A 57,671-nucleotide genomic window follows, 5' to 3' on the forward strand; every position below is an offset into this window, starting at 1 on the left:
TTGGCGGCCGCGTAGTTGGTCTGGCCGAAGTTGCCGTACTGGCCTGTGGGCGAACCGATCGCAATGATGCGCCCGGCCACGCCGTTCTCCTTGAAGTAGCGGTAGGTTTCGCGCACGCAGGTGAAGGTGCCGCGCAGGTGAACCTTGATGACCAGGTCGAAGTCCTCGTCGGTCATCTTCAGCAGTGACTTGTCACGCAGCACGCCGGCGTTATTGACCAGGATGTCCAGGCGACCGAAGGCATCCACAGCGCCGTTGACCAGCGCGGTTGCGGCCGCGGTGTCACCCACGGGGGCGACGACGGCCACGGCCTTACCGCCCTCGGCCACGATGGATTCCACGGCGGCGTCCGCGGTGTCCTGGTTGACGTCATTGATCACGACGGACGCGCCCTGCCGAGCGAGTTCCTGGGCGTAGGCCAGGCCCAGGCCTTGGCCCGACCCGGTGACGATGGCGACCTTGCCGGCCAGTGGTGACTGAGTCATGTCTGCTCCCGAATTCAGTGCTGCGGTTCACAATGTGCTGTGTCCATCGCATCTCATTTCGTTGATCATGTCAATGATCAATATTCTCCATTACTTAGCGTCTTGCCGGTACTATGGACGCATGCCGCACACACTGAGAGAATCCGATCTTTCGCAAGAGCCCGTGTTTCTCATGGCGCGCGCCAGTTCATTGGGCTCGGCCACAGCCAACCGGTCCCTGGCAAATCTGGGCTTGAAGGTGCGCCACTACTCGGTGTTGTCCCTGGTGTGCGGAAAGAAGCACCCCACGCAGCGCGAGTTGAGCTACCACCTGGTGCTGGATCCCAGCCAGATCGTCCTGATCGTGGATGCCCTGGAGAAGCGGGGCCTGGTCCACCGTGAGACCGACCCCAGCGACCGCCGTTCCAAAATCATCGTGCCCACGGCGCAGGGGCAGAAGCTCTATCAGGAGGCGAAGGTCGCCGTGGAGGCATCATCGAACTGCACGCTCTCGAACCTCTCGGACGAGGAACGCGCCAGCCTGCTGAATATGCTCCGGAAGATCTCACTGGACTGAGTGTCCGGCGAATCGGCCTCAGCGTGGCTCCAGCGTCCACTCGCCGTCCGCGTGCACCATGATGACTTGCTCGGCAGAACCCGCCGTGACATCCAGTTCCACGGGGCCCGTTCCGTATTCGAACTGGGTCCAGCTGCTCAGATCGTCCTTGTCATACACCTCAACCCGGGGAACGCCTTCCTCCGAGGTGAACCGATAGTCCTGCTCCTCGCCGGCCGGGAGTGCCACGACCGCGGGTCCGCCACCGGTGATCTCCGCGCCGCGTTCGACACGCGGCATCTGGGAGGCGGGGAACCCCTGAACCTTCCATTCGGTGTCACTGTTGCCCTCGGGGTAGATCACCGTGGTTTTGGGTGCATTCGGATCCGCGTCGATCAGCATCATGCCCGTCTGCCCGCTATTGACGGCGCCCAGGTGCTCGGTCATGTCCCCGCCCTTGCTTTCGTAGGCATTGAGGAAAACTCCGGCATTTTCGCGGTCGCTCGTGACGGACCAGGTGATCAGCAACGGGCCCTCGTGCTCCGGGACCTCGATCGCATACTCGCTCTTCTCCTCCAACACCGTCTCCTCGAACGCGCCTTCCCGGGTGAACAGGGCACCCTCGGTCGGCACCTCCAGGTTGCCGCCGCGGGCCATGGGGCGCGCGGGCTCGGTGGTTCTCGCGGGGCTCTGTGCGTTCGACGTCGCGGCCGACGGCGACGCGCTCGGCTCGCGTTCCTGCGTCGCGGTCGGTTGGGCGACCGCCGTGGTCGGAGGGGGTGCGGGCGGGTCCTCCCCGCCGCCCGGAAGCAGCGTGGGGGCGACCCTCGTGATGGCCCACAGCAGGGCACCGAGAAGCAGAAGGCCGAGGAGCGCCGCGAGGCCGATCAACCCAATGGCGGTCTTGACGGATGTGCCTTCGCGGGCTCTGGGCACACCGTAGGCCGGAACGTACTCTTGCGGTTTTTCATCCGGTGAGCCGTCCTGCGGAGGCTCGTTCGGACCTGATGGGGGTGTGTAGGACGAGCTCATGAAAACCTCCGGGGGGATCGGTACTGTCATGTTTCCATGCGCCCTAACCATTTGCGCATAGGCTGGCAGTACCGCCACATGGTCAGCATGCTGACCGGTGGTGACGCCCGCGACCGACCTACCCCCCTGAGGTGTTTGCGCCATGCGCCGACTGTCCACCGTTCTCGCCACTGCCGCCTGTGCAGCCCTTCTGCTCTCCGGGTGCGGCACCGGGGAATCCGCATCCCCAGACCAGGCGACCAGCACGCAGAACGGAACCGCCGCGGCGTCGGCGTCGCCCGAGGCAACGCCCTCGCCCACGCAACCGCCCGAGCTGATCGGCGGCGGAACCGAGCTGTTCCCCGATCGACGCTTCGTGGCGCTCTACGGGCACCCCGGAACGCCCGGGCTGGGCGCGTTGGGCGAGCAAGGACCGGAGGCCTCTGCGCAGCGCGCCATCGAACTGGCCAAGCAGTACCAGCCGTACAGCGAAGAAAAGGTCATCCCCGCCTTCGAGATCATTGTGACGGCGGCGTCCTCGGAACCCGGAGCGGACGGCAATTACTCCAACGAGGTCCCCGTGGATCACTTCATCCCCTACATTGAGGCCGCCGAGAAGAACGGCGTGTACGTGGTCCTCGATCTGCAGCCGGGCCACACCGATTTCCTGACTCAGGCCAAGATCTATGAGGAACTCCTGAAGCGACCCAACGTTGGCCTGGCGCTGGATCCTGAATGGCGTTTGGCTCCGGGTCAGGTGCACATGCAGCAAATCGGCTCGGTCTCCGCGGATGAGATCAACAAGACCACCGAGTGGTTGGCCGAACTCACCGCGGAGAACAACCTGCCGCAAAAAGTCGTGATCCTGCACCAGTTCTCCATGTCCATGATTCAGGATCGCGAGAACATCAAGACCGACCACCCCGAATTGGAACTGGTTCTGCACGCTGACGGCCACGGCACTCCGGAATTGAAAATGGAGACCTGGGGCGTGCTGCAACAAGGCCTGCCCGAGGATATCCGCATGGCGTGGAAGAACTTCTACGACGAGGACACCCCCACGTTCACACCGGAGCAGACGTACAACATTGAGCCCAAGCCGTGGTTCGTGTCCTATCAGTGACCGCCCCTGACGTTGCCCGCTGTAGATCCACGGACCAGTTGGGTGCTCGCTGTGGGCGAAATAGCAGGTGCTGCCTCTTCCCCTCCCAGCCAAGCCCGTCTACATTGTAGGTATCTGTTCGTCCGACGAAAGGAAGTGCCTATGGGACTCGGCGATAAAATCAGTAATGCTGCGGAGAAAGCGTCCGGATCCGCCAAGGAAAAGCTTGGTGATGCCACGGAGAACCGCGATATGCAGGCTGACGGCGCATCCCAGAAGGCTTCTGGTGGCGCAAAGCAGTCCGTGGAAAACGTCAAAGACGCCGGCAAGAACCTGAAGGACGGACTCAACTAGGTTCCGCACCACGCAATCTTTTGACCCGAAGACCCCCACCACCGGTGGGGGCCTTCGGCATGCGCGGCACCCCTACCGCAGCACCAGACGAACCGGTACGGTGTGGAATCCTCCGGCGGGGTGTTGGGCACCCACCATGTCCCCTGCCGGTTCGATCCTCTCGGTCAGGTCGAAGACCCGCTCGAGGAGAACCTTCAGTTCCAGCCGCGCCATGGGGGCACCGGGGCACACGTGGATGCCGGCGCCGTACACGAGATTTTGCTGGGGGTCGCGGTCCAGACGGAACTCATCGGGGTCGCCGAAGACCTCTTCGTCCCGGTTGGCCGAACTCCACATCAGGGTGATCTTGGACCCTGCGGGCACCTCGCGACCCGATAGCTCGACGTCACGTGTGGTCACGCGACGGTTGGTTACGAACGGGTCCTCGATGCGCTGAATCTCGTCCGTGGCGGCCACGATCTGTTCCGGGTTCTCGCGCAAGTGCCGCTGCACGTCCTGGTGCGCGGCCAGGTAACCCAGCACGATCCCCACCGCGCCCGCAATGGTGGACAGCTCACCCACCGTCCAGTTACGCACGATGCTCACGATCTCGTCCTCGGTGAGTTTCCGGTCGTACACCGTTTCATGCAGTAGCCGCGAGGTGTTGTCCTGATCCGCCGGGGCGTTACGACGCTCGTCGAGCAGCTGCCGGATGTAGCCGTCGAACTCGAGCGCCACCTCGGCCGTGCGCGAACGATCCCGCGACGTAGTGGCCTCGTGGTTACGGTGCACCCACCGCTCCAACTCCGGCTCCAATTCGCGTGGCCAGCCCATGAATGCGGACTGGCAGCGCAGGGCGAACGGGTTCGCCAGTTCGGACATGACCTCCACGGTCACAGATTCCCCGGCGCCCGACGCCGCCGCCTCGCCTTGCGCGCCCGAGGTCACCGGGACGGCGTCGTCGGTGAGCTCCTGAAGAAGCTGCGCCGTGAGTGCCTGGAGAGCGGACTCGAACTCGGCCATTTTCTCGGGCGTGTAATAGCGGTCGACCACCTCTCGAAAGACCGTGTGCTCCGGGCGGTCCATGCCGTTGGGCACGGCAACGTGGTGGGAGACCGCGCTGGAAAATGTCTCGGGATCGTGGAGAGCGCGCGAGACGTCCTCGTGGCGGAACAGGGACCAGTTCAGGGCCTCGGAATGCGCCACGGGGCACGTGCCGCGCATGCGGTCGTACGCGGCGGTCTGATTCACGCGCACGCTCGGGTCGCTCGGATCCCAATCCTGCGCCTGTTGCGTTTCAGTCAACGAAAGTCCTCCTCGGAGCCACGGTGTTCACACTCATTATTCGTCCATGACATGCGTATTTTCAGGGGCTCGGAGAGTCTCGTTGTTCACATTTTCACCAGTTGCTGCCCATATGCTGGAGGGGAGAACCGCAACCCAAGGAGGCACACCCACCATGATCTTTATCGTTGTGAAATTCGATGTGAAGCCCGAGCACGCGGACAACTGGCCGCAGCTGGTCGAGGAGTTCACGCGGGCCACCCGCGCCGAGACCGGCAACAAGTGGTTCGACTGGTCACGCAGCATCGACAACCCCAACGAGTACGTGCTCGTGGAGGCCTTCAACGACGACGCCGCCGAGGCCCACGTGAAATCCGACCACTTCACCACGATGACCGAGCAGTTTCCGCAGTACCTCGGCTCCACTCCCCGCATCATTTCCCGTCAGATCGACGGCGACGGGTGGGATGAAATGGGCGAGCTGAAGGTCCGGTGACCCACTCCGGTGAACTGATCGGCCTGGACATCGGCGGCAGCACCACACGCGGGGTGCTGTTCCGCGGTGGCCAGGCCGTTCGCCATTCCAGGGGCCCCAGTGCCAACATTCAGAACGTCTCGCCGGAGGCCGCCGCGGCTGCGCTGCGCGAGGTGTTCCGCGGCTTGGCAGCTGAGCCTTCCGTTCCCGTGGTCGCCGGTGCCGGTGGTGTGGACACCCCCGCCGACGCCGCCCGGCTCGAAGGTCTCATTCGTTCGGCGTCCGGGGTGCCCTCCGCGGTGCCCGTCACCGCGGTGCACGATACTCGCCTGATCCTTGCTGCGGGTGGTCACACCACTGGAATCGCGGTGATTGCCGGAACCGGCTCCGTGGCCTGGGGTATTGATTGCACCGGTCGCGAGCGCCGCGCCGGCGGGTGGGGCTATCTCCTGGGAGATGAGGGCAGCGGCTACTGGTTGGGCCGTGAAACTGTTCGCGCCGTACTGCGGGCAAACCAACGCGAGCCCGGTGCCGCACCGGACCCGTTCACTCGCGCGGTACTGTTACACACCGGCGTTCCTTCCGCAGTGGATCTCATTGCCGCCTTCCACGACCGCCCGGAGCGTTCTTTCTGGGCGAGCCTGTCCCGCACGGTGGTGGAGTGCGCCGCGAACGGTGACGCAACCGCGTTGGATCTGACCCATCGCGCCGCGACTGAGCTCCACTCGCTGGTCATGACGGTTGCGGAACATCTGGACGGGCCGTTGCCCGTGGTGCTGGGCGGCGGGCTTGCCCGCACGGTGGTGGGCGAGCGACTGTGTGAGCTTCTCACTGAGTCCGATGTGCCGGACGTGACCGTCCTGGACCGGGAACCCGTGTTGGGCACCCCGGTACTGGCGCGTGCCGTGTGGGGCTGACAGGTTAGGGGAAGTTCCGCTGCGCCCCAGGTCAGGGCGCGGATTTACTACCAAAAAGTAATATTGACCGATCGGTCGTTTTATCCTTGACAACCTCCGGGGCGGGCTAGAGAGTGAACTCCGTAGCGTGATTCACCTCACTTTTCCAGGAGACACTGTGCCCACACTCAAGACCCGAATTCTGGTGCCCGCGTTGGCGGTCGCACTCATGGCGGGCACCACCGCAGTCCCGGCAGCCGCGGCCCCCGTCGCGTTACAGAACGCCCAGCACGGCCACGGCAAGGGCCCGAAAGAACACGTCGAGAAGAACGTGACCATCAAGCGTGACAACTACGGTGTCCCCCACGTGTATGCCAAGACCGTCGGTGGTCTCTACACGGGCTATGGGTATGCGGTGGCGCAGGACCGGATGTTCCAGATGGAAATGGCCAAGCGCTCCGTGCTGGGCACAGCCGCGGAAGTGATCGGTGAGAGCGGCGTCGACAATGACAAGCGTTCCCGCGCGACACTCGATCCCGAATCCATTCAGCAGCAGATCGACCAGCTCTCCGAGGACGACCGCGCGGTGCTGCGCGGATACGCCCGCGGGTACAACAAATACGTGGACAAGGTCCTCGCGGACCAAGCCAACCTGCTGCCCAAGCAGTTCACCGATTTCGGTTTCCAGCCCTCGCACTTCACCGAGTACGACGTGGCAATGATCTGGATCGGCACCATGGCCAACCGGTTCTCGGATTCCACGAGCGAGGTGGAGAACCTCAAGGTCAAGAACCAGCTCATTGCCGAGCACGGAGCGGATGAGGGCGCCAAGCTGTTCGACCAGCTGATCTGGACGGAAGACCCTAGCGCGCCCACTACCGTTCCGCGTGCCGAATCCGTATCCACCCAGTCCTCCGGATCACATGCGCTCGCTCCGATCGACCCGTCCGTACAGGACAGTTCCGCGGACACCGCCGCAGCGTTCGGAGGTCAGGGTTGGCCCCACGCGGCACCCGAAGCGTCGAACATTTGGATGGTGGGCAAGGAGAAGTCCACGGACGGCGGTTCCACGCTGCTGAACGGCCCGCAGTTCGACTGGTTCAACCCGTCCTACGTGTACGGGATCGGTTTGCACGGCGCGGGCATCGACGTCACCGGCAACACACCGTTCGCTTATCCGTCCATCCTTTTCGGCACCAACAAAGACATTTCGTGGGGCGCAACGGCCGGTCCGCTCGACGTCAATGACATCTACCAAGAAGACCTCAACCCCGCGAACCCTAAGCAGTACATGTTCGACGGGCAGTACCGGGACATGGCGGAACGCACCGAACAGATCGCGGTCAAAGGCTCCGCACCCGTGGACTTCACCGTGCAGTCCACGGTGCACGGAACCGTGACGGCCACGGACCCGCAGAACAACTCCGCCTACTCCAAAAAACGCGCGTGGAAGGGCACCGAAGTGCAGTCCCTCCTGGGCTGGGTCAACGTCATGAAGGCCAAGAACTGGGACGAGTACCTTGCGCAGGCCGAGAAGGTGGGCATCACCATTAACTGGTACTACGCGGACAAGAGCGGAAACATCGGCTACGTCTCTCCGGGCAAGCTCCCCGCACGGCCGGAAAACCAGGACTTCCGTGTACCGGCCAAGGGTGACGGAACCATGGAATGGCAGGGCTTCCGCCCGTTCGAGGACAACCCCAAGACGTACAACCCCGAACAGGGCTACGTGGCCAACTGGAACAACCAGTCTGCGGCCGGTTTCAATTCCGACAGCGGCAACTGGTCCTCGGTGGACCGCTTCAACGAGATCACGTCCCGGTTGGAATCCCAGGAGAAGTTCACTCCGCAGGAAATCTGGGACATCAACAAGGAAACGTCGTTCGCGGACCTCAACATTCGCTACCTCCGCCCGCACCTGGAGACGGCCATCGAGTACGTTCCGGCCGGTGACCAGCTTCGCTCGGACGCCAACATCCTGCTCGAATGGGACGGACAGACGGTCGACCAGGACAAGGACGGCAACTACGACGGCGCCGCCCCCACCATCATGCGCACCTGGCTGCCCAAGCTTTCAGAGGCTGTCCTGAAGGATGATCTGCCGCAGGCGGTCTACGACCAGTACGCCGCCTCGATCTACCGCAAGCCCGGCGGATCCGTCCGGCCGGCGGAGACCACCAAGCTGCTGTCCAATGCGTTGGCGGGTGAGGACTCCGCGGTGCCTCAGAGCGTGGACTTCTTCAACGGAGAGGACCACGGGAAGGTGCTTCGTGACACCTTCAAAGCTGCGACCGATGAGCTGCGTGAGACGCGCGGTGACGACCCCGCCGCATGGGTCACCCCGGTGATCCCCCACGAGTACAAGACCAAGAATTTCATGGGGATCCCGCAGGCCGATCCGTCCGAGGCACTCAGCACGCATCAGTACATGAACCGCGGTACGGAGAACAACCTGGTGCACCTCAACCCCGAGGGCGCGAGCATGTGCGTGGCTGCTCCCCCGGGTCAAAGTGGTTTCGTGGCCCCTGATGGAACCAAGTCACCGCACTATCAGGACCAGTTGGAGCTGTACACGAACTTCGAGTGCAAGGAAGAGAACCTCTACAAGAACCAGCTCGCCCAGAACCTGGAATCCGTGACCAACGTCAAGTAAGCGCCACGGGGAACGGACCCGGACTCAGCTACCGAGTTCGGGTCCGTCCTATCTGCAACAGCGCCCTACTTCGTGTACTCGTAGAACCCCTCACCGGACTTGCGACCGAATTTGCCCTCGGCCACGAGCTTGGAGATGGACTCGTTGGGCTTGTCCTCCTCGGCTCCGGTTTCCTGGTAGGTGGCCTGGGCAATGAAATCAATGACGTCCAGGCCCACCATGTCCATGAGCTCGAACGGGCCCATGGGATGACCCAGCCCGGTGCGGATCGCGCCGTCGATGTCTTCCTTGGAGGCGTAACCGTTCTCGTAGAGGAACAAGGACTCCTTGTTGATGGCGCCCATCACTCGGTTGGCAATGAACCCGGGGATCTCACGGTTGATGAGCACCGGTTCCTTGCCCATGCGGCGGGCCAGTTCCATGGCCACGTCCACGGTGTTGTCGCTCGTGGACTCATGGCGAACCACTTCCACGCACTTCATGACCAAGGCGGGATTGAAGAAATGCATGTTGCACACCTGCTCCGCTCGCCCGCTGGCATCGGCCACCTTGGACGACCCCAGGGTCGAGGAGTTGGTCGCGAGGATTGCGTGCTGCGGCGCCAGGGAACCCAGGGACTCAAAGATGCCACGCTTGATGTCCAGGCGCTCGGTAGCGGCTTCGATCACGAAATCCGCGTTGGCGGCCGCGCGCTCGAGGTCCGTTTCCCACACCAGGTTGGCCAGAGCGGCGTCGGCGGTGGCTTGCTCGAGCTTGCCCTTGGCCACGCGGGACTCGGCCCAGCCGCGCATCTCGGCGGAGGCGGCGTCGAGCATGTCCTGGCTGATGTCCTGCACCGTGGTCTGGTACCCGGCCAGGGCTGCGGTCATCGCGATCTGGCGGCCCATGGCACCGGCGCCGATCACGGTGATCTTCTTGATGCTGTCGATGGTGATGCTCATGCGGAAGTCTCCCTCGAACTCGAACGCGGATTCGGATTCGAACTCACATTCGGATGCGAACTCGGTCCTGAAACGGGGGCGCCCGCGACGGAATCCGCCGCGAGCGCCGAGTGGAACGTGTCGATCAGCGGAAGGCCGGCTCGCCGGTGAGGTGCTGGCCGAGGATCAGGGTGTGGACCTCGTCGGTGCCCTCGTAGGTGCGCACGGACTCGAGATTGTTGGCGTGCCGCAGCGGCGAGTAGTCCAGGGTGACGCCGTTGCCGCCCAGGATGGTGCGAGCCTCGCGCGCGATCGCGATGGCCTCGCGGCAGTTGTTGAGCTTGCCCACCGAGATCTGGTGGTTCTGCAGCGTGCCGGCGTCCTTCATGCGGCCGATCTGCAGCGCGAGCAGGAAGCCCTTGTTGATTTCCAGGGCCATGTCCACGAGCTTCTGCTGCGTGAGCTGGTAACCGGCCAGGGGCTTGTCGAACTGCATGCGCTGCTTGGAGTAGTCCAGGGCAGCCTCAAAAGAATCGCGGGCAGCACCCATGGCACCCCAGATGATGCCGTAGCGGGCCTCGTTGAGGCACGAGAACGGACCGCGCAGACCCTTGGCATCGGGAAGCATTGCGCTGGCAGGCAGGCGCACATCCGTCAGCTCGATCTCACACTGGATGGACGCGCGCATCGACAGTTTGGGTTCGATGGGCGTGGCCTTGTAGCCGGCGGTGTCGGTGGGCACCACGAAACCGCGGATGCCGTCATCGGTCTGCGCCCAGATCACGGCCACCTTGGCCACGTTCGCCAGGCCGATCCAGCGCTTGGTGCCGTTGAGCACCCAGTCATCGCCGTCGCGCTTGGCGTTGGTGGTCATCGAGGACGGGTCAGAGCCGGCGGTCGGCTCGGTCAGGCCGAAGCAACCGATCGCCTCACCGGCCGCCATCTGCGGCAACCACTCCTGTTTCTGCTCCTCCGAACCCCACTTGTATATGGCACTCATGGCCAGCGAACCCTGAACCGACACGAACGTGCGCAGACCCGAATCTCCGGCCTCCAGCTCCGCGCCGGCCAGGCCGTACTCCACAGCCGACCGACCCGCGCAGCCGTAACCTTTGAGGTGCATGCCCAGCAGGCCCAATTTGGCCATTTCCGGCACGATCTCCAGCGGAAAATGGCCGTCCGCGAACCACTGGGCAATGTTGGGTTTGATCTGCGCGTTCACGAATTCGCGAACGGTCTTGCGCAGCTCGAGCTCCTCGGCGGTGAGCAGGGAATCAAAACTAATCAGATCTGAGGGGTCCGTGGGCAGCTCTTGGGTGGTCATGGTGCTCCTTTGCATCAATGGTCATGCCTGTATTGGAGGGGCCCGGAGCAGACTGCGGCCGCGCCCGATATGCATTTGTGACTCACGGTACGCGGAGAGCGCCGCTCGCGAAACTTTACTGCGTCAGCCCCGGTTTTTATATCGGTTGCCTAAGAAATTCGTTGGAGCCACTCAACCACCGATTCCGTGTGCTCCCCGAGCTTCGGTGGTGCCACGGTGGGTGATGGGAGGGGCGGTTCCCAGGTCACGGGGTGCCGGAATTGGCGGCCCACGGTCTGCCCGGAGGCGTCCTGAACGTCCACGGTGGGGTCGAGTCCGAGGTCTTCGGCCAGGGCCACACCGTCATCAATGCCGCCCACCTTGCCCGCGGGCAGCCCCGCGCCGGTGAATACGTCCGCCCAGTGCTGGGCGGTCTGTGCCGAGAGGGCTTCTTCGAGCAGGGGCACCAGGGTCTCGCGATGGGCCACGCGGGCGGAGTTGGTGGCAAAGCGCTCATCTTCGGCAAGACCGGGCACCCCGAGTGCCGCAGCCATGCGAGCAAACTGACCGTCGTTTCCGATGGTCACCGCAAGGGGCCCGTCCGAGCACTCCAACAACTGGTAGGGGACGATCGACGGGTGGTCGTTGCCCATGCGCGAGGGAACCTTGCCCGCACCCAAGTAGGCCTGACCCTGATTGACCAGTGCCCCCTGCAGACTGGAGAGCAGGTTGATCTCCAAGTGCGCGCCGCGCCCATTGTTCCGTCGCCGGGCCTCCAGGGCGGACAGCACCCCGATGGTCGTGTCCTTGGCACACAATACGTCCACCAGAGCCACGCCCGCCTTGTAGGGAGAACCGGCGGGGCCGGTAATGCTCATGAGTCCGCCGACCGCCTGCACCAGGAAGTCGTAACCGGCCAGATGGCGGCCCCCGGCGGATCCGAACCCGGACATCGAGGCGTAGACCAGTCCGGGGTTCTCGTCACGTAAATCCTCGTAACCCAGCCCCAGTTTGGCCAGCCCACCGGGTTTGAAGTTCTCGACCAACACGTCCGCCTTGAGGGCCAATTTTCGCGCGAGCGCGAGGTCCTCGGGATCCTTAAGATCCAGGGCCACGGACTCCTTGTTGCGGTTGGCGGACTCGAAGTAGGTAGCTCCGGTGTCGGACCACGGCGGTCCCCAGCTGCGTGTGTCATCGCCCGCCCCGGGGCGTTCCACCTTGATGACGCGCGCACCGAGATCCGCCAGTGTCATGGTGGCCAGCGGACCGGCGAGCACGCGCGAGAAATCGGCGACCAGAACGCCGTCGAGCGGGAGGGTGGTGCCGGGCTGTTCACCCGCCTGCCGCGTGGCGGTTTCCTGAGCGTGCGTGGGTTGGGACACTGGGCCTCCTTGCCGAGTTGTGGTTCACCCCACACTCTAAGGGGCTGCGGGGACGCGCATAACCCGCGCCTGCCGCGGCTCGGCCGGCGCGACCCGCGTTCACGCCAACTCGCCCTGCGCCACCCGCGTCAGCACCCCGGTGAGCATGTCCAGTCCGGCAAGCATGTCCTGGTCGGAGGTGAATTCGTACTCGTTGTGCGTAATGCCCTTGTGCGACGGGACGAACAACATCACCGCGGGCATCATGTCTTTCACATTCGTGGAGTCGTGGCCGGCCAGCGTCATGATCCGCGTGTACGGCAGCCTCAGTTCCCGCACGACCTGCTCCGCGAGTGCCACTCCGTCCGGCGCGTAGTCCTTCACGTCCCACGCGTTGCGGCTCAGCGTCTCGATGTCCACGTTCGCCTCCGACGCCGCCGTGGTGACCTCCCGCGCGAAGGCGGCGTCCGCGGCGTCGAGCCGGGCGGCGTCGGGGCTGCGCAGGTCGATCAGCAAGCGTGCCTCGCGCGCGACCGCGACGGGTGAATTGGGCAGGATCAGCAACTCACCGCACGATGTGATCACGTCGTGTTCGAGTGCGATCCGGCGCGCCGCCGCAATCAACAAGGAGGCACCCAGCAGCGCATCCTTGCGGTCCTCGATCAGCGTGGCGCCGGTGTGGGACTGCTCACCGGTGACCAGGAATTCATACTTGCGCGCACCCCACGTGGCCTCCACCAGGCCGATGGTCTGCCCGTTCTCCTCCATGGACTTGCCCTGCTCGATGTGGATCTCCACGTACGCCGCCGCCTCGGGAATGCTCTCGGTGCCACGCTGACCCAGGGTGTCGAGGGCGTCCCGCACGGTCACGCCGTGAACGTCCTCGGTGGCCAGCGCGGTCTCCAGCTCGAGTTTGCCCGTGTACACCAGGCTGCCCATCATGGACGGCTTGAATCGGCAGCCTTCCTCGTTGAACCAGTTCACGACGCACAGGTTGTACGCCAGCTCCAGTTCCCCCGCCGACGCCGCTCGGTACAGTTCCGCGCACACGCTCGCCCCGGCGAGCACGCCGTAGGCGCCGTCGAACCGGCCGGCCCTGGGTTGGGAATCAAGGTGCGATCCGACCAGAACGTGCGGGGCGCCGGGGTGGAGTTCGAACGTGCCGAACTGGTTCCCGATCTCGTCGTAGTGCACCGTGGCACCGCGCGCCGCCAACCAGCCGGCGAACCACTGACGGTTCAGTCCGTCCGCGGCCGTGCTGGCCTGGCGTTCGACACCGCCGGAGTCCAGCCCGCCATTGCGGGACATGAGCTGAAAATCATGCAGGAATGACCGATGCAGTGCGGACATGAGCTCTCCCGGGTTAGGAACCAGTTGCGGTCATCGTACGCGTGGGGCGGCACGCGCTCAGCGAGCGGAACGATTGTCTCCCCAGAGCTTCTCGGTACCGCTCACCAGCAGGACACCGCAGCACATCCACACGGCCGCGGCGGGGCCCAGTGGAGCGGCGAGCAACGGGAGCACCACCTGACCCAGTCTGTTGCCCATGAGCCGCACGGCCAGGGCGGAGCCACGCCAATTGGACGGCACGGACGTGGTGATCATGGTCATCGTCAACGGTTGTCCCAACCCCAGAAGAAAACCACCAATGGCCAAGAATGCGGCCGTGATCCAGAAATGCTCAAAGAACAAGGGCGGGATGATCAAGGTGATGCCCGCACCGAATAAGCATGTCAGCAGGAGCGCGCGTCGGGAAAAACGCCCGGACAACCACGGCAAAAGTATTCGCGAGGCAATGGACGCCAAGCCTCTGACACCCAGCAGTACACCCACCACCGCGGGTGCCACGCCCGCTTCTTCGCCAATGACCGGGAGGAACGCCGTGAGGATGTCCAGCATGGCCAGCAAAGACAGTGCCGCGAGCATGTGGGAACCCACGCGGGGAACCTTGAGCACCCCGAGCACCGTGGGCCTTTCCACCGAGGCCTGGCCGATCTGGCCGGTGCGTGGTTGGCCGGGGAGCGACGTCGTCGATCTGGGTGGTGTGAACCGGAAGATCAAGAGCGGCACGGCGAAAAGCGACAGCGCGGTGCCTATCCACAGGGCCTGATTGACGTCAGCCAAGCGTTCTGCGGAATCAACCCCGGTGCTCCGACCCACCAACCAGCCACCCAATAAGGGTCCCATCATTTGCCCGGCGGAAAAGGCTGCGGTGAACCATCCGAACCCCTTGTCCAAATCACGATCTGCGGCATAGCGGGCAATAGCCGCCTGCCCGCCAATGGTGAAACATAAGTGGCCCATACCCAGCACCACGCTGGCGGCCACAATGGCCCACACCGTGGGAGAGGCCGCCAACAGTGCCCCACCGGCAACCAGCAGTCCCACCCCGGTCAGCGTCAGGAGTTTCAATTGCGGGGCCCGATCCGAGTACCGACCGAGCCACACGGCGGTGAAAAGCGGAACCAGGGCGTAGGCGGCCGTGGTGAGACCAATGGTCACGGAGTCCGCGTGCAGCGCGAGCAGCTTGTAGGAGGTGACCGGGCGTAACAGGTTAACCGTGGACTGGGTGAGCACCGCGCAGGCCACCAAGAGCCACAACCACACCGCTGAACCAGAACCGCGGGTGGAATCAATCACCGGTACCCACCCATTTCCTGCGCCTACCGGTCACGACACCCGGCCCGGCCATGATCAACCGCGGATCCGCTCCCTGATCCGACGTGCGAGCCGCGCGGCGCCGTCGACCAGTTCCTCCCCGCGCTCGACGTCGGCGTTCAGCTCCTCCCGCGTCGCATGGTCCTTAAGCGAGGCCAGGTTGGTCTCGATCGTCGCCACGGCCGTGGCAATAGCGGCCCGGATAGCCTCGGCAGCCGCGGCCACGTCGCTGAGAACATTGGGGTTCACCCACTGCTCGAGCTCGCGGGTCAGCTCGAGCACCTCGGCGCCCACGCCCACGAGATCCCGCGGTGGCCGCGCGGCGCCCATGGTGGCCTCCTGGATCGCACGGGACCGCTCGGACTGTTCTTGGTCCGAGTCCTTGGGCAGGGCGTACGCCGCGGAGAGAGCGCCGAACGCGTCGGCGTCCGCGTCGGCCAGGCGCAGGGCCGCGGGGATGAGCTCTTCGGCGCGTTCGGCCGCGTGCCGGGCATGGTCAGTGTGCTCCGGGGCGGTGGTGTAGCGGGCCGACATGCCGACCAGGGCCGCACCCAGCGCAGCTTGTAATGCCGCGGCGGCTCCCCCTCCCGGGGCGGGCTCGCCCGAGGCCATGCGCTCCACGTAGGCCCTGATGTTCTGCGAGTCGATCACGGTCGCTCCTCCGGGATACGGATCGGGTACGGGCACGGCAGGCCCGAGGGCGGCCGCGGACAACGACCCGAGTCTAGACGCTATGGACCCTACTCCGAGCGTTGCCGTCCCGGGGCTCAGGTCCCGCAGAAGGTGCGGTAGGGCCCGAAGTTCCCGGGTGCGGGTTCCGCGTAACGTTGCAGGTCGGGGCGGTCGTCGTGTTTCCGACCCCGCCTCTGCCGGGCTCATCCCCGCGAGGGCGGGGAGCACGTGGTGCCTACGCCACTATCGGGCGCGTAATTGGGCTCATCCCCGCGAGCGCGGGGAGCACACATAGTCGTCCACATAGTTGAACCGGGTGGTGGGCTCATCCCCGCGAGCGCGGGGAGCACCTGCGCCCATGGCCCGGTGAGCAGGTCGTAGTGGGCTCATCCCCGCGAGCGCGGGGAGCACGAGGCCACCGTGTGACCCACCGTCGATTGCTCGGGCTCACCCCCGCGAGCGCGGGGAGCACTCGCACATTACCTTTTGATGCGCCGTTATCGCGGGCTCATCCCCGCGAGCGCGGGGAGCACTAATCGGACACCAGGGTGCCGCCGGGTAGCGGGGGCTCATCCCCGCGAGCGCGGGGAGCACAGTGTCACTAGAGTGGCGCACCTAGAAAAAAAGGGCTCATCCCCGCGAGCGCGGGGAGCACTTCTTGATGGCGCGTAGTGCTTTGGTGGAGACGGGCTCATCCCCGCGAGCGCGGGGAGCACTCACCCGGGCCGTGGCCGTCCTCCGCGTGATTGGGCTCATCCCCGCGAGCGCGGGGAGCACGACACCGGGACCACGTGGTGGTCGGTGACGGTGGGCTCATCCCCGCGAGCGCGGGGAGCACAGCTTCACGTTCGCGGGTCGCCTACCAGAATGGGGCTCATCCCCGCGAGCGCGGGGAGCACACCTGACTGGGCGGCGTTAAGCACCCTGGACAGGGCTCATCCCCGCGAGCGCGGGGAGCACACCCACATCGCCGGGTTAGGCATACGCACCAAGGGCTCATCCCCGCGAGCGCGGGGAGCACATCCATTCCTGAACCTTGTCCCACTGCGCGTCGGGCTCATCCCCGCGAGCGCGGGGAGCACTTCTGGTTCCGGTGCCTCCGGTAGGGTGATCGGGGCTCATCCCCGCGAGCGCGGGGAGCACGGTGCTCATTTCGTGTTCTCCTGCTCCTAGGGGGGCTCATCCCCGCGAGCGCGGGGAGCACGCGGTTATCGCCCCTACGGGTCAGACGGCGGGGGGGCTCATCCCCGCGAGCGCGGGGAGCACGAAGAATGTGTTCCCCACCCGTGGGGGTCAGAGGGCTCATCCCCGCGAGCGCGGGGAGCACAGATACCCAGGCCGGGTGAAGTCGGCCAATACGGGCTCATCCCCGCGAGCGCGGGGAGCACTAGACGTACGGCAGTCGTGTTCCCCTGGTGGGGGGCTCATCCCCGCGAGCGCGGGGAGCACTAGACGTACGGCAGTCGTGTTCCCCTGGTGGGGGGCTCATCCCCGCGAGCGCGGGGAGCACGCGTTGGGCGTTAGAACTGGGCGCTTGGCTCTGGGCTCATCCCCGCGAGCGCAGGGAGCACACCCACACCCCAGCTCTCGCACGTGCCGCGTCGGGCTCATCCCCGCGAGCGCGGGGAGCACGGGCGACGAAGGCCATTCCGAGACGTTTCGGCCAGGCTCATCCCCGCGAGCGCGGGGAGCACATTTCCAGTGGGCCTCACCTTCACTTTGGTGTGGGCTCATCCCCGCGAGCGCGGGGAGCACTTCATCCGTGGGCACAGCGCACCGCAGGAACCGGGCTCATCCCCGCGAGCGCGGGGAGCACTTCGCAGATCACTCGCACGGTCTTCGCTTTCAGGGCTCATCCCCGCGAGCGCGGGGAGCACGCGTTGCTGCGCGTGCCGGTGTTGGCGCAGGAGGGCTCATCCCCGCGAGCGCGGGGAGCACTCCACGGTCACGGTCCAGCCGGAGTCGACCATGGGCTCATCCCCGCGAGCGCGGGGAGCACATGACCCGACAGCTTGGACCGAGGCGAACTTTGGGCTCATCCCCGCGAGCGCGGGGAGCACAGCGTAAGGCGACGGTGGGTACGGTGCCGGTGGGGCTCATCCCCGCGAGCGCGGGGAGCACAGGGCACCAAGCAGCATGAGAATGAATGTGATGGGCTCATCCCCGCGAGCGCGGGGAGCACGTATGGGTAAGGGCAAGTGGACGGACCAAGAGGGGCTCATCCCCGCGAGCGCGGGGAGCACCGCCACGGACGCGCTCATACCGGACGGGCGGTGGGGCTCATCCCCGCGAGCGCGGGGAGCACGTGACGGTAGCACAAGGGGCATAGTAAATAAAGGGCTCATCCCCGCGAGCGCGGGGAGCACATGAGCCCAAAGGGGTTAGCGCTCATGGCGGCGGGCTCATCCCCGCGAGCGCGGGGAGCACGCCCGCCCTTACCCGTCGGTACGTGGGGTGAGGGGCTCATCCCCGCGAGCGCGGGGAGCACCGCGGCGCGGACTTGTCGACGGCGGCCTCACAGGGCTCATCCCCGCGAGCGCGGGGAGCACACTCATGGGTTTTGCCTCTCCTGTGTGCGGTGGGGCTCATCCCCGCGAGCGCGGGGAGCACGTCAGGTGAGCTGTGGAGAGCGATGCCCAGACGGGCTCATCCCCGCGAGCGCGGGGAGCACGGACTCGCCCAAGACACCCCATTTAGTACTGGGGCTCATCCCCGCGAGCGCGGGGAGCACTACACCCATTACCTTTGTTCGGGTCCAGATCGGGGCTCATCCCCGCGAGCGCGGGGAGCACTCACCGTCATACCCATAGAGCCGTATGAACATGGGCTCATCCCCGCGAGCGCGGGGAGCACAGGCCCATGACCTGCTCCAGCCACCCGGGCACGGGCTCATCCCCGCGAGCGCGGGGAGCACGGCCGCAACCCATCCATGGACCTACCCAGCAAGGGCTCATCCCCGCGAGCGCGGGGAGCACCCGCAGCCGTTCGTTCATCCCACCGATACCGTGGGCTCATCCCCGCGAGCGCGGGGAGCACCGGCGGCCGTCCTTTCCCTGGATCGCGTTGCTGGGCTCATCCCCGCGAGCGCGGGGAGCACCCCAGCTGGGACGGACTGAACCGTGACCCGAGGGGCTCATCCCCGCGAGCGCGGGGAGCACGGCGGTCATGGTGTTCTCCTGACTGGGGGTTAGGGCTCATCCCCGCGAGCGCGGGGAGCACTCTCGTGGCTCTACGCGAACGTAATTGTTCCGGGGCTCATCCCCGCGAGCGCGGGGAGCACGATGCGGCAGTGCGCCCCGTCGCGGAGGGTTCGGGCTCATCCCCGCGAGCGCGGGGAGCACAAAGCAGACCTGGCGGGGGTGGACCGTAAACGGGGCTCATCCCCGCGAGCGCGGGGAGCACATTCCGTCAGGGCCCTTGTACGGGGTATTGAGGGGCTCATCCCCGCGAGCGCGGGGAGCACAAGGGGAAGACGTACAAGAAATGTTCCCAGCGGGGCTCATCCCCGCGAGCGCGGGGAGCACAAGCTACCCTCACCGGAATTGAACTTGTCCGCGGGCTCATCCCCGCGAGCGCGGGGAGCACGCTAGATCGGCTGCACCGCCGGACCAGGGATGCGGGCTCATCCCCGCGAGCGCGGGGAGCACACTTGCTAACCTGCGGCGATGCCGCGATATGTGCCATTCCGCGTGCAGCTTACCAACACTTCATTCGTTCCTAGATTGGCGCCGCCATGACGGTTGTCGAGCGGACTTCTGACGGCTGGCGACACTCCAGCCTCGTCTTCGAGTAGGACCCGACCCCGGAGTAGCCGGACGCTTCATCAGGGTGAGACCGTCCAAGTCAATCGGGGTCCAGTCGTGTCGGTGGACTTTAAAGCGTAGGCGCTGTTCACCATCTGAGGAATAAACCATGATGGCTCGCCCGTCCTTGGACAGCTCCGTCACCCGCTCCCAGAGGAGCCCTCGGACGCGTGCGCTGCCCTGCCCCACGAACACCCCGGGGCTGATTTCCAGCAGCCACTTGGTGAGGTCCCCACGCAGGCCCGCTGGGCAGGCGGACAGCACCATGACGATCATGACGCGTCCCCCTCATAGTTAGCACCCGACGGAACTTCACCGCTGTCCGACCAGAGAGAAACTCGGTCCTCCTGGTACCACTCCTCATCAAGGACCGGCAACAGTAAGCGAGAAACATCGCGGGCGGCCCGTTCCAGCAGGCGGTGCTTGACTACCGCGTCACGCACCGCTCGGCGGACGTCCTGAGCGGGCTCGGCCGCGCCCGCGGCCACCACGTCGAACGCGGCCGGGATCACGACCTCCGCCTTGTACAAGTCAGCCACGTCATAGACGAAAGACCTGTCGTTGCCCGTGTGAATGAATCCAAGACCCGGCGCGCACCCCAGTGCAACAACAACGGAGTGAACAATTCCGTACAGGCACGAGTTAGCGGCGGTCAACGCCTGGTTGATGAAGTCGTCAAGCTCCATTTCCCCCGGCCGGTACTCCCGCTTGGTCCACGGGACTCCGGTGCGCTCGGAGTGCACCCGGTAGACCTTGCGGATCCGAGCGCCCTCCCGGCCCCGGAGCTGTGACATGGTCAATGAAGATACATCTTCCCCGGGGAACCGCTGTTCATACATTGCCCGGGCCACGGCCAGCCGGGTCCTTTGGTTGGAGACCAACCTTGCTTGGGCCTCCAGCAACCTCGAGCTGCGGGCGAGGGACCGGCCGTGGGCGTAGTAGCGCACGCCGTTCTCGCCCACCCACACAGCCGTGGCGCCGCAGTCCCCCAGGAGGGAGATCGCCGCATGAGTCACTCGTGTGCCCGGACCCAGGAGTAACGCACCGAGTGTCGCCGCGGGCACGTGCACCGTGCCCTCCTGGTCGGTGACCGTGATTGCGTTGGCGTCGCGGTGCACCGTACAGCGCTCCACGTAGACGAACGAGAGCCGGTCCTCCACCCTCAGCAGCTCCGTCAGATCCGGCGGTGGTGTTCCTCTTGGTCGTCCCACGGTCTCACCCCACCACGCGCTGGAGGGTGAGCAAGCCACACCCGTAGGCCTTGCCACGCCCGATCCCACCAGTCATGGCCGACCTCAACAGTTCCACGTTGGTCACACGCAAGACACCGTCGAACTGGGCCTGCCGCAACGTCACCGCCCGCCGCGTCCCGGCGTGCTGGTCCGCCCGGCCGAACCGGACGTCGTCGCGCTGGGACACCGCAACCTCGGGGACCGACTTTTCGACGTCCGCCGCGGGAGCACCGAGGGCCGAGTGCCGGATTTCAAACCCGTGCCGGGGCGCTTTCTCCAGCAGCCAAGCGGTCTGTTGGTCTGCGGTCACGTGCGGCAGCACTTTACCCCGCTCGCCTTTCCGGCGGGCGTTCTTCACCGGATTGGCCCGCAAGCGGAAGCCCCACTCCTGCCCGAGCGTCAGCCGCCCGAGTAACCTGTCGTAGTCGGCGCTCTCCCACGGGCTGGTGGCCCATCCTGCCTGCTCGACCACGTGTGTGAGGTCAGGCTCGCGCGGGCTCACCACGTAGAGCGTGTACTGCGGGTGCTGGGCATCTAGGCGCCACAGCACTCGCCCGTCCTCATTTCCTCCTCCGGGTGGAAAGGCGGCCATGACCGCTGCGTGCATGGCCTGGGGGTTGCTCAGGAGCTTTCGACCACCACGCTTCTGCGGGTTGAGATACAAACGCGAGAAGCTGGTCACGAGGTCATCACCGCCTCCATGAACGGATCTCCCTCACCGACGCCCCAGGGGTTGTCGATATCCACAGGATCGGCGGCGTGCACGGTCCGCCAGGAGTACTGCCGGTGCTGGGGGTCGTAGCTGACCGGGTGGTCCCGAAGGCTGTCCCCCTCCTCGTGGGGAGTGGCGTCTCGCAGCAGGGCCAGACGCACGAGCCGCGGCTTGGTCCGGCGGTACCAGTCCGCGGCCTGCCAGGGTTCTACCCGCAGCGACTCTTCGACGTTCCCGTCCCGCAGTCCCACGAGGAGATCGGGCCCGGCCGGGCACGAGCGTCGACCGAGGAACAGCGGGAAAGTCGGCCGTCGTACGGCGTCGACCAGGCCTTCGAGCAGAGGTTTTGGACCGGACACCGCTCCGAGGAACACCGCATCCGAGAGATAGTACCGATGGGTCAATGCCTGTGATTTACCGGTCCGCCAGTCGATGGCCGTCTGAAAGTCGCGCACCAGGGTGCCCGGTTGGTCAACGCGCACCCCGAATTGGAGGTCCGCCAAGTCCTCGACGGGATCCGACCGTCGACGACCTTGCGCCGCCGCCAATAGGCCGACGACGCCCGACTTGGTCGGCTCGTGGTGCGTCGCCCTGGTGGCGAACCGACTCTGCACGCCCCAGGCCTGCATCGGAGCCTTGAACTTAAGCAGTAGCGACATCGTCATGCCCGCTCCCGTTCATCGTTCACCGGCAGGGTGGCGCGGAGACCGTCGAGGAGCCGACTCAGGGTGACCTTCTCCCCCACCTCGGACAGGGACTGTGCCAGATCGCCGACCGCCACGACCCACGAGGCCACCGGCCGGGTGTCGTAGGCCGCGTCAATCTCGGTGGCCTCTCTGGCCAGGCGAGCGGCGGCATCGTATCGGCGGCCACGCTCGCCGTCCGTGACCACGGGAGTCTCGAAGGCGTTGACGTAGGAGACGGGCCGGTCCTCGCGCACGGAGACCAACACGACCTCGGGCAGTGTGCGATTCGCAAAGGTGTTCTGTTTGCCCGTAGGCATGGACTCTACGAAGCTGCGCACGAACGCCACGGTGGCCTCCGTGGCCGCGCGGATATCACCCAGGTTCTCAATGAGCGCCTGCAAATCCACCGTGGCATAGCGGTAAAGGGTCGAAGACATCATCTGGATCGTGCCGATCATCCCGGCGCCGCTCTCCTCTGCCGCCTCCGCAGCGTCGTCTACGGCGGTGAAGTAATCGAACTCCGGCTCTGAGGCGTGAACGCCAATGGCGTGGGCCACCTGCACCGCGGCGTCCACATTGTAGTCGGGGGCCTCCGCCACCATGCGCCCGAACATGGCAATGTCCACACTGTGCTCTGAATCGAGCAGGGCCGCGGCCTCTCTCTTGCTCAGCTTGGCACCCTCGTTTGTCACAACGGCCTCGGCCAGGCGTTGGATCTGCCGGGCGCTGAGGAACAACAGGTAGCCCGCCTCGGGGTCGCGCTGAACCTGATCCTCGCCCTTCTTCACCGTCTTCTTCTCGACCTTGATCCCAGCGGCGGAGAACGCCGCCTCCACGGCGGTGACGGCCCTGTCCCGTTCCCAGTCCGGGGCAATCTGCTTGACCACGTCCACGACCTGCCCGACCACGCGTTTGGTGCGAACCCCCAGCTGGTCGGCGGGAAGGTGCTCGCCGAAGTCCCGGCGGATGGCCCGTTTCCAGGCCTGTGAGGAGACCCGTTGGCGAGGAACCCCACCGAAGGTCGCGGTCTTGGGAGCTCCCGTGTCGTCCCGGTTGATGTTGCTCGGGGGAAGGGTGTGCAGGGCGTGGACGTCGATGAACAGGCTCATGTCATGGTCCTTTCGGAGAGGGGTCTGGGCAAAGGTCAGGCGACAGGTTGGGACTGGGACTCGGAACGGGTCAAGGAGAGGCCGCGGGCGAACTCCCGGCCCCAGGAGAGCGCAACGCGATCCCAACCGCCGCGGTCCCGGGTCCTGGCGAGGTCCTGGGCCAGGCGCCCGTAATCCGCCGGGATCTGTTCGGCCCGGAGCAGGGTGACCAGCGACCGGAGGTTGTGCACCAGCCCACCGGTGGTCCGGGTCAGGAGCAGAGCGTCGAAGCGAGGCTTGATGGACTCACTGTCCCGACGCTGCGCCAGCCGCCCAACCGCGTAGCCGATTCCCATCCGGTTCTCGTGCATGGCCTTCGACTGTGACTGCTGGTGCACGGCAAAGAGGGTCAGCGCCGTGAACGCGGCCCACTCCGATCGGGAGGGGGCATCCCCCCGCCCCAGATACGTCTCGGGTAAGTCGGGGAGGACCCGTTCGAGGACGAGCCCCCAGGCCAGCGGGTCCTTTTCCGGGGAAGCGCCGGCGGCGCGGCGCAGGACGGCCAGGTCCCTCCGAGCCGCCGCGGCCCTACCGTGGTCCTGTCCCAGGAGGTCGTTCTCTAGGCTCCGAGCGGCGCGTCCCACGACGGCCATCAACGGTGGGATTGGGTTGTCGGTCATTGGTCCTCTCCTTCTGTCGGTGTGTCTGTCGCGGCCGTGGCATCCGGCAATGGTTCGCCCGGGAGATGCTGTCGGAGATCCGCGCGGAGGGCGCCTTCGGCGGTTGCCGAGGAGATGAGATGTGGCCTTCCCTTGGCGTCTTGGACCATCCGTCCGACGACCGCCTTGGGGCCCGCTCCCTTTTGCAGGACGGCCGCCTCTTCCAGGACGACGCGTTCGACCAGGCCGAACCACCGTCCCCGTTGCACCACCGGGTCGCTGTTCTCGTCGATCTCGGACAACCAGTCCTTGAACGGGGCGTCAAGCCGGTGCAGGATGCCCTCCGTCCGATGTGGCTGGAATGCGTACTCCCCGCCTGTGGCCTGCAGCAGGCGGCCGGCGTACCGTCCGAGGTCGACGGCGGCCTCGGTGGTGGCGCGCCCGGCGTCCACGATGGCCTTGGCCGTGCGGGAATCCTTACTCATGAGGGTTCCGAGACGGACGGTGAGGGTCTCATGCACTGTGTCGGCAACTGACGAGCTCTGTGTGCCGTAGACCATCCCCACCAGCTCGACCCCCACGAGGTGATCCTGGGGGAGCGCTCGATCGTGGCGCACGGTGTGCAACCAGGCGATCGTTGCTGGCGGTTTGGGCTGCAGTTCCCGCGGAGCCTCCTGCAGCACACCCTCGCGAACCAGCAGTGGCGTCAGACCGCGCCACAGGGTCCTCGCCGCGTCGTGCTGTTGCGGCATATGCACGGTACGTGCCTTGCTCGACTGGTTGCGGCTGTAGCGATAGGCGGTCATGGGATCGGCGAACTGGTTCTTCGTCTCGATCCGGTCCCCGTTGGAGACCAGGACACCCGTGACCCGGTCATCGTCCGGGAAGAGCCGCACGCGGCGGGACTGCCAGGTGAGAACATCGCACGGACCGGTGGGGAACTCGACGCCGCGCGGGGCGGCGTTATGCGGCTCCTGCTCCCACGCGGGCAGGTCTTCCTCCTCTCGCTCCGCAATCACTGCATGAGGTGCCGTGTTAAGAACCAAGGTCTCGGCGAGGGTTCGCCCATGCAGCACCACACCACCGGTCGAGCCGACCCATCCAGTGCCGATCGGGTATCCCTTGCCGCCCTTGACGCGGGGATCGCCCTCCGCACCGGACTTGATACCCGAGTAATCCCACGCCTGCACGTGGACGAGCCAGCGCGCCGCCTCAGCGAACCCGAGCGCGTCGAAGGACACTCCGGCTCGCACCGAGAGGTAGTCGGACTCGGCGTCGGTCAACAACCGGCGCACGCCACCATGCTCGCCTTTCTTGGTGTGCAGATCGGCCACCTGCATGAAGGGCGCCGCGGCGTCGAACAGGTCGAACCGGTGCCGCCACTGCTCCAGATAGGCCCTGATCCGCTGGACCTGGGTCTCTCCGCCGGCGGCGTCGAAGGCATCCTCCCACCACTCGTCGACGTCCGCCCCGGGACCGACAAGACCGGGGTCATCGCGGTGGGCGCGCCAGAAGATCACCAGCAGCACGCGCAGCAGCGCGTAATCCTGGGTGGGCAGCTCACCGGAGATCCGCCGGATCTGACGCGATCGTTCGAAAACTTCCCCCAGGGAAAGCTCCGTCACTGAGCCGTCTAGCATCGTGCACGGGAGCCACGGCTGCTCTACAAGATCGAACTGCGGTGGCGAGTCGGTCGTCATGCGTTGTCCTTCCGGGAAGGACCCAAGTCCACAAGACCGAGCTCACGGGTGTACTGCAGGTCGCGTCCGGCCAGGGTGACACGCAGGTCTTCGTCCAGCACCAACCCCAGCTGACCGCGCAGCACCGGCGACTGCGCCCAGCCCACGGGCGTGGTGCGCTCCAAGTGCTCGAGCGCAGGATCGAAAACCCACGGTTTCGAGAAGGCCCGCGGGAGGCGCACCGAGGAGGTTGCGAGAACCCGGGCCGTTCCGGGCTCGGGGCACTGGTCGGGGTAGAAAACGACATCCCCCGATTCTTCGCCCAGCCAGGGCAGCGGCCGGTATCCGCCGGGCGCACCCTGGACGAGCAGGACCTCCAAAGTTGGATCGGTGTCGCGCACCTGCGCCGCCCCCTTGACCTCGGCCAACGGGCCGGAGTCGATCTCCGCCGCCTGTTCCTCGAAGATCTCGCCCATCACCCGGTGGGCGGAGTGCGGACCGGGGAACTGGAAGGTCCCGGCGCGCCGGCGTGCCTCCGTGCGGGCCGCGTCCAGCTCCGCCGACGCCGCGTCATGGCGCTCTGTCCACGCGTCCGGCACGATGGGTGACTCTACATACGTCTGCTGGACCAAGTGCGGAATCCGCTCGGGGATAGCCAGTAGTTCCCCATTCAGGTGCGGCCGCAGCGCCGCCCAGCTGCGGAGCAGCACGGCTTCCGTGTAGACCAGCGTGCAGTGCTCGTCGAACGTCGGCGCCGTCCGCTCGTCCCCCTCGGAGATCACTCCGCGGACCATGACTTGGGGTACCCGCGCGTGGTCCGGGCGGTCCGACGCCGGTCGACGGTGACGATGCAGACGGCCGATGCGTTGCAGGAAAAGGTCGGTGGGGGCCACGTCGGTGACGACCACATCGAAGTCCAAATCCAACGACTGCTCCACCACCTGGGTTGCCACGACCACGCGCCGCCGTGGCCGCCCGTCATCCCGATGCGCTTTCGGCCCCAACTGTTTAACGAGTTCCTGCTCCGCGGCCACGCGGTCGGAGGCGATAAAGCGGGCGTGAAGTAAGCGGAGATCCTCGCCCACAACGGGCTGCAGCAATTCGTAGGCGGACTGGGCCCGCGCCACGGTGTTGCACAGGACCAGCGCGCAGCCGCCCCCGGCAACCACGGGGGCCAACGCGGTGAGTAGCGCACGCCCGTCGTCATCGATCACCCGGCACTCAACGGAGGTCTGGGCGGACGGTGGCTCGACCTCCCAGGTCCGTGTTCCGGCTGCGCTGACCGTGGTAACGAGGGGATACGTAGCGTCGCCCGTACCGATCTTCGTGGGCGGGACGGCCGGATCCAGCCCCCTCCGGTAGGCAGCGAGCAGCCGCGTCCGGGTGCCCCGAGGAAGCGTGGCCGAGAGCAGCACCACGGGTGCGCCGTACGCGGCCAACCATTCCAGGGCCCTCTCCAGGTAGGAGGACATGTACTCGTCATAAGCGTGGACCTCGTCCACAACCACCACTTTGTCCGCCAGGCCCAGGTGGCGCAGCATTGCGTGCTTGGACTGCAGGGCCAGGAAGAGAACCTGGTCCACGGTGCCCACCACGAAGTTCGCCAGGATTCCCTTCTTCCGGCCCCAGAGCCACTGGTGGGCGATCACATCCCCCTGGCCGCGGCCTCCCGCATTCTCCTCAATACCCCGGATCCGCGCGCGGCGCGGCATGCGCGTGAAGGACTCATTGAGAGTGTTCTTGGAGTGGCCCAAGTACATCGAGGCCAGCTGCCCCTCCCCCACGGCAGTACGTGCCCAGCGCTGGACCCGGGTGAAAAGGGCGTCGGACGTGGCCATCGTGGGAGCGGCCACCATGAGGCCGCCCCTACCGGTGGTGGCGGCCATGACCTCGGCGGCGAGGAGGGCTGCCTCTGTTTTGCCCTGGCCCATCGGTGCCTCGATGCACATGAGGCTCGGGCCGCTCATGGAGCGGGCGGCGTCCAGGGCCACGACCTGCATGGGATGGGGCACGGTGCTCTGCGGCCAACCGAAGCGGCGGCGGTAGGCCTCCTCGGCCGTCTCCGCCGCGTGCTGCTCCGTCTGCCACGGGCGGTTGAGGTCGATGGCAGCCATCCCCTCCCGTCGGCGGTTCTCCTGATCCGGGTCCACGGCCATCGGGAAGGCATCGGGGTTCGAGGCGATCCAGTCGGCGACGATCACGATGCCGGTCAGGATCATCTGGGTCTTGACGGGCAGCTTGCGCCGGAGCACGGCGGCGAGGGCCTGTTCGGCGCCCGTGTCCTGGGTGATGAGCTCCAACAACTCCGCCCACACGCATTCCCACTCGGGCCCGTGGGTGGGAAGATTGCTCTCCACCTGGCGATGGTCCGTGCTCATGATGGGGATGCCGTGGTGGGCTCCGCTGATAGCCGCGACGGTCCGTGCATTCCGCGGTTTTGCCTCGAAGCGATTGCACAGCCACTGCTCGATGATTACCGCACTGCCCCAGGAATGCGGAAACCAATCGAGCTTGGGGACCGAGGCGGGGAGGTCAAGACCCGCGTCCCGGATCCGCCGAGCAAAGTCGGACAGTTCGGGGCGCTTCTCCAACTGGGCGGCGAAGGGGTGGGTGGCCTTGCCGATGTCGTGGGTTCCGGCGAGCCACGCCACGAGGGCGCGGGTGCCCTCGGTATCCAGGCCAACCTGATTAGAGATCCACTGCTTCGTGGCCGTGGAGAGCCACTCGTCCCAAAGCTGCCGCGCAACTCCAGCGCTGTCTCGCAGATGCTGAGGCAAGTTGAGCCACCCGCTCTCGTCCCCGGACTTCGCCCACAGCGACCGGGAAGCATGAGACAGCTGCACCCAACTCATTTGCGCCATGGCCCACCACCTCCGCACCATGCCCGGGCCGCAAGAGGGGGGACGACCAAGTACATGAATTTGCAGCAATACAGCACGTGCCCATCAGGGTGGCATGCCCGTAGGCCAATTTGAGGGAAGACACACCGCGAGCCACTGACTGGGACAAGAAGCTACGGCCGGGCGCAGAATAACGCGATTGGATAGCCGCTCCGGGGCTCAGGTCCCGCAGAAGGTGCGGTAGGGCCCGAAGTCCTCGGGCGCGGGTGCCGCGTAGCGTTGCAGGTCGGGGCGGTCGTGGTAGGGGTGGGTCACGGCGTCCAGGAGCTGGCCGAGCGGGCCCGTGTCGTCCTTCTCGGCGGCGGTGAGGGCCTCCTCGACCAAGTGGTTGCGAGGGATGTAGACGGGGTTGACCCGGTCCATCCGCGCCGCGTCCGGACCCAGGGCGCGCCAGCGCTCGGCCCAGGCATCGAAGGCCTCCGAGGTCGTGAACATGCCCCGGGCGGATCCGGAGTCACCACGGGCCGCCGCGCCCAGGTCCCGGAAGAACGAGGTGTAGTCCACGCGGTGCTCCCGCAGCAGGGCGATCAGCTCGTCGATCAGCGGCGCGGTGACCTCGCGGTCGAGATCCTCGGGCAGGCCGAGCTTGTCCCGCATACCCGCCGACCACGCGTCACTGTACTGCGCCCGGAACGCTCCGAGAGCCTCGCTCAACCGGGACACGGCGTTGTCCTGGTCGTCGTCCATGAGGGGCAGGAGGGTCTCGCCGAAGCGCGCGAGATTCCACTCCGCGACGAACGGCTGATTGCCGTAGGCATAGCGGCCGGTCTCATCAATGGAGCTGTAGAGCGCCCGCGGGTCGAAGGCGTCCATGAAGGCGCACGGCCCGTAGTCGATGGTTTCCCCAGAGATGGTCATGTTGTCGGTGTTCATCACCCCGTGGACGAAACCCACGAGCATCCACTGCGCGACCAACTCCGCCTGCGCGGCGACCACCGCCTCGAACAACGCGAGGTAGGGCTGCTCCGCATCCGCGGCGTCGGGGTAGTGCCGGTCGATCGCGTGGTCCGCGAGCCGGCGCAGCAGATCGACATTGCCCGTGGCCCGGGCGTACTGGAAGCTACCCACCCGCAGGTGGCTGCTCGCGACCCGCGTCAGGACGGCCCCGGGCAGCATGGTGTCCCGGCGCACCTGTCGCCCGGTGCCGACGACGGCCAGGGAACGGGTCGTGGGGATGCCCAGCGCGTGCATGGCCTCGCTGACGATGTATTCGCGCAGCATGGGCCCCACGGCGGCAAACCCGTCGCCGCCGCGCGAGAACGGCGTGGGGCCGGAGCCCTTGAGGTGGATGTCCCGGAGCCGGCCGGCGGTATCGGTGACCTCGCCCAGCAGCAATGCGCGCCCGTCACCGAGGCGCGGGGAGAACCCGCCGAACTGGTGCCCGGAGTACGCCTGCGCCACCGGGGCGGCACCCGGCGGGATAAGGTTCCCGACCAGCAGGCGCAGCCCATCGGAGGTGCGCAGCCATGCCGGGTCCAGGCCCAGGTCAGCGGCCAGGGGTTCGTTGAGCACGAGCAGGCGCGCATCGGGCACCTCCTGGCCGTGCCAGGGGACGGCCATCTCGTTGAGTTCCCGGGCGAACCGGTCATCCAGGACAATGGCGGGGTCGGGTGAAATGCTCACGCCTCCAGCTTACTCGCGCCCCCTGACTCGGACGTCCTGCTCAGGATGCTCGTCTTCGAGCGCGACACCGCGCTGGGGCGATGGCTGTTGGCTATCCGCCGCGTAGGGCGGTCAACAATTTTTCGGCCAATTGCTCATCACCCGGTGCGCTGCGCCAGGTCAGCCTGTTAATGACGGACAGTGCCACTGGCTCGGCCAATTGATGATGTTTCGCCAGCGCCATGGGGATACCCTCCGCAACAATTTCCAGCGCATCGTCGATCTCACATCCCGTCACCGCGACAATAAAACCATTGGCGTCCTGAGCCGCGATAGCCTCACGGACCCGGACTTTGTCGAGGGCGGGCACCTGATCATGCGGAGGCCACTCATGGGTCAGCATGGAATTCGGCTGCCCGGGCATCTCGGGCGCAGGACTTTCTCCGTCATCATCGCTCCATCTGCGCCCGTACTGATCGGGGACGCTGCCCCAACCCCAGTACGGCAGGGGTGCTGCGGGTTGAATACCCAGCACGTCCAGCGGATCGACCTTTTGATCTCCGACCACGCACCGATGCGTCCAGTCGTCACCGAAGTGGAAAGTGAATTGGAACTCGTCCCCAGGCTTCACTGTGCGGGTCACCTTGGCCGTGGCAATGTCAACGGGCGCGACGATAGGGCCTCTGATCGAACCGGCCATCTCCTCACCAGTCATCGAGTCCGTGACCACCCGCCCATCGGCGAGTGTGAACATCGACAGGTGCGAGCGATCCCAGCGACCAAAGGCGTCATTGATCGACTGCTCGAAATCCGCAAAAGTATGCCGGGGCCCCACAGCAAAAATCCGCCCCGGCGGTGGCCACAGCACCTCGCCGCGCCCGCCGAGCAACTCCACCGTGAGTGATAACCAGGTTCGTGCCATTCAACCAGGATGGCAGCTTAGGCCGCCTCTTCATACCCACCCTACGGGGTTATAACCCGAGGGCTGTTCGCTGACCGCGAGGCACCCGTGGTCATCCCGACGCTACCCGCCCCTGACCGGGGCCTCAGCCTGCTGGCTCACCGCCCCCGCAAGGGAAAGCGTTCCACCTCCTGATGCAGCGCACCCCCGCCCCGGCCCTCACCCAACACCGAGGCCATCAACCGGATCTCGCTGACGGTCCATTCGGGGCCCTCGTACACGGAGAGCGCGTGCACCACCTCCGACAGTTCGGGCGAGGGGCGCGCAATAGTGCGCGAGCGGCGTCGTTGTTCACGGGCCTTGCGGGTCCGCTCCGCGCGGGACATGCGCGCGACCGTAAGGTGGGCTCGTTGCCGGGCGCGCTCGTCCTCGTTGAGCGAGCAGGCGCGCATGAGCTCGACCATATTCTCGGCTTGACCGCCCAACCCCATCCACAGGGTGGTACCGGAGAACGACCCGGCCCCCCGCAAGCACGAGGTGAACGGCGCGGTCTCGCGGGCGACGCCGCTCAGATGCTCCGCAAGGTCGGGCACCGCGCCCTCGGGCTGGTCGCCGTAGAAACCGAGCGTGACGTGCCATTGCTCGGGATCGCCCCAGCGCAGGGCGGTGCCCGTAAGCTCACGAACTTCACGCAACGCACTGACCAAGTGCTCGCGTGCAGCGCGCGTGGGATAAACAGCGGCGAACAGCCTCATGAACCCACCCTAAATGGTGGGCGGCGGCTACTGCGTGAGTTCGGCCAGAAGGTGTCAGCGAGTGGGAACGGTGCTGTCACCGGGGAACAGTGTGCGGCCGGCCCACAGCGAGACGTAGACCAATGCCACCAGAACGGGAACCTCGATAAGCGGACCCACCACACCGGCGAGCGCCTGACCCGAGGTGACCCCGAACGTTGCGATGGCCACGGCGATCGCGAGTTCGAAGTTGTTGCCCGCGGCGGTGAACGCCACCGTGGTGGACTTGGCGTAGTTCAGGCCCATTCCGCGCGAGGCCAACAGGCCAATGCCGAACATCGCGAAGAAGTACACCAACAACGGCAGTGCAATCCGCGCGACGTCCCACGGGTTGGAGGTGATGGCATCGCCCTGGAGCGCGAACAGCAAGACGATGGTGAACAGCAAACCGTAGAGAGCGAACGGGCCGATCGCGGGCAGGAACGTGTTCTCGTACCACTCTCGCCCTTTGGCGCGTTCGCCGAGAGTTCGCGTGAGGAATCCCGCCAGCAAGGGGATCCCCAAGAACACCAGGACGGACAACACAATGGCACCCATGCTGAACTCGGCGCTCGTGGTGGGCAGCCCCAGCCAGGAGGGCAGGAGCTGCAGGTAGAACCAGCCCAGCAGACCGAACGCCATCACCTGGAACACCGAGTTGATCGCAACCAGAACTGCGGCGGCCTCCCGGTCGCCGCAGGCCAGGTCGTTCCAAATCAGCACCATGGCGATACAGCGGGCCAGACCCACGATGATCAACCCGGTGCGATATTCGGGCAGGTCCGGAAGGAAGATCCACGCCAGGGAGAACATCAGCGCGGGACCCACGAGCCAGTTGAGCACCAAGGAGAGACCCAACAGCTTGCGATCCCCCGTGACCCGGTGGGTCTCGTCATAACGCACCTTGGCCAGCACCGGGTACATCATGACCAGCAGGCCGATGGCGATGGGCAGTGAGACCTCACCGACCTTCACCGCTTCGAGTGCGGTGCCCAGGCCGGGGACCACCCGCCCCAGGAATAGGCCGACCACCATGGCCGCAATGATCCACGCGGGCAGCCAACGATCCAGGAAGGACATGTCCTTGACCACCCCGTGCTGTGCCGCAGGACGGTCGATGATGGTGTCGCTCATGAGAACGTTCAAGCCTTTCACGGTGATGTTTGTCTATGCGTGACCGTAATGGTCCTGTGGACAAGCATCAATTCGCTTCCGCGCCCTCGAGTGATTACGTGCGAGGAGGCAACCGGACCAGCTCGACCGAGGTGAGCGCGCCGTCGTCGGCGGTGACCCGCATGTACGTGCAGTGCGGCTGGCGGCGGCGATCCGTGGGTGAGCCCGGGTTGAGGAGGCGCATGCCCGCGGGAGATACGGAATCCCAGGGGATGTGGCTGTGGCCGAAGATCAAAACGTCGGTGTCTGGGAAGGCCTTGTCCATGCGTTTCTCGCGCCCGGTCGATGCTCCGGACTCATGCGTCATGGCAAATCGCAGGCCCTCCATGTCCCAGTGAACGGTCTCGGGCATGAGCTCCCGTAATTCCGGACCGTCATTATTGCCCCACACGGCGATCAAGCGCTGGGACCTGTTCCGGAGGGCCTCAAAGGTGTCCAGGTCCACCCAGTCGCCGGCGTGGATCACGACATCTGCGGCGTCGACCTCGTCCCACACCTGATCCGGGAGGGCTTTGGCGCGCTTGGGGAGGTGGGTGTCGGCAAGGAGAAGAATGGATGTGCTCACCGCTCTATTGTGGCGCTCAGCACTCAATCACGTTGACCGCCAGGCCACCGCGGGATGTTTCCTTGTACTTGACCTTCATGTCCGCGCCGGTCTCACGCATGGTTTTCACGACCTGGTCGAACGAGACTTTGTGTTCGCCGTCCCCGTGCATGCACAGCCGCGCTGAGTTGATGGCCTTGACACTGGCAATCGCGTTGCGCTCGATGCACGGGATCTGCACCAGACCGCCCACGGGGTCGCACGTCAGACCCAGGTTGTGCTCGATCCCCAGTTCGGCGGCGTTCTCCACCTGCCGCGGGGTGCCACCGATCACGGCGCACAGGCCCGCCGCCGCCATGGCGCACGCCGAGCCCACCTCGCCCTGACAGCCGACCTCTGCGCCGGAAATGGACGCGTTTTCCTTGATGATGATGCCGATTGCCGCGGCGGTCAGGAGGTAGTTGATCACTCCGTCGTCGTTGGCATCCTCCATGAAACGCGTGTAGAAGTGCAGCACCGCCGGGATGATGCCCGCCGCACCATTGGTGGGCGCGGTGACGATGCGACCGCCGGACGCGTTCTCCTCGTTCACCGCGAGCGCCCACAGGTTGACCCAGTCCATGCCGCGCATGGGGTCGTTGTCCGCTTCCTTGGCGCGCAGGCGACGCCGCAATTCCGGCGCCCGACGCCGCACTTTCAGTCCCCCGGGCAGCGTCTTCTCCTCGCGCGTGCACCCGTTCTCCACGCACTCCTGCATCACGTCCCAGATGTGCAGCAGTTGAGCCCGAGTCTCCTCCGCGGGGCGCCACGATTCTTCGTTGGCGATCATGACCTGGGCAATGGACAGACCCTCGGTCTCACAGACGGCGAGCAGCTCGTCACCGGTGTTGAACGGGTACTTCACGGGGGTGGTGTCCGCCACGACCTTGTCCGAGCCGGACGCTGATTCGTCCACCACGAAACCGCCGCCCACCGAGTAGTAGACGCGTTCGCGCAGAAGCTCGCCGGCGGCGTCGTAGGCTTCGAAACTCATGCCGTTGGGGTGAGTGGGCAACGACTTACGGCGGTGCATGATCACATCGTTCGAGCGGTCGAAACTGATCTCCCGCCGGCCGCCCAGCAGCAGCTTCTGGGCGTCAGTGGCCCCGCGAACCTGATCGTCCGCAGAGTCGGTATCCACGGTCTCGGGGTCCTCGCCCATCAGGCCCAGGATCACGGCCTTATCGGATCCGTGACCCCACCCCGTGGCGCCCAGGGAGCCGAAGAGCTGGGAATGCACGCGGGCTACCGGTTCCAGCAGTCCGTCCCTCTCAAGACCCTCGACGAACAGCCGGGCGGCCCGCATGGGTCCCACGGTGTGTGATGAGGACGGACCGATTCCGACCGAGAACAGATCCAATGCGCTCAGTGCCACGAGCTCACCTCCGGTTTTCTGGGGGACTGGTCCCCGAACACTATCAATGATGGCTTCTGCGTCGTGAGCTCATACAGACCGCCTGCGCATGACACGACCACACGTTTTCACAATCATCAACACCAGTAAGAGGATTCCCACGTAGCCGTTGATGACATAAACAAGATTGACCATCTGCGAAAACGGAAGCAGGAGACCCATGACCGCACCGACCGCCGCCAGCGCTATCGCGAGGTACTTGAACTTTCGGGTGTTGTCCGCAAAGAACCTTGAAGAGACCGTCCACAACAGGGGCACGGCCGTGGTGTAAATGCCGGCGATGATCATCACCGAAATACCGGCGGCCAGTGCCGAGCTGAAGTCCTTGGCTAGCACCAACATCGGGATCTCCGTCCCGTTGACCCGCGCTATGTTGGCGAGCAGCCCCAAACCGACCACCACGCACGCCGCCGAGAACACCACACCACCCACCAGGCCACCGGACACGGCTTCCTTGCGACTGCGAGCAGTTTTACCGAGTGCCGTAAGGAACGCAGCCAGCCACAACATACAGAATCCCACATAGGACAACCCGGCCATGAACCAGTTGGTCGATGCTTGGGTGAGCTCAAGGTCGGGCAGCATGGCGTTCCCCGCCGCGATGTTCCCTGGTTCACGGATGAACCCCAGGACCCCCAGTGTCACCGCGACGATCACGATCACGGGCCCGATTTTGCCGATCACATCCACCAGGTTCTTCAACCCGAACCAGACCGTCGCACTCACCACGATCGCCAACCCCGCACCGCCCAGGTACTTGGGCAGCCCGTAGTGCTCCTCGAACACGGCCCCCGCGCCGGAGACCATCACTGTGAAGCTGAGGAACACGAAAAGGATTGAGAAGTAGTCGAAGAACGTGCCCAGGTACTTGCCCGCGTAGTACTGGAAAATCATGGAGGGGCGCTCGAACTTCTGCGCATGACCCACGAAGAAGAATTCAACGGCCACATAGGTGATCAAGATCATCACCACGGCACCCGTACCGATGATCCCCTGGAACCCATAGGACGCGAAGTACTGCAGTATCTCTTGACCCGTTGCGAAGCCGGACCCGATGAGGAAGGCGATGATCGCCCCCGCATAGGTGAGCACGCGCAAAATACTCGTGTGCTCGACCGTGTCCAGCCGATTTCCCGTTCTCATTGGCGACGCCATAATGTTTTCCTTTCACCCGGCGGAGGGTTCTATACCGGGTCGTGCGCTCGAAACCGTTGCGGTGGTCGACCTGGGTGACCACATCGGCTACCGCAACACCACCGTGCGGTGCCCGGAGAGAATCACCCGGCCTTCGCAGTGCCACCGAACGGCGTTGGACAGTGCCTTGCATTCTGAGTCCCGCCCCGCGGCCACCAGGTCCTCCGGGCCGTAGGTGTGATCGGCTTCCACCACCTGCTGAGCAATGATGGGGCCTTCATCCAGTTCGTCACTCACGTAGTGTGCGGTGGCCCCCACGGTCTTCACCCCGCGTTCGTACGCCTGGTGGTACGGTTTGGCGCCCTTGAAACTGGGGAGGAACGAGTGGTGGATGTTGATGACCCGCCCCCGCATGCGTTCCACAAGGGACTCACTCAGTACCTGCATGTACCGGGCGAGTACCACCAGATCCACGGTGTACTGGTCCACCAGGTCCAGGAGTCGTGTCTCCGCCTCCGGCTTGTTCTCCTTGGTTACGGGCACGTGATGGAAGTCGATGCCGTGCCATTCCACCAGTCCTTGGTGATCCAGATGGTTGGACACCACCGCCACGATCTCAATGGGAAGTTCCCCCACTCGGGCACGGAACAGCAGATCATTGAGGCAGTGACCGTACTTGGAGACCATCACCAGCACGCGGCGCTTCTGCCCGTGAGGTCGCAGCTCCCAGTTCATGTGGAACCGTTGCGCCACCGGCTCCAAGTCCGCCCGCAGCGCTTGCTCATACAGTGCCTCACCCCTGGATGACACCACGTGGACGCGCATGAAGAACCGTTCCTGACGGCGATCGTCGAACTGCTTCAGTTCCGCAATGGTGCACCCGTGCTCAAGCAGCACGCCGGTGACCGCGTGCACGATACCCACGTCCTCCGGGCAGTCGAGGGTCAGAACCAGTTCGGTGGTCTCAGCGCCGGTGCGCGCCCGTTGTACGTCCGTCACGAGGCAACTCCTTCTTCGATCTTTCACGACTGTGGTGGTTCCGCCCGTGAGCTGATGGTGACCGTCACGGGCGGAACCCTCAGGCGACTTCTTCCCCGGAGTACTCCACCATCGCGTCCAGGAGCCACCGGACCGTGTAATCGGCGAAGGACGCCCTGGGCATGATCCGGTAGGTGAGGTCCTCCGTCTGCCACAGCAGGACGGGTACCGGACCCAGCAACGTGGACACCGCCCGCCCGGGGGTGAAGCTGCGCGGGTGCAGATCCACGTGGCAGCCCTTCTCCAAGACGGCGCGCGCCGAGGGCCCGGACAGCTCCAGCGTGGTGCGGTTGGCGGACAGGTCCACGGCCTGCCCGGCCGGGCCACCCTCGACGAAGACCGCCGCGAGCTTCTGCGCGAGCGGGTGGGTGGCCAGGGTGGGCAGGGCGCCCGGGTCGCGCTCGGAGCGGGTGTCCAGTCCGGGCACGGGGGCGACCTCGTCCCCGGTGACGGCCAAGAACTCGTCCGGGCCCAGCCACACCACGGCTGCCTCCGAGGTGTCCCCCGTGACCTCACCGCATGCGGCGGGGAGCCCCACGCCGAGCACCTCGGTGACCGCCTCCGCGGCGGGGGTCCCCGGCGTCACCCTGATCCCGACCATGGTCAGGAAAGGCACCTCCCGCAGACTCACCCCGCGCTCGCCGGACACGCTCGCACTCTTCATCTCCCCGGCCAGGTGCTCGACGGGGCTGCGGCGCAAGTGCGCCGCGTGCTCCGCCGTGCGCTCGGCCCTGTTCATCATGGTTTGCTCAGCCATCTCGACGCTTTCCTTCCGGGTCGTAAACGACGGGTTCGGCCACCAGCACGTCCACCAGCTGCCCGTCCAGGGGTGCCTGCAGGGTCTCACCGATGCGGTTGCGGCCGTCCTTGATCAGGGCCAGCCCGAAGGTCCGACCCAGCGCGGCACTGTTGTAACTGGAGGTCACATGCCCCTCCATGGGCACGGGTCCCTCCTGAGGAGTGATCGGTGTGCCCTGTTTAACCAGCTGGGTACCTTCCGGCAACCTGTAGTCGGTGTCCACGGGCAGCACGGCGACCAGTTCCTTGCGCACCTCGCCCTCCAGCCCCTTGCGGAAGTACGAGCGGTTGCCAATGAAGTCCTTACGCTTGGACACCACCCAATCCATCCCCAGATCCTGCGGGGTGACGGTGCCGTCCGTGTCCTGACCCACGATCGGGAAGGCCTTCTCGGCACGCAGCACGTGCATGGTCTCGGTGCCGTAGGGAGTGATGCCGTACTCCTGACCGGCCTGCCACACGTCCTCGAAGACCTCCGCTCCCCACCACGTGGGCACGTTGATCTCGAACGCGAGTTCCCCCGAGAACGAGATCCGACAGATGCGCGCGGGGATCCCGCTGGCCAGGGAGACCTCACGGTAGGCCATGAACGGGAACGCGTCGTTGGACACGTTCAGCTCCGGTACGAGCTTGGCGACCACGTCCCGGGAACGGGGCCCGGCCACGGCCACGGTGGTCCACTGCTCAGTCGCGGAGGTGCACACCACGTCCAACTCCGGCCACTCGGTCTGCAGCCACTCCTCGAGCCAGTCCAGCACGTTGGCGGCCCCACCGGTGGTGGTGGTCATGAAGTATCGGTCCTCGTCCAGCCGCAGCGTCACGCCGTCGTCGAAGACCATGCCGTCCGGCTTGCACATCACGCCGTAGCGGCCCATACCGGGCTTCAGTTTCTTGAACGCGTTGGTGTAGACGCGGTTGAGGAACTCCCCCGCGTCCTTGCCGCGGATCTCGATCTTGCCCAGGGTGGTCGCGTCCATGAACCCCACGGAGTTGCGGACCGCCGCGCACTCGCGCAGCACCGCGGCGTCCATGTCCTCCCCGTCCTGGGGGTAGTACCACGGCCGCTTCCACTGCCCCACGTCCTCGAACTTCGCACCGTGCGCCAGGTGCCACTCGTGGGGCGCGGACAGCCGGGCAGGGTCGAACATCTGCCCGCGCTGGGTACCCGCGAGCGCCACGAAGGCCACCGGGGTGTAGGGCGCACGGAAGGCGGTCACGCCGATCTCGTCCGGGGAGCTGCCGCCCAGCGCAGTGGCGATCACGCCCATGGTATTCACGCTGGAGGTCTTACCCTGGTCATTGGCCGTGGAGATCGAGGTGTAGCGCTTGACGTGCTCCACCGAGCGCATCCCGGCACCCAGCGAGCGCATCACGTCCTTGACGGCCTGGTCGCGTTGGAAGTCCACGAAGTGCTCGTCCCACGTGCCGGGCTCGCCCTCGGCGCCGGGGACCAGCCACAGCGGGCGCACGAGCCCCGGGGACTCCGGGTCGGTCGTGGCGGCACGCGCCGTGGCGGCGAATCCCGCTGCGGAGGCCGCGTTCGCCCCGGCCTGCGCCCCTTCGACCAGGCACCCGGCCAGGTCCAGGGTGCCCGCGGTCCCTCCGGCCACATGCTGGCCCGCCATCGCGGTCTCGGGCACGAACGCCGCGATCGTCTCGTTCCAGCGCAACGGACCGCGGCGCTGGTTGTGCAGGTGGATCACGGGGTTCCAGCCACCGGACACCGCCAGCAGATCCGCCTCGAAGGTCTCGGGCTCTCCGGTGAGTTCGCCCGCGTCGTCGAGCGCGCTGACGACGACGCCGCTCACGCGCCCGTCCGCGTCGGCGGTGGTGTCGATCACGGCCGAGCCGTAGCGCACGGACAGACCGGTGGCCCCGGCGACCTCTGCGGAGACCGCGGAAGCTTGAGGGCGGGCATCCACGATCCCGGCGACCGTGATGCCGCGTTCCACGAGATCCGCCACGAGCCGGTAAGCGGAGTCATTGTTGGTCGCGACCACCACGGTGGAGCCGGCCGCGGCGCCGTAGCGGTTGAGGTAGCTGCGCACCGCGGAGGCCAGCATGATCCCGGGGCGGTCGTTGTTGCGGAAGACCACGGGACGCTCGTGGGTGCCCTGGGCGAGCACCACTTGCTGAGCGCGTACGTGCCACACTCGCTCCCGGGACACGCCCTTGGGCACCTCTCCCGTGAGGTGGTCGGTGCGGCGCTGGACGGCCACCACGTAGTTACTGTCGTAGCTGCCGATGGCGGTGGTGCGGGTGAGCACCGTGACCTCTTCGGCCGCCTCCAGCTCGGCGCTCACGCGCTCCACCCACTCGTGGGCCGGGACTCCATCGATGCGCTCACCGTTGCCGGACAGCAAGGCCCCGCCCGGGCGCGGCTGGTCGTCCATGAGGATCACCCGGGCGCCGGAGGCCGCGGCGTCCCGGGCTGCGGACAGCCCCGCCGGGCCCGCACCGATCACGAGCACGTCCGTGTGGACGTACTTGCGGTCGTAGTAGGCGCGGTCGGTACCGGGGTCCAGCTGCCCGTGACCTTCGAGGTAGACAGCGTCCATCCCGGGGGTCAATTCGGTGACCGTGGCCTGCAGCATGGACTCGGCCACCTCCTGCTCGTGCCGGGGGGAGACCTTGATCAAGGCATTGGGCTCCTCCACACCGGCGGAGTACAGCCCACGGGGGCGGCGCCGGTACATGGACGGGGCACAGTCGATCTTGCCGTTGGCCACCAGGGCGGAAGCCACGGTGTCCCCGCGGTAGCCCGTGTACGGGACACCCTCGAAGGTGAAGCCCACCGTGGTGGAACGGTCGATGCCGTGCCCGGCGGCGCGCTCGGCCGCCAGGCGATGGGTTTGCTCGCTCACAGGGCACCTCCAACATTTCCCAGGTCCGGCCGGGGATCGCTGATCTTGTACTCGGTCTTGAACTCGTAGGTCACCGTGTCACGCACCGCGTTGAACCAGCGGCGGCAGCCGGCGTTGTGAGCCCAGCGCTCGGACAGCAACCCCCGCGGATTGGCGCGGTAGAACAGGTAACGGGCCCACTGCTGGTCGTCCAGCTCGAACGGGTCCTCGGGGTAGGGCACGTGGGCCTCCCCGCCGTAGTGAAATTCGGTCTCATCCCGTGGACCGCACCACGGGCAATTGATCTGCAGCATGTTCGCTCCCTCTAGTGCGCCACGGCGGCGGCGCCGTGCTCGTCGATCAGCATGCCCGTCTCGAACCGTTCGAGACTGAAGGCCTCGTTGAGCGGGTGTGGTTCGTCATGGGCAATGGTGTGCGCGAGCGTGAAGCCCGCCCCCGGGGTTCCCTTGAAACCGCCGGTGCCCCAGCCGCAGTTGACGTAGAGCTGATCCACGGGTGTCTTGGACACGATCGGGGAGGCGTCCAGCGTGACGTCCACCACTCCACCCCACGTGCGCAGCACGTGGGCCCGGGCGAAGATCGGGAACAGCTCCACCGCGGCGGCCATTTGCTCCTCGATCACGTGGAACGAACCGCGCTGGCCGTAGCCGTTGTAGGCGTCAATGCCGGCACCCATGACCAGCTCACCCTTGTGCGCCTGGGAGACGTACACGTGGACGTGGTTGGACATCACCACGGTGGGGTGGACCATCTCGTGCAGTTCGGAGACGAGAGCCTGCAGCGGGTGGGACTGGATGGGCAGCTCGAAGCCCGCCAGTTCGGCCAGCACCGAGGAGTTACCCGCACCGCACAGCGCGACCTTGCCGGCGTTGATCCGGCCCCGGCTGGTCTCCACAGCGATCACCCGTCCGGCTTCCTTCACGAAACCGGTGACCTCGCAGTTCTGGATGATGTCCACGCCCATCTCGTCGCATTTGCGGGCGAAGGCCCATGCCACGTGGTCGTGCTTGGCAATACCCGCGCGCGGCTGGTAGGTGGCGCCCATGATCGGGTACCGGATGTCGTCACCGATGTTGATGATGGGGCACAGTTCCTTGACCTGCTGGGGGTCGATCCACTCCGCGTCCACGCCGTTGAGCTTGTTCGCATTCACGCGCCGTGTGCTTTCACGTACGTCCTGCAGAGTGTGGGCCAGGTTCAGCACCCCGCGCTGGGAGAACAGGAAGTCGTACTCGAGTTCGTCCGGCAGCTGCTCCCACAACTTCAAGGAGTGCTCGTACATCCCCGAGGACTCGTCCCACAGGTAGTTGGAGCGGATGATGGTGGTGTTGCGGGCCATGTTGCCGCCGCCCAGCCAACCCTTCTCCAGCACGGCCACGTTGGTGATGCCGTGGTGCTTGGCCAGGTAGTAGGCGGTGGCCAGCCCGTGCCCGCCACCGCCTACGATCACCACGTCGTAGGAAGGTTTGGGGTCCGGGTTGCGCCACAGGAAATCCGGGTGATCCGGCAAGAGATCAGCCATCAGGACACTCCGTTCATCGCCGCTTCGGCGTAGTCATGGGTGGATTCGGCGTCAGCATTGCTCGCCGAAAGTTCGGGGTAGAGCGGGAAGGCGGCGGCCAGGGCGTTCACGCGCTCGCGTAGGCCGTCGAGGGCGGCGGCGTCGTCGGCGGCCGTCAGCAAGGTCCGGGCAATGATGTCGGCGACCTCGCGGAACTCGTCGGGGCCGAATCCTCGGGTGGCCAACGCGGGGGTGCCGATCCGCAACCCCGAGGAGACCATGGGCGGGCGCGGGTCGAAAGGCACCGCGTTACGGTTGACCGTGATGTCCACTCGGTGCAGCAGGTCCTCGCCCTGCTTGCCGTCCAGCTGGGCGTTGCGCAGATCCACAAGCACCAGGTGCACGTCCGTGCCGCCGTTGACCAGCCCGATCCCCTGCTCCGCCACGTCATCGTGCAGCAGTCGCTCGGCCAGGATTTTGGCGCCCTCGAGGGTGCGGCGCTGCCGGTCCTTGAACTCTTCACCGGCGGCGTACTTGAAGGCCACGGCCTTCGCCGCGATCACGTGCTCGAGCGGGCCGCCCTGCTGGCCGGGGAACACCGCGGAGTTCATCTTCTTGGCCAGCTCCTGCTTGCACAGGATCACCCCGCCGCGTGGGCCGCCCAGGGTCTTGTGCGTGGTGGTGGTCACCACGTCCGCGTGGGGCACGGGATTGGGGTGCAGGCCGGCGGCCACCAGACCGGCGAAGTGGGCCATGTCCACCATGAGGTAGGCCCCCACCTGGTCCGCGATCTCGCGGAAGCGCGCGAAATCCAGCTGGCGGGTGTAGGCGGACCAGCCGGCCACGATCAGCTTGGGCCGGTGTTCGACGGCGAGGCGCTCGACCTCGGCCATGTCGATCTCCAGGTCCTCTTCCGACACGCCGTAGGCCACCACGTTGTAGAGCTTGCCGGAAAAATTCAGTTTCATGCCGTGGGTCAGGTGACCACCGTGAGCCAGGTTCAACCCCAGAATCGTGTCCCCTGGGTCCAACAGCGCGAACATCGCCGCGGCGTTGGCCTGCGCCCCCGAGTGAGGCTGCACATTGGCGTGTTCGGCGCCGAACAGGTCCTTGACCCGGTCGATGGCCAGTTGCTCGATCACGTCCACGTGTTCACAGCCGCCGTAATACCGACGGCCGGGGTAGCCCTCCGCGTACTTGTTGGTGAGCACCGACCCCTGCGCCTGCATCACCGCCATGGGCGCAAAGTTCTCGGAAGCGATCATTTCCAGGGTTCCTTGCTGGCGTCGCAGCTCGGCTTCGATGGCCTCGGCCACTTCAGGGTCGCCCTGGGCGAGATGAGTATTCAGATCGACCATCCTCGGCCTCCTCAGGTGTTGCTCCGTCTTCTGATACGTAATTGATATATCAGGCTGTGATCCAAGTTACGGTCACGGTGGCGACCCGTCAATGGGTTTCCGAAATTTTTTCTAATCGGTGTCATCCGGGCCGGTACGGGGTCCGGACGCCACGACCCCGGTGAGCCATCGGCCGGCCGGCACGAAGCCCGGTTAGAATCTGGTCGGAATCGAGAGGAAGGGCCGGATGAAGAACACGGGATCAAGCGCATCGTTGGCTACTCGGGCGTTCGAACTTCTCCAGGACAGGCTCATCTTCTTGGACATCGCCCCTGGCGATCCGCTGAACGAGACGCAGCTGGGACTCGAGCTGGAGGTGGGTCGCACTCCGCTGCGTGAGGCACTGAAGCGACTGGAGTCCGAGCGGCTGGTGACCACTTTCCCTCGTCGCGGCACGTTCGCCACCTCCGTGGACATCACCGTGCTCTCCGAGGTCTCGGAGGTCCGGGAGGTGCTCGAACCCCTCGCCGCGCGGCTGGCCGCACAGCGGCTGGATCACCGCTCACGCGGTGAGCTCGAGAACCTCAAGGGTCAGCTCGATGCCGCCTCCCCGGGAGATTCCTCCGACCCCCAGGACGCGTTGCGCTGGGACAGCACGATCCACCGTGCCCTCTACCATGCCGCCGGCAATGCCCACCTCGAGGCCACGCTGGTTCGGTACGGGAACCTGGCCACCCGGATCTGGTGTCTGGCCGCCACCCGGAACCCCACTCCCACGGAACACATCGCGGTCCACTCGCAACTGCTGGATGCCGTCCTGAGTGGCCGCGGTGAGGACGCCGCGGAGATCATGCGCGAGCACGTGGGCGAGTTCGAGCAGCACATGCGCAAGGTGCTCTGACACCTCACGGGGCCACCGGACAGTGTTGGCGACGGTTCGGCATAGCGGAATCCTTGACGACCGCCGCATTTTGGACACACACGCATCCCCAGCCCGACCCGGGGACAGTCGGATCGGGCTGGGGAACGGCGAGGGTCTTCGAGACCGTGTCCTTGAACTGCGGGAGACCGTTCAGGTACTCCACCACTGAATCGTCCCACCGGTCTCCGCGCCCTCCGTTCCCCGTCCGGCGAGAAGGCGGACGCCCGCCATGAGAAGCCCGTGCCCCGCGCGAGTGGCGCCATCATGGTTAAGATGGATCTCTAACAGTGTTGCAAAAAAGACAACATTGTTGCGTTGATTGGACCTTACGGGTTGGGCCGTCTTCTTCTTACTCTTGCACTTGTCGAAGCATTAAACCCCCGCAAAAATTGCCTAAGAGTCCCCATTTCTACTGGGCCGGCCGGAGAATCTGCCTCTGAGCCTTGACCTTGTCGTGTGATGCAGCTTACATTTGCACAACCAGCTTGCGCTCACTGCAACTGGACCGGTCATCAAGTGAGTTCTCCACTGCCACTGAATCACACACTTGCTTCTACTCGGCAGGTCGCTCGAAAGTAATCCCGTGGCACAACAAACATCCGGCACCACCTCGAAGGTGGTCACCCAGAGCGAGCGACGCCGAGTCATTGCGGCGAGCTTCGTGGGCAACTTCGTGGAGTGGTTCGATTACGCGGTTTACGGCTATTTAGCCGCGACCATCTCCCGGGTGTTCTTCCCGGACTCAGACCCACAGACAGCCTTGCTCGCGACTTTCGGGCTCTTCGCCATCTCGTTCTTCATCCGCCCGATAGGCGGGTTCGTATGGGGTCACATCGGGGACAAGATTGGGCGGACGGTGGCTTTGTCGTTCTCCATCCTGGTGATGTCCGCAGCCACATTCGCTATCGCTCTGATCCCCGATTACAGAACTATCGGCATTGCGGCGCCCATTCTGTTGTTGGTCGTGCGTGTGGTCCAAGGGTTTTCCGCCGCAGGCGAGTATGCGGGCGCGTCGGCCTTCCTGGTGGAGTACGCCCCGGACCACAAGCGAGGGGTCTATGCAGCGGTGGTACCGGCAAGCACGGCCAGTGGCCTACTCTTCGGCTCGTTGTTCGTCGCCGGGCTCACGGCCATCCTCTCCGACGATCAGATGCTGTCCTGGGGCTGGAGAGTCCCGTTCCTCTTAGCAGGACCAATGGGTCTCATCGGCCGATACATCCGTAACCGGCTCGAGGACGCACCCGTGTTCCGTGAACTCGCGGAACAGGAACAGACGAAATCAACCCCGGTTCTGGACATGTTCAAGTACCACTGGTGGACATTGCTCCGCACCATCGGCGCAGTACTACTGAACGCGGTGGGCTTCTACATACTGCTCAGCTACATGCCCACGTACCTCCACGAGGAAGTGGGACTTGGCCAGACCGAGTCCTTCATTGCTACGTCCATTGCCCTGGTCACATATGTGGGATTTATTTTCCTGACAGGGATGGCCTCAGATCGATTCGGCCGCAAGAAAGTCCTGATGGCGGCGTCTATCAGCTTCATGGTGCTCACGGTGCCCATCTTCATGCTCTTGGACACCGGCTCATTTGTCCTGATCCTCATACTTCAAGTAGTCCTCGGGGCCATGCTGACTCTCAACGACGGGACACTACCTAGCTTCCTGGCCGAAGCTTTCCCCACCCGAATGCGCTACAGCGGTTTTGCTGTCAGCTTCAACGTCTCCAATGCTTTATTCGGCGGCACCGCGCCTTTCATGGCCACTCTTTTGATTTCAGCTCTCAATACTCCATTGGCACCTGCGTGGTACTTGGTGGTCGCAGCCCTTGGATCTTTGATCGCCGTAGCCGTCTCCAAAGAGACTGCAGGCCGCCCACTCACCCATTGATCGCGTTTGTCCCTACACCTTCCGTTGCGCTTGGGTCGCAGAACTGACAAGTGTTGCAACAAAGTTGCGCACAGGTTCCGTTCGACTGAACTTTACGTGGTGGGATCCCGCGCACTCGCTTGAAGATCGCGGATTCATGAGAACTCTTGACCAATGAGGTGTGATGCTGTTCACTTTACTTGCAACACCGTATTGCTAGATGCAACTTCGTTAGAGAGATCATCACCCAGCTTTTTTCGACAGAACGGTCGTCGGCAAGGCCGTCGGCGATGGAAGGAGGTCGCATGGCCCGGTTAAGAGACCAGCAGGTCACGGACCGCACGGGCGAAGCAGTGCCCGAGGCAGATCAGCAGCTGAAGGTTTCGCTTCCACGGTTCCGAGGACGGGTGATCCCACCGGTCGATCGAACGATCATCACGGTCCTGCCCCCGCTGTTGATCATCGCGGTCATCGTGGCCGTCAGCGTCAATCCCGACGGGTCGGCTCGCGTCATCAACGATCTTCGGACGTGGGTGACCTCCGGATTCACCTGGTGGTTCGTGCTCTATTCCTTGACGGCCATCGCAGTGTGCGCGTGGTTGGCGTTCAGCAAGATCGGCCGGGTTCGACTGGGCGGCCCGAAGGCTCGGCCCGAGCACAGCAAGTTCGCCTGGTACTCGATGCTGTTCGCCTGCGGGCAGGGCGTGGGACTGATCTTCTGGTCCGTTGCCGAGCCCATGCTGCTGGGCGACGAGGCTCCCGTGGTCCCCGGCTCCGACAGCCCGGGGGAACCCGGGATGGTCTGGGCCTATTTCCACTGGGGATTGACCGCGTGGGCGATGTACTGCGTGGTTGCCCTCTGCCTTGCCTACTCCCACCATAATCTGGGGAAGACCCTGACCTTCCGTGAGGCCACCGTTGACATCCTCCCCGCACCCCTGCAGCGTTCCGCAGGCGTGATTGTCGAACTATTGGCCATCATCGCCACCGTCCTGGGTCTCGCGACTTCTTTCGGTTTCGCCGTGATGCAGTTCACCAGCGGCCTGTCCACCTTCACCGGCGTGGAGCCGAGCATCACCGTATGGGTCATCGTCATCGTCGCACTAGCCGCGTTCGCCGCTTTCTCGGCATTCGTCGGGGTCAACAAGGGCATGAAGCGCATCAGCGAGGCCAACTCGGTGCTCAGTATCGTGCTGGTCGTGGGGGTCTTCCTCTTCGGCCCCATCGTTTTCGTTCTTTCGAACCTGACGCAGACCTTCGGTACCTTCATCTACAACTTCATCCCGATGAGCTTCTGGTCCGACTCCGGCACAGCCGGTGCCCCGCTCGAGAGCTGGTCCGATAGCTGGAGTGGACCGTGGACAGTCTTCATCTGGTGCTGGGTGATCGCCTTCTCCCCCTTCGTCGGGGGATTCATCGCCAGGATTTCCCGTGGTCGCACCATCCGGGAATTCATCCTGGGCGTGACCATTATCCCGTCGTTGATCGTCATGATCTGGATCGGCATCATTGGATCCGCCGCGGTGTACTACAACCAGCAAAGCAGCGGTGAAATTGCAGATAAGGTCGCCGCAGACACCTCCTCCGGTCTGTTCGCAGCGCTCGAAATGGTCCCGCTCGTGGGAGGGATCCTCCTGGTGGTGGCCACCATCCTCGTGGCGACCTACTACGTCACCAGCCTTGACTCAGGGACCTACGCGCTTGCCGAGTTCGTGTCCGCACCCCGGAAGGCCGGTCCGTGGTTTCGGGTGGTCCTGGTTGTGAGCATTGCCGCCGTGGCGACCGCGCTCCTGTCCATCGGTGGCACCTCGGTGGTCGACACGGTCCAGACCGGCACCATCATCGGGGCCTTCCCCTTCTCCTTCATCATCTTCCTGATGATCGCCAACCTGATCCGCAGGCTGGTCACACGGACCAAGGACAGCAGGAGACTCGAGAAAGAGATCAACGACCCGAATCCTCGCCCTGAAGACGACTACGTGGACGAGCACGGTCTCCCCACCGGAGAGATGCCCATCCTCACCGACACCTCCGTCGCGGATTCCCGCCGGCCTTCCACCGCGCCGGATGAAGATCCCATGAAAGGGGGACACGCGTGAAAACTTCCCTGCTCGCACATGCCACGGCACCTGAATTCTCCAACTGGCTCGACAACGAACGCGCCACAGTCCTGGTCCCCGTGGGAGCGCTCGAACAACACGGGCCCCACCTCCCCCTGGGAACCGACAGCCTGCTCGCGACCGCCGTGAGCCTGGGGGCGGCCGAGCGCACCGGCGCCAAGGTGGCCCAGACTCTCAACTACGGATACAAATCCCAGCAGAAGTCCGGCGGGGGAAACCACTTGCGGGGCACCCTGAGCCTCGATGCCGACAGCTTGATCGGCATCACCCGGGACATCACCCGCTCGTTCCTGCAGCAAGGTGTCCGCAACCTGGTGTTCGTCAACGGCCACTACGAGAACTACCAATTTCTCTACGAGGGCGTGGACCTGGCGCTGCGTGACCTCGGCCTGTCCGACCCCGCCGGCCCGTCGGTCCTGCTGTTGTCCTACTGGGACTACGTTTCCGAGAGCACCCTCGCAACCGTGTACCCCCAGGGCTTCCCTGGCTGGGACATCGAACACGGCGGAGTCCTCGAAACCTCGCTCATGCTCCACCTGCACCCCGAACTGGTGCATATGGACGAGGCCGTGGAACACGGCCCCGCCCTGCTCCCCCGGTTCGACCGACTACCGGTCGTTCCGGAACGGACCCCGGACACGGGCGCACTGTCCGCGCCGAGCGGTTCCACGGCGCAGAAGGGACGGCTGCTGTTCGAGCAGACCGTTGCGGACTTGGCCACCGATCTTTCCACCGAACTCGGGCTCGAGCGCTGAACACACGCCCCCGAGTCCGAACATCCACACCACACGAAGGAGAAATAATGAACACCGATACCCCCGCCACGTCCGTCTCCGACCTCGAACGCCTCAAAGTCCTGCACAACGGCGAGAAAACGCCCCTGACCTTCTCGGACGCGGAGTTCGAGCGTCGGTTGGGCGGGCTACGCCAGATCATGGCGGAGAAGGACCTGGACGCCGTGGTGCTCACCAGCTACCAGGGCATCAAGTACTACTCCGATTTCCTGTTCACCTACTTCGGCCGTTCGTACGCCCTCGTGGTCACCCCCGAGGACTCCGTCTCGGTGACGGCCAACATCGACGCAGGCATGCCGTGGCGGCGCAGCTACGGCGAGAACATCGTCTACACCGACTGGCGCCGTGACAACTTCTACTACGGCGTCCAGCAGGCCTTGCAGGAACGCGGGATCCCCGCGAAGCGCCTCGGCGTGGAGGACGACACGATGCCCGAGCTGATCCGCCGGCGTTTCCGGGAGACCTTCCCGGACGCCGAGCTGGTGGACGTCTCCCAGGACTCCATGCGTCAGCGGACGATCAAGTCCGCGGAGGAGATCGAGGTCATCAAGCACGGCGCCCGCATCGGTGACCTGGGTGGTGAGGCCATCCGCAACGCCATCCGCGAGGGCGTCATGGAGTACGAGGTGGCGCTGGCCGGCACCGAGGCCATGGTCCACGAGATCGCCCGCACCTTCCCGGATTCCGAGATCCGCGACACGTGGGTGTGGTTCCAGTCCGGGATCAATACGGACGGCGCCCACAACTGGGCCACCACCCGTAAGCTGCGCCGCGGGGACATCCTCTCCCTGAACTGCTTCCCCATGACCAGCGGCTACTACACGGCCCTGGAACGCACCCTGTTCCTGGGTGAGCCGGACGCGGAATCCCTGCGACTGTGGAACATCAATGTGGAGGTCCACGAGGCCGGCTTGGAACTCATCAAGCCCGGCGCCGTCTGCAAGGACATCGCCGCGGAACTGAACAAGATCTACGTTTCCCACAACCTGCTGCCCAACCGCACCTTCGGCTACGGGCACTCCTTCGGTGTGCTGTCCCACTACTATGGCCGCGAGGCGGGCCTGGAGCTGCGTGAAGACATCGACACCGTTCTGGAACCGGGAATGGTCGTGTCCATGGAACCCATGATCACCGTCCCGGAGGGTCAGCCCGGGGCGGGCGGGTACCGTGAGCACGACATCCTGGTGGTGGGCGAGGATGGCGCCGAGAACATCACCAAGTTCCCGTACGGTCCGGAGAAGAACATCGTGGACGCCTGATCCGCACTACCGGGCACCGCACCCCGCATGGAGGTGCGGTGCCGAACGGGTGGGGGCCGTGGGGCGGTAACACCGTCTCACAGCCCCCACCCGTTCAGTACCGAGCGCCCCGGCCCACTGCACACCCCTCCGGAAGAACGGAACACCCATGAGCGCAACCTCCCAGCAACCGGGGCGGCCGCGAGGCAGCTCGGTGATCGACCATGCCCTGGCCGTCCTGCGCTGCTTCTCGGCGGAGGAACCACTTCTGGGGGTCACCGAGATCGCAAACCGGGTGGGGCTGCACAAGTCCTCGGTGTCCCGGATCCTCGCCACGTTGGAGAACTCGGACGTGGTCGAGCAGGATCCCGTGTCCCGCCAGTTCCGCCTGGGGATGGGGCTCATCACGGTGTCCGGCCCGCTGTTAGCCACCATGGACGTGCGGCGCGTGGCCTACCCGCACATGCAGGAACTCACGGCGCAGACCGGGGAGACCACCGCGCTACTGCTGTGGAACGGCTTCGAGGCGGTGTGCGTGGAACAACTGTCGAGCCCCCACCCGATCAAACACACCTCCCCCCTGGGCACCCGGTACAACACCGCGTACAGCTCCTCCGTCCAACTATTCCTCTCCGACCAGCCCGAACCGCGCATCCGGTCCCTGGTGCTGTCGGGTGCCATAGAGCTACCCGTCCAGGACGAACCCCACGTAGCGAACTACCTGCAGAAACTGGCGGAGGTCCGGCTCTCGGGAGTGGCCCTCAACTACGGCAGGACCTCCGTGGACGAGGTGGGCATTTGCGCCGGGATCCGGGATCACCGGGGCGATCTGGTGGCCGGACTCATGGTCGCAGCACCACGTTTCCGCGTGGGCGAGGAACAGGCGCGGCATATGTGCCACGCAGCGAGTCTCGCGGCCACTGAGATTTCCCGCCGCATGGGCCACACCGGCGCCTAAACGGCGGACCGATCACTCACCCGCCTCCCTCAGCGCATCCGCCGCACGAATCAACCCCAGGTGACTGAACGCCTGGGGGAAGTTGCCCGCCATCCTGTGCGCGACGACGTCGTACTCCTCGGCCAGCAGGCCCAGGTCCGATGAGAACCCGACCGTGGTGCGCATGAGCTCGCGAGCCTCGTCCAACCGGCCCGAACGCGCGTACTGCTCCACGAGCCAGAAAGTGCAGATCACGAACGGGTACTCGTGGCCTTTCAACCCGTCCATGGACTGACCGGATTCGAGGGTGCGGTAGCGCCAAACCTGCCCATAGTCGCCCTGCAGGTCCTCCTCGATCCGCGCGGTCGTGCGCAGCATGGCCGGATGATCCGGCTCGATGAACCCGGTGTGCGGCAGCTGCAGCAGGGAGGCGTCCACCTCGGTATTGTCGTAGGTCTGGGTGAAGATCCCGAGTTCCTCGTTGTAACCCTTTTCCCAGATCTCGTCATACAGGCGGTCCCGCAACGTGGTCCAGTGCTCGACGTCGCCCACGAGCCCGTGCTCCCGCACGGCCCGGATGCCCTCGTTGAACGCGGCCCACATCATCACGCGCCCGTGCGTGAAGAAATGCGGTTCACCACGCATCTCCCAGATCCCGTTGTCCGGCACGTCCATGTGGATCTCGCAAAAAGCGATGAGGTTGCACTGCAACCCCCACGAGTAGTCGTTCTCCTTGATCCCGGCCTCACGCAGGGTGGCCAGGGCGATCATCACCTCGCCCACGACATCCGCCTGGTACTGGCCCACGGCACCGTTGCCCACGCGCACGGGAGTGGAGGCTTCATAGCCGCTCAGGTGCGCCAACTCGTATTCCGCGAGATTGCGCCGCCCGTCGATGCCGTACATGATCTGCAGCTGATCCGGGTCCGCCGCGACCGCTCGCAGCAACCAGTCCCGCCACAGGAGCGCGCCGTCCTGGTGGTCGTGCTGCACCAGAACCTCAATGGTCAGCGCCGCATCCCGCAGCCACGTGTAGCGGTAGTCCCAGTTCCGCTCCCCGCCGAAGTCCTCGGGCAGGCTCGCGGTGGGGGCGGCCACAATGCCACCGGTCTCCGAATGGGTCAGCGCACGCAACACGAGCAGCGAGCGCGATATCGCCTCGTCGTACTCACCGTCAAAGGTCACGTCGGAGGCCCAGTCGCGCCAGAACTCTTCGGTGGCCTGCTGCGCGAGGCCCGGTTCCGCCGGAACGGGGAGTTGATCGTAGGAGTGACACCATGTGAGCACCCAGTCCATCCGCTCACCGGCGGAAAGATCGAACGTGCCGTGATGGCCCCGTCGCAGACCTTCGAGGACGCGAATGTCCGCGCCGGGGCCGTGCGCCTTCTCGCCGCGCGACGGCACGGACTTTCCATCGTGATCCACGAGGTAGGGCTTCAATTGAGGCCCGGTCAGCAGTAATGCGTCCGGGCCGGCCACGGCAAGCAGACCGTGCTGCACATCCCGCCTGGCCGCAGCCTTTTTTGCCGCGTGGCGCACTCTGCCGCGGAAATTCTTGTACGAGCCGGCATCGGTTCGGCTCTTGAACGAACGCTCCAAGTGACCCTGACCGTCCTGTTGGCGCAGGTCCTGGTTGGTGCCCACCGGGTGCGGTTCCGTGCCGGAGCGTGACGGGTGAGCGGCGTCGTCGTGATCGTGGGGTTGATCACCGGGCGGGTTGAGTTCTACGCGGCGGATCCACGGGGTGACCCTGCCGTAATCGAAGCGGATGCGCAGATCATGCTCCACCTGGACCGTGCCTTCCAGGCATTCCACGCGACGCACCAGGTCCGCGTGGGCGTCACTGGGCGGCAGGAAGTCCGTGACCCGAACACGGCCGGTGGGGGTGCGCCACTCGGTTTCCAGCACGAAAGTTTGGGGGATGTAACGGCGCGAGACCACCTCGCCGTCCACCGCGGAGAGCTTCCAGCGACCGTTGTCCTCGTCGCCCAGGATCGAGCAGAACACCGCGGGGGAATCGAAGCGCGGGAAACACAACCAGTCCATGCTGCCCTCTCGGGACACCAACGGCCCGGTGTGGAGATCGGCCAGCAGCGCGTAATCCTCAAGAGGGGTGCTCATGGCCCTCATTCAATCATCAGCAACCTGCGGACACCTGGGAGATTACGCCTCCGCCGGTTCACCCGGGTGCCATAACGTAGGGGCATGGACAACATCAGGACACTGGTCATCCTCGGCGCCTCCGGCGATCTCACGGCCCGCCTACTCCTGCCCGGCATGGGCACGCTGCTCGACCACCAGCCCGAACGGGACATCACGGTGATCGGATCCGCCCGCGACGCCTTCCCCGGCCCGCTGGGACCCGACGACGACGTTCGGGGCGCCGATTGGCCCCAAACGGTCGCCAAGGCCTTTGATTCCGTGGGCGCCACCGGCCCTTCGGTGGATCGGGTGAAAGAGTCCACGCGCTGGATCGAGTGCGACGCGGCCGATCCGGCTCAACTGGCCTCCCTGCTCGATGACGTGGAAGGGCCGGTCTGCCTGTATTTCGCCCTGGCTCCGGCGGTCACCCGGAAGGCCTGCGAGGCCCTGAAGAGTCTGGATTCGCTGCCCGATGATCTTTGCCTGGCTCTCGAGAAGCCCGTGGGCACCGATCTGGCATCGGCCCGCGAACTCAATTCCCTGGTGGGCCAGCTAGTCGATGAGGAACACACGTTCCGCGTGGACCACTTCCTGGGCATGCCCGGGGTTCTCGACGTGAGTGGACTGCGCTTCGGCAACCGAATGTTCGAGCCTGTCTGGAACCGCGAGCACATCGAGTCCATTGAGATCGTCTTCGATGAGACCCTGGCCCTGGAGGGCCGCGCCGGTTTCTACGACTCCACCGGTGCCGCCGAGGACATGATCCAGTCCCACCTGTTGCAGGTCATGGCGTTGATCATGATGGAGCCACCCTCTCGTTTCGATCCCGTGGAGGTTCCCGCGAACACCGCGCACGTCCTCCGCGCCGCCCGGTTGTGGAGCGAGGATTCCTCCACCCGTTCCCCCCATTACCGTTCAATCACCCCCGTGGTTCGCGGCCGGTACACGGCGGGCACCGTGGACGGGCACGAGCTCCCCGATTACGCCTCCGAAGAGGGCGTTGACCCCTCGCGGGAGACGGAAACGTTTGCCCAGGTCACCCTGGAAGTGGACACCTGGCGGTGGAACGGCGTGCCCGTCACGCTGCGTTCGGGCAAGGCCATCGGCAACCCGGTTCAGCACATTCGCGTCACCTTCCGGCAACCGCCGCACGGCTACGAGGGCTGGCCGCACCCCCTGGCCCCCAATGCCCTGAGCGTGGGTTTCGAGGACGAGCAGGTGCAGATCGAACTCAACGTGGGTAGCCCCTTCGACTCTCGAGGCATGAATCGATTGACGCTGTCCAGCGCCACCCCCGCCCCCGGCCTCACCGCTTACGGCTCCGTGGTGCGCTGGATCCTGGACGGGGACCCCACCTTCACCGTGCGCGCGGACGCGACCGAAGAGGGCTGGCGGATCATCGATCTCATCAAGAACGCCTACGCCACTGACGCGCCCCTGCTCGAGTACCCCGCCGGTTCCGAGGGCCCGGTGCCGCTGCCCTAGCGGCTCGTCCTAAGTTGCACAGCCCGGGCGTCGGGGTGCTCTCTCATTGACGGTACGACCCAGAACCCGCGCCCCCTGCAATTTGATCGACGTTGAAACCAAGAACAGGCCGTTTCCTGGCTCTAACGTCGATCAGAATGCGCTCACCGCCCGTACCCTTGCATCTCACCCGGGAGTTTCGTGTCTTCCTCCGCGCGCATCCACCACATCACGCCGCTGCAACGCCAGTCCGTGGCTCGTACCCTGCGCACCCCGTCGTGGCTCAAGACCGAGGTGCTGGGTGCCCTGGTGGTGGGGCTGGCCTTGATTCCCGAGGCCATTGCCTTCTCCGTGATCGCCGGCGTGGATCCGCAGGTGGGGCTGTTCGCGGCGGCGCTCATGGCCATGACGTTGGCGTTCGTGGGTGGGCGCCCCGCCATGATTTCCGCCGCCACCGGAGCGACCGCGCTGGTCATGGCCCCGCTGGTGGCATCCCACGGCGTGAACTACCTGATTGCCGCGGTGATCCTGGCGGGTGTTTTCCAGATCGTGTTGGGCGCGGTGGGTTTTGCGCGGATCATTCGCTTTGTCCCGCGTTCGGTCATGGTGGGCTTTGTGAACGCGCTGGCCATTTTGTTGTTCGTCCCGCAGCTCCAAGAACTCATCAACGTGCCGTGGGCGGTGTACCCGATTGCTGCGGCGGCGCTACTGATCGTGTTTGGCCTGCCCCGGATCACCACCGCGGTACCGGCGCCGCTCGTGGTCATCCTGGTGCTCACCCCGGTGGTGGTGCTGCTGGGTTTGAACGTGCCCACGGTGGGTGACAAGGGAAAACTTCCCGACTCCTGGCCGCAGCTGATCGTCCCGGACGTCCCCTACACCCTGGACACACTGCAGATCATTGCGCCGTTCGCCCTGACCATGGCGGTGGTGGGCATCATGGAATCACTCATGACCGCGAAACTCGTGGACGACATCACCGACACGCCCTCCAACAAAACCCGTGAAACCTGGGGCCAGGGCGTGGGCAATGTGGTCAGCGGCATGTTCGGCACCATGGGCGGTTGCGCCATGATCGGGCAGACGATGATCAACGTGCGGGCCTCGGGCGCGCGCACCCGGATCTCGACGTTCCTGTCCGGACTCTTCCTTCTCCTGCTCGTGGTGCTGCTCGGTGAGATCGTGGGCATCATTCCCATGGCCGCGCTGGCCGCCGTCATGATCTTTGTGGCCTGGTCCACGTTCGACTGGCATTCCATCCGCCCCTCGACACTGCGCCGCATGCCGCTGTCCGAAACCGTGGTCATGCTCGTGACCGTTGCCGTCACGGTGGCCACGCACAACTTGGCGCTCGGTGTCGCGGCCGGTGTCCTGGCGGCGGTGATCGGCTTCGCCCGGCGCGTGGCACACGTGGTCACGGTGGAACGCACGGTGACTCCCGCCCCTGACGACGCCGCCGTGGCCACCTACCGCGTGCGCGGCGAGTTGTTCTTCGCCTCCTCCAACGACCTCTACACCCAGTTCCGCTACGCCGAGGACCCGGCCACCGTGGTGATCGACTTCAGCGAATCGCACATCTGGGATGCCTCCACGGTGGCTGCCGTGGACGCCGTCACGGATAAGTACCGCGCCCACGGCACCACCGTGAAGATCCAGGGCCTCAACCTGGCGTCCCGCCGGATGCGGGCGCGGTTGTCCGGGACCCTGTAATGGGGGCACCCGCGAGTCATCAGTAGTCGGAGAAGGTCACCTCCACCGTCTCTCCGGTGACGACCAGATCACCGGAACCGTACAGGCTGGTCTCCGTGTCCTGGTCCTCCCAGTCCGCCGGCTCATCGTCATCCCACTCGGAGTTGTACTGATATTCGAGCTTGGCCTCACCCGCGGAGGACGTGCTCAGGGTCAGGGTGTCCCCACTTCCGTACACCTCGTACTCCGGGTATTCCGTAATGGTCCATGTGGGGTTCCGGTAGTCCTCGTTATCGTCGTAGGAATTGAACCCGAAGGAACACCCTTCCGGATCGAAGGATCCCGACGCCGCGCACTCGTCCAGCTTGGCGTTGGCCACCCGCGCGGCCTCCTGCGCCAGTTCCGGGGTGTGCTCCATGGAGAACTGCACGGTGTCGCTCATGAACCGGTCATCGGCGCGCACCTCCGCCGTTTGGGGTTCGCCATAGGTCACGTACTTGCTGGGGGCGGCCACGGACATGTCGTAATCGCCGGGCAGCACCGTGAGTGAGACGGAATGCGGTTCCGATTCACGGGGAATACCCACCGGGTTCCCGTTGACGTTCATGGTTTCAACACCGGCGGGCACCTGGACCGTGACCTCCTGGTACAGCAGTGATTCCGGGCTCTCCAGGCGCCAGGATTTGAACAGTCCCTCGCGCCCATCGGACACGAGGTTCATGGTCACGTCCGTGCTCACGTTGTCCTGAGTGACCTTTGCGTCCACCGTGGCACGATCCCCGTTGACCGTGGTGTCGGTGATTTCGTAGGAGGAGATCCGATTCTCGGCAGCGCCGTAAATGTCATTGGTGAGCAGGCCGCGCTGCTGCGTGGACACGTTCGGATCAACGAGTTCGGTGGCCCGCTGAGCATCTCCGCTCACCACGGCCT

The 57,671-nt window shown here is 65.4% G+C and carries 46 protein-coding genes and 1 CRISPR repeat array (2 of these 47 cut by a window edge); of the genes, 14 read left to right on the plus strand and 32 right to left on the minus strand.

Annotated features, from left to right (window positions below):
• On the minus strand, window positions 1-485 hold the 5' portion of the coding sequence (locus ABEA06_RS04500) for an SDR family NAD(P)-dependent oxidoreductase (protein WP_345310710.1). 451 nt of this gene lie to the left of the window's left edge; the window shows 485 of its 936 coding nt (coding positions 1-485); the start codon lies at window positions 483-485; its stop codon lies beyond the left edge, outside the window.
• A gap of 121 nt (window positions 486-606) precedes the next feature.
• Here ABEA06_RS04500 and ABEA06_RS04505 point away from each other — a divergent pair, with 121 nt between their 5' ends.
• On the plus strand, window positions 607-1,041 hold the full coding sequence (locus ABEA06_RS04505; protein ID WP_345310711.1) for a MarR family winged helix-turn-helix transcriptional regulator: 435 nt from the start codon (window positions 607-609) through the stop codon (window positions 1,039-1,041).
• Window positions 1,042-1,059: 18 nt separating this feature from the next.
• Here ABEA06_RS04505 and ABEA06_RS04510 read toward each other — a convergent pair whose 3' ends face one another.
• A complete protein-coding gene (locus tag ABEA06_RS04510; RefSeq protein ID WP_345310712.1) occupies window positions 1,060-2,052 on the minus strand; it encodes a hypothetical protein in 993 nt (330 codons plus the stop codon).
• Between the two features lie 142 nt (window positions 2,053-2,194).
• Here ABEA06_RS04510 and ABEA06_RS04515 point away from each other — a divergent pair, with 142 nt between their 5' ends.
• On the plus strand, window positions 2,195-3,154 hold the full coding sequence (locus tag ABEA06_RS04515) for a hypothetical protein (protein ID WP_345310713.1): 960 nt from the start codon (window positions 2,195-2,197) through the stop codon (window positions 3,152-3,154).
• Window positions 3,155-3,295: 141 nt separating this feature from the next.
• On the plus strand, window positions 3,296-3,487 hold the full coding sequence (locus ABEA06_RS04520) for a CsbD family protein (protein ID WP_345310714.1): 192 nt from the start codon (window positions 3,296-3,298) through the stop codon (window positions 3,485-3,487).
• Between the two features lie 72 nt (window positions 3,488-3,559).
• Here the strand turns inward: ABEA06_RS04520 and ABEA06_RS04525 are convergent, their stop codons facing one another.
• Window positions 3,560-4,771: a cytochrome P450 gene (locus ABEA06_RS04525; RefSeq protein WP_345310715.1), complete on the minus strand. Its 1,212-nt coding sequence runs from the start codon at window positions 4,769-4,771 to the stop codon at window positions 3,560-3,562.
• A 154-nt stretch (window positions 4,772-4,925) separates the two neighbouring features.
• Between ABEA06_RS04525 and ABEA06_RS04530 the strand changes: the two genes are divergently transcribed.
• The 3 genes from ABEA06_RS04530 to ABEA06_RS04540 all read left to right on the plus strand — a co-directional run bounded on the left by ABEA06_RS04530 (window position 4,926) and on the right by ABEA06_RS04540 (window position 8,774).
• A complete protein-coding gene (locus tag ABEA06_RS04530) occupies window positions 4,926-5,246 on the plus strand; it encodes a putative quinol monooxygenase (RefSeq protein WP_345310716.1) in 321 nt (106 codons plus the stop codon).
• A complete protein-coding gene (locus ABEA06_RS04535; protein WP_345310717.1) occupies window positions 5,243-6,142 on the plus strand; it encodes an N-acetylglucosamine kinase in 900 nt (299 codons plus the stop codon). Before ABEA06_RS04530 ends, ABEA06_RS04535 begins: the two co-directional genes overlap by 4 nt.
• Before the next feature lie 157 nt (window positions 6,143-6,299).
• A complete protein-coding gene (locus ABEA06_RS04540) occupies window positions 6,300-8,774 on the plus strand; it encodes a penicillin acylase family protein (protein ID WP_345310718.1) in 2,475 nt (824 codons plus the stop codon).
• 65 nt (window positions 8,775-8,839) lie between these two features.
• On the opposite strand, the gene ABEA06_RS04545 is transcribed toward ABEA06_RS04540, so the two are convergent.
• The 27 genes from ABEA06_RS04545 to glyA form a co-directional block, all read right to left on the minus strand.
• Window positions 8,840-9,715 carry a 3-hydroxyacyl-CoA dehydrogenase family protein gene (locus ABEA06_RS04545; RefSeq protein ID WP_345310719.1) on the minus strand — a complete coding sequence of 292 codons (876 nt, stop codon included), beginning with the start codon at window positions 9,713-9,715 and terminating at the stop codon, window positions 8,840-8,842.
• Between the two features lie 124 nt (window positions 9,716-9,839).
• Window positions 9,840-11,018 carry an acyl-CoA dehydrogenase family protein gene (locus ABEA06_RS04550; protein WP_345310720.1) on the minus strand — a complete coding sequence of 393 codons (1,179 nt, stop codon included), beginning with the start codon at window positions 11,016-11,018 and terminating at the stop codon, window positions 9,840-9,842.
• 149 nt (window positions 11,019-11,167) lie between these two features.
• Complete coding sequence (locus ABEA06_RS04555) at window positions 11,168-12,295, minus strand: CaiB/BaiF CoA transferase family protein (RefSeq protein ID WP_345310784.1); 1,128 nt, start codon at window positions 12,293-12,295, stop codon at window positions 11,168-11,170.
• Window positions 12,296-12,478: 183 nt separating this feature from the next.
• The gene (locus tag ABEA06_RS04560; RefSeq protein WP_345310721.1) at window positions 12,479-13,708 is read right to left on the minus strand and encodes a M20 family metallo-hydrolase; all 1,230 of its coding nucleotides are present in this window, start codon (window positions 13,706-13,708) and stop codon (window positions 12,479-12,481) included.
• Window positions 13,709-13,765: 57 nt separating this feature from the next.
• Window positions 13,766-14,998, minus strand: a complete 1,233-nt coding sequence (locus ABEA06_RS04565) for an MFS transporter (RefSeq protein WP_345310722.1) — start codon at window positions 14,996-14,998, stop codon at window positions 13,766-13,768.
• A 54-nt stretch (window positions 14,999-15,052) separates the two neighbouring features.
• Window positions 15,053-15,667, minus strand: a complete 615-nt coding sequence (locus ABEA06_RS04570) for a cyclodeaminase/cyclohydrolase family protein (RefSeq protein WP_345310723.1) — start codon at window positions 15,665-15,667, stop codon at window positions 15,053-15,055.
• A 220-nt stretch (window positions 15,668-15,887) separates the two neighbouring features.
• Window positions 15,888-19,335: a CRISPR direct-repeat array (repeat unit 29 nt; unit sequence GGGCTCATCCCCGCGAGCGCGGGGAGCAC).
• 60 nt (window positions 19,336-19,395) lie between these two features.
• Window positions 19,396-19,767, minus strand: coding sequence for a type I-E CRISPR-associated endoribonuclease Cas2e (gene cas2e, locus ABEA06_RS04575; protein ID WP_345310724.1), 372 nt, complete (start codon window positions 19,765-19,767; stop codon window positions 19,396-19,398).
• Complete coding sequence (gene cas1e, locus ABEA06_RS04580) at window positions 19,764-20,702, minus strand: type I-E CRISPR-associated endonuclease Cas1e (RefSeq protein WP_315275834.1); 939 nt, start codon at window positions 20,700-20,702, stop codon at window positions 19,764-19,766. Before cas1e ends, cas2e begins: the two co-directional genes overlap by 4 nt.
• Window positions 20,703-20,706: 4 nt before the next feature.
• The gene (gene cas6e / locus ABEA06_RS04585) at window positions 20,707-21,405 is read right to left on the minus strand and encodes a type I-E CRISPR-associated protein Cas6/Cse3/CasE (RefSeq protein WP_345310725.1); all 699 of its coding nucleotides are present in this window, start codon (window positions 21,403-21,405) and stop codon (window positions 20,707-20,709) included.
• Window positions 21,402-22,100, minus strand: coding sequence for a type I-E CRISPR-associated protein Cas5/CasD (gene cas5e, locus ABEA06_RS04590; protein ID WP_345310726.1), 699 nt, complete (start codon window positions 22,098-22,100; stop codon window positions 21,402-21,404). The genes cas6e and cas5e overlap by 4 nt, the downstream gene beginning before the upstream one ends.
• Window positions 22,097-23,230 carry a type I-E CRISPR-associated protein Cas7/Cse4/CasC gene (gene cas7e / locus ABEA06_RS04595; protein ID WP_345310727.1) on the minus strand — a complete coding sequence of 378 codons (1,134 nt, stop codon included), beginning with the start codon at window positions 23,228-23,230 and terminating at the stop codon, window positions 22,097-22,099. Before cas7e ends, cas5e begins: the two co-directional genes overlap by 4 nt.
• Before the next feature lie 35 nt (window positions 23,231-23,265).
• Window positions 23,266-23,889 (minus strand): type I-E CRISPR-associated protein Cse2/CasB, encoded by a 624-nt coding sequence (casB, locus tag ABEA06_RS04600; RefSeq protein ID WP_345310728.1) that lies wholly within the window; start codon window positions 23,887-23,889, stop codon window positions 23,266-23,268.
• The gene (casA, locus tag ABEA06_RS04605; protein WP_315275822.1) at window positions 23,886-25,568 is read right to left on the minus strand and encodes a type I-E CRISPR-associated protein Cse1/CasA; all 1,683 of its coding nucleotides are present in this window, start codon (window positions 25,566-25,568) and stop codon (window positions 23,886-23,888) included. Before casA ends, casB begins: the two co-directional genes overlap by 4 nt.
• Window positions 25,565-28,408, minus strand: coding sequence for a CRISPR-associated helicase Cas3' (gene cas3 / locus ABEA06_RS04610; protein ID WP_345310729.1), 2,844 nt, complete (start codon window positions 28,406-28,408; stop codon window positions 25,565-25,567). The genes casA and cas3 overlap by 4 nt, the downstream gene beginning before the upstream one ends.
• 198 nt (window positions 28,409-28,606) lie before the next feature.
• Complete coding sequence (locus ABEA06_RS04615) at window positions 28,607-30,070, minus strand: protein adenylyltransferase SelO (protein ID WP_345310730.1); 1,464 nt, start codon at window positions 30,068-30,070, stop codon at window positions 28,607-28,609.
• 91 nt (window positions 30,071-30,161) lie between these two features.
• Window positions 30,162-30,971 (minus strand): IS1096 element passenger TnpR family protein, encoded by an 810-nt coding sequence (locus ABEA06_RS04620; RefSeq protein ID WP_345310731.1) that lies wholly within the window; start codon window positions 30,969-30,971, stop codon window positions 30,162-30,164.
• 137 nt (window positions 30,972-31,108) lie between these two features.
• The gene (thpR, locus tag ABEA06_RS04625) at window positions 31,109-31,705 is read right to left on the minus strand and encodes an RNA 2',3'-cyclic phosphodiesterase (protein WP_345310732.1); all 597 of its coding nucleotides are present in this window, start codon (window positions 31,703-31,705) and stop codon (window positions 31,109-31,111) included.
• 54 nt (window positions 31,706-31,759) lie between these two features.
• Window positions 31,760-32,857 carry an ACR3 family arsenite efflux transporter gene (arsB, locus tag ABEA06_RS04630; RefSeq protein WP_312397460.1) on the minus strand — a complete coding sequence of 366 codons (1,098 nt, stop codon included), beginning with the start codon at window positions 32,855-32,857 and terminating at the stop codon, window positions 31,760-31,762.
• Between the two features lie 94 nt (window positions 32,858-32,951).
• The gene (locus tag ABEA06_RS04635) at window positions 32,952-33,461 is read right to left on the minus strand and encodes a metallophosphoesterase family protein (RefSeq protein WP_345310733.1); all 510 of its coding nucleotides are present in this window, start codon (window positions 33,459-33,461) and stop codon (window positions 32,952-32,954) included.
• 16 nt (window positions 33,462-33,477) lie between these two features.
• Window positions 33,478-34,854: an L-serine ammonia-lyase gene (locus tag ABEA06_RS04640; protein WP_345310734.1), complete on the minus strand. Its 1,377-nt coding sequence runs from the start codon at window positions 34,852-34,854 to the stop codon at window positions 33,478-33,480.
• A gap of 69 nt (window positions 34,855-34,923) precedes the next feature.
• Window positions 34,924-36,036 carry a YkvI family membrane protein gene (locus tag ABEA06_RS04645; protein ID WP_345310735.1) on the minus strand — a complete coding sequence of 371 codons (1,113 nt, stop codon included), beginning with the start codon at window positions 36,034-36,036 and terminating at the stop codon, window positions 34,924-34,926.
• 99 nt (window positions 36,037-36,135) lie between these two features.
• Entirely contained in the window at window positions 36,136-37,026 is an 891-nt protein-coding gene (purU, locus tag ABEA06_RS04650; RefSeq protein WP_345310736.1) for a formyltetrahydrofolate deformylase, read from the minus strand.
• Between the two features lie 79 nt (window positions 37,027-37,105).
• Window positions 37,106-37,822 (minus strand): sarcosine oxidase subunit gamma, encoded by a 717-nt coding sequence (locus ABEA06_RS04655; protein WP_345310737.1) that lies wholly within the window; start codon window positions 37,820-37,822, stop codon window positions 37,106-37,108.
• A complete protein-coding gene (locus tag ABEA06_RS04660; protein ID WP_345310738.1) occupies window positions 37,815-40,727 on the minus strand; it encodes a sarcosine oxidase subunit alpha family protein in 2,913 nt (970 codons plus the stop codon). Before ABEA06_RS04660 ends, ABEA06_RS04655 begins: the two co-directional genes overlap by 8 nt.
• The gene (locus ABEA06_RS04665) at window positions 40,724-41,020 is read right to left on the minus strand and encodes a sarcosine oxidase subunit delta (protein ID WP_345310739.1); all 297 of its coding nucleotides are present in this window, start codon (window positions 41,018-41,020) and stop codon (window positions 40,724-40,726) included. The genes ABEA06_RS04660 and ABEA06_RS04665 overlap by 4 nt, the downstream gene beginning before the upstream one ends.
• An 11-nt stretch (window positions 41,021-41,031) precedes the next feature.
• Window positions 41,032-42,249: a sarcosine oxidase subunit beta family protein gene (locus tag ABEA06_RS04670; RefSeq protein WP_345310740.1), complete on the minus strand. Its 1,218-nt coding sequence runs from the start codon at window positions 42,247-42,249 to the stop codon at window positions 41,032-41,034.
• Window positions 42,249-43,586 (minus strand): serine hydroxymethyltransferase, encoded by a 1,338-nt coding sequence (glyA, locus tag ABEA06_RS04675; RefSeq protein WP_312396476.1) that lies wholly within the window; start codon window positions 43,584-43,586, stop codon window positions 42,249-42,251. Before glyA ends, ABEA06_RS04670 begins: the two co-directional genes overlap by 1 nt.
• Window positions 43,587-43,812: 226 nt before the next feature.
• On the opposite strand from glyA, the gene ABEA06_RS04680 reads away from it, so the two are divergent.
• The 6 genes from ABEA06_RS04680 to ABEA06_RS04705 all read left to right on the plus strand — a co-directional run bounded on the left by ABEA06_RS04680 (window position 43,813) and on the right by ABEA06_RS04705 (window position 51,467).
• The gene (locus ABEA06_RS04680) at window positions 43,813-44,466 is read left to right on the plus strand and encodes a GntR family transcriptional regulator (RefSeq protein ID WP_315275789.1); all 654 of its coding nucleotides are present in this window, start codon (window positions 43,813-43,815) and stop codon (window positions 44,464-44,466) included.
• A 604-nt stretch (window positions 44,467-45,070) separates the two neighbouring features.
• Window positions 45,071-46,378 carry an MFS transporter gene (locus ABEA06_RS04685; RefSeq protein ID WP_315275787.1) on the plus strand — a complete coding sequence of 436 codons (1,308 nt, stop codon included), beginning with the start codon at window positions 45,071-45,073 and terminating at the stop codon, window positions 46,376-46,378.
• A 284-nt stretch (window positions 46,379-46,662) separates the two neighbouring features.
• Window positions 46,663-48,456 (plus strand): BCCT family transporter, encoded by a 1,794-nt coding sequence (locus tag ABEA06_RS04690; RefSeq protein WP_312396480.1) that lies wholly within the window; start codon window positions 46,663-46,665, stop codon window positions 48,454-48,456.
• Window positions 48,453-49,232, plus strand: a complete 780-nt coding sequence (locus tag ABEA06_RS04695) for a creatininase (protein WP_345310741.1) — start codon at window positions 48,453-48,455, stop codon at window positions 49,230-49,232. The genes ABEA06_RS04690 and ABEA06_RS04695 overlap by 4 nt, the downstream gene beginning before the upstream one ends.
• 47 nt (window positions 49,233-49,279) lie before the next feature.
• Window positions 49,280-50,530 (plus strand): M24 family metallopeptidase, encoded by a 1,251-nt coding sequence (locus ABEA06_RS04700; RefSeq protein WP_345310742.1) that lies wholly within the window; start codon window positions 49,280-49,282, stop codon window positions 50,528-50,530.
• Window positions 50,531-50,678: 148 nt separating this feature from the next.
• Window positions 50,679-51,467 (plus strand): IclR family transcriptional regulator, encoded by a 789-nt coding sequence (locus ABEA06_RS04705; RefSeq protein WP_303382364.1) that lies wholly within the window; start codon window positions 50,679-50,681, stop codon window positions 51,465-51,467.
• Window positions 51,468-51,479: 12 nt separating this feature from the next.
• On the opposite strand, the gene ABEA06_RS04710 is transcribed toward ABEA06_RS04705, so the two are convergent.
• Window positions 51,480-53,567 carry a glycoside hydrolase family 15 protein gene (locus tag ABEA06_RS04710; protein ID WP_345310743.1) on the minus strand — a complete coding sequence of 696 codons (2,088 nt, stop codon included), beginning with the start codon at window positions 53,565-53,567 and terminating at the stop codon, window positions 51,480-51,482.
• A gap of 84 nt (window positions 53,568-53,651) precedes the next feature.
• Between ABEA06_RS04710 and ABEA06_RS04715 the strand changes: the two genes are divergently transcribed.
• Together ABEA06_RS04715 and ABEA06_RS04720 are read left to right on the plus strand one after the other, a co-directional pair.
• Window positions 53,652-55,073: a glucose-6-phosphate dehydrogenase gene (locus tag ABEA06_RS04715; RefSeq protein WP_303382362.1), complete on the plus strand. Its 1,422-nt coding sequence runs from the start codon at window positions 53,652-53,654 to the stop codon at window positions 55,071-55,073.
• A 180-nt stretch (window positions 55,074-55,253) separates the two neighbouring features.
• Window positions 55,254-56,762 carry a SulP family inorganic anion transporter gene (locus tag ABEA06_RS04720; RefSeq protein ID WP_345310744.1) on the plus strand — a complete coding sequence of 503 codons (1,509 nt, stop codon included), beginning with the start codon at window positions 55,254-55,256 and terminating at the stop codon, window positions 56,760-56,762.
• Between the two features lie 19 nt (window positions 56,763-56,781).
• Here ABEA06_RS04720 and ABEA06_RS04725 read toward each other — a convergent pair whose 3' ends face one another.
• Window positions 56,782-57,671 carry the 3' end of a zinc ribbon domain-containing protein gene (locus ABEA06_RS04725; protein WP_345310745.1) on the minus strand. It continues 1,762 nt past the right edge of the window, so only the last 890 of its 2,652 coding nucleotides appear in the window; its start codon lies off the right edge, out of view — the gene reads right to left on this strand; the stop codon is at window positions 56,782-56,784.

It is taken from the genome of Kocuria gwangalliensis, assembly GCF_039544365.1.
GTDB classification, from domain to species: Bacteria; Actinomycetota; Actinomycetes; order Actinomycetales; family Micrococcaceae; genus Kocuria; species Kocuria gwangalliensis.

Coding starts and splice junctions, on each gene's coding strand:
- ABEA06_RS04505 (WP_345310711.1), top strand. CDS start 607: ATGCCGCACACACTGAGAGAATCCGATCTTTCGCAAGAGCCCGTGTTT.
- ABEA06_RS04510 (WP_345310712.1), bottom strand. CDS start 2,052: ATGAGCTCGTCCTACACACCCCCATCAGGTCCGAACGAGCCTCCGCAG.
- ABEA06_RS04515 (WP_345310713.1), top strand. CDS start 2,195: ATGCGCCGACTGTCCACCGTTCTCGCCACTGCCGCCTGTGCAGCCCTT.
- ABEA06_RS04520 (WP_345310714.1), top strand. CDS start 3,296: ATGGGACTCGGCGATAAAATCAGTAATGCTGCGGAGAAAGCGTCCGGA.
- ABEA06_RS04530 (WP_345310716.1), top strand. CDS start 4,926: ATGATCTTTATCGTTGTGAAATTCGATGTGAAGCCCGAGCACGCGGAC.
- ABEA06_RS04545 (WP_345310719.1), bottom strand. CDS start 9,715: ATGAGCATCACCATCGACAGCATCAAGAAGATCACCGTGATCGGCGCC.
- ABEA06_RS04550 (WP_345310720.1), bottom strand. CDS start 11,018: ATGACCACCCAAGAGCTGCCCACGGACCCCTCAGATCTGATTAGTTTT.
- ABEA06_RS04560 (WP_345310721.1), bottom strand. CDS start 13,708: ATGTCCGCACTGCATCGGTCATTCCTGCATGATTTTCAGCTCATGTCC.
- cas2e (WP_345310724.1), bottom strand. CDS start 19,767: ATGATCGTCATGGTGCTGTCCGCCTGCCCAGCGGGCCTGCGTGGGGAC.
- cas5e (WP_345310726.1), bottom strand. CDS start 22,100: ATGACGATGTCGCTACTGCTTAAGTTCAAGGCTCCGATGCAGGCCTGG.
- cas7e (WP_345310727.1), bottom strand. CDS start 23,230: ATGAGCCTGTTCATCGACGTCCACGCCCTGCACACCCTTCCCCCGAGC.
- casB (WP_345310728.1), bottom strand. CDS start 23,889: ATGACCGACAACCCAATCCCACCGTTGATGGCCGTCGTGGGACGCGCC.
- casA (WP_315275822.1), bottom strand. CDS start 25,568: ATGACGACCGACTCGCCACCGCAGTTCGATCTTGTAGAGCAGCCGTGG.
- cas3 (WP_345310729.1), bottom strand. CDS start 28,408: ATGGCGCAAATGAGTTGGGTGCAGCTGTCTCATGCTTCCCGGTCGCTG.
- ABEA06_RS04620 (WP_345310731.1), bottom strand. CDS start 30,971: ATGGCACGAACCTGGTTATCACTCACGGTGGAGTTGCTCGGCGGGCGC.
- thpR (WP_345310732.1), bottom strand. CDS start 31,705: ATGAGGCTGTTCGCCGCTGTTTATCCCACGCGCGCTGCACGCGAGCAC.
- arsB (WP_312397460.1), bottom strand. CDS start 32,857: ATGAGCGACACCATCATCGACCGTCCTGCGGCACAGCACGGGGTGGTC.
- ABEA06_RS04645 (WP_345310735.1), bottom strand. CDS start 36,036: ATGAGAACGGGAAATCGGCTGGACACGGTCGAGCACACGAGTATTTTG.
- ABEA06_RS04655 (WP_345310737.1), bottom strand. CDS start 37,822: ATGGCTGAGCAAACCATGATGAACAGGGCCGAGCGCACGGCGGAGCAC.
- ABEA06_RS04665 (WP_345310739.1), bottom strand. CDS start 41,020: ATGCTGCAGATCAATTGCCCGTGGTGCGGTCCACGGGATGAGACCGAA.
- ABEA06_RS04670 (WP_345310740.1), bottom strand. CDS start 42,249: ATGGCTGATCTCTTGCCGGATCACCCGGATTTCCTGTGGCGCAACCCG.
- glyA (WP_312396476.1), bottom strand. CDS start 43,586: ATGGTCGATCTGAATACTCATCTCGCCCAGGGCGACCCTGAAGTGGCC.
- ABEA06_RS04680 (WP_315275789.1), top strand. CDS start 43,813: ATGAAGAACACGGGATCAAGCGCATCGTTGGCTACTCGGGCGTTCGAA.
- ABEA06_RS04690 (WP_312396480.1), top strand. CDS start 46,663: ATGGCCCGGTTAAGAGACCAGCAGGTCACGGACCGCACGGGCGAAGCA.
- ABEA06_RS04700 (WP_345310742.1), top strand. CDS start 49,280: ATGAACACCGATACCCCCGCCACGTCCGTCTCCGACCTCGAACGCCTC.
- ABEA06_RS04705 (WP_303382364.1), top strand. CDS start 50,679: ATGAGCGCAACCTCCCAGCAACCGGGGCGGCCGCGAGGCAGCTCGGTG.
- ABEA06_RS04710 (WP_345310743.1), bottom strand. CDS start 53,567: ATGAGCACCCCTCTTGAGGATTACGCGCTGCTGGCCGATCTCCACACC.
- ABEA06_RS04715 (WP_303382362.1), top strand. CDS start 53,652: ATGGACAACATCAGGACACTGGTCATCCTCGGCGCCTCCGGCGATCTC.